Genomic DNA, 57,671 nt, shown 5'->3' on the forward strand with positions numbered 1-57,671 from the left:
GGACCGACCTTTCGGCCGTCCTCTCTTAGTATGTAACGTATAAATTATTTCAGTCTTGTATTTTTTTGTTGCTGTGCCAATTCCTTCATCTCTCTTGCATTTCCAAGAACAGCCGGCGTGATCTGGGCACCGCCCAGAAGTCTGGCAAGCTCACGAACAGATTCCTCTCCTTCCAGAGGATGGATCTGGGTGATGGTTTCTGTTCCTTCTACATGTTTCTCAATCTCAAAATGGGTATCTGCCATTGCTGCGATCTGTGGAAGATGTGTGATACAAAGCACCTGCCTGTGCTGTCCGATCACTGCCATTTTTTCAGAGACCTTCTGTGCAGTACGCCCACTGATCCCTGTATCGATCTCATCAAAGATCAGTGTATCGATCTGATCTTTATCTGCAAGGATCGCTTTGATGGCAAGCATGATCCTGGAAAGCTCACCACCGGATACGATCTGTCCCAGCGGTTTTCTGCTCTCACCTGGATTTGTGGAAATCTCATATTCCACCGCATCATAACCATTATCTGTATAATTTTTCCTCCGGTCAAAACGGATAGAAAAATCCACATCCTCAAAATTCAGTTCCTTCAATCCTTCGATAATCTTTTCATCCAGCTGCTTACTGTATTCTTTCCGGATCTCTGAAAGTTCATGCGAAGCTTCCTCAAGAATCTTTTCTGCCTGCATAAGTTTTTCTTTCAGTAACCGGAAATTTTCTTCGAATCTTTGAAGTTTTTCTAATTTTTCCTGCTGTTCCTTCTGATAAGACAAAATTTCATGGATCGTCTGTCCATACTTTGCCTTCAGACTATTGATCAGATCCAGTCTTTTTTCTGTTTCAAAAAAAGTTTCTTCGTCAAAAGTCAGACTATCCATATAAGAGGACAGATCACGGCAGAAGTCACTGAGAAGTGAATCGATTTCCACAAGAGCTTCCTGTAAAGGTGCAAGTTCCTTATCGTAAACTGCAATTCTTGAAAACTCTTTCAGGGCATTTCCGGTCATATCTGCGGCGCCCTGTTCATATCCGGTCATCCCACGAACCATTTGTGCTGTTTCCATGATTCTTCTGGCATTGCTCAGCTTCCGGTAGCGATCCTCCAGTGTTTCGTCCTCTCCCGGAATAAGAGCTGCCTCCTCGATCTCATTGATCTCAAATTCCAGAAAGGCTTTTTCACGGTTGCGCTGTTCCTCATCCATATCCAGTGCTTTCAGCTGATCCACACAGTCCCGATACTCCTGATAAGCTTTCCGGACCTTCTCCCTGGCAGGAAGGATCTGTTCCTTTCCATATACATCCAAAATAGCCAGCTGGCGGTCTCCATAAAGAAGTGACTGATGCTCATGCTGTCCGTGAATGTCCAGAAGACAGGCTGCTGCTGCTTTCATCTGGCTGACAGTACTTGTCTCTCCGTTGATCTTATTGATACTTCTGCCGTCCATGATCTTGCGGGACATCAGCACCTGTCCGTCTTCCGGATAGATGTCAAGCGCCGCAAGGGACTCTCTGGCTTTCGTGTTTTCAACCTGAAACAGCAACTCTACCAGGGCATAGGAAGCATTTTCGCGAATCATGCTTCTGGAAGTTTTTCCGCCCAGGATAAGCTGTATAGATCCTAACAGAATGGATTTTCCGGCTCCGGTCTCACCAGTTAAGATATTTAAGCCTGGTCCGAATTCCACCTCTGATTCCTCTATCAGTGCAAGATTTTTTACATGCAGATGTACTAACATTGATTTCCTTTCTGGTATAAAGCATTTACATATTCTGTCATTTTATTTTCCTCTGGATAAGATCCCGCCAAGCTTCTGAACTACACCCGGTGCCTGTTCAGAGGTTTTCACCACACACATAATGGTATCATCTCCGGCAATACATCCCAGGATTTCCGGCCATTTCATGGCATCAAGAGCTGCTGCTGCCGCCATGGCCATTCCCGGAATTGTTTTTACCACTACGATATTCTGTCCGATGTTCATAGCGATCACTGCATCTTTCAGAACTCTGGAATATTTATCACTTAACACATCCGGTGTATGTTCTTCCAGGATCGCATATCTGGACTTTCCGTTGCTGCCTGCAACCTTTGTCATTTTCAGAGCACGGATATCTCTGGATACGGTAGCCTGCGTAACCTTAAAACCGGCCTCATTCAGTCTTGCCGCAAGTTCTTCCTGTGTATCGATCTCGTACTGACGGATCAGTTCGATAATTTTTTCATGTCTTGCTACTTTCAAAATTGAACCTCCTGCATCAGCTGTTACTCATTTTCTGTCTCAGAACCTCCACAAAGCTCAGATGGTTCAGCTTGAGGATTTTTGTCCTGACTGTGGCTTTCCGGATCACGATCCGATCACCGGTGACCATGGATATCTGGGTATCCCCGTCGAAAGAGGCCACCGCTTTCTCAATGGTATTATGTCTTCCCTCACCGATCTCTACTGTAACTGCCTCTTCCCCGGAAAGAATGATACTTCGGGTGTTCATGGTATGGGGAGCGATGGGGGTCATGATCATCATACTGGCACTGGGAGAAACCACGGGACCTCCCGCTGACAGACTATATCCGGTAGAACCGGTCGGAGTGGAAATGATGATACCATCTGCATTGTATGAATTCATATATGCATCATTAACATAATTCTTGAAACGGATCACACGGAGATGTCCTTCTCTTCCGATCACAATGTCATTTAATGCGATATCTTTTCCAATAAGTTCTTCTCCACGATAGATCTTTCCTTCCAGCATCATACGATCTTCCAGCTCATAGTCATCTGACAGAAGCCGATCCAGAGCCGGATACACGGAATTTTTATCCACCTCGGCAAGAAATCCCAGAGTTCCCAGATTGATTCCAAGAAGAGGGATATCCAGATGCACCACATCCCTTGCAGCCTGCAGAAGTGTTCCATCTCCACCCAGTACAATAATGCACTGTGTATCCTGCGGAATCCCATCCGGGTCCGTATAATGATACGGTCCTTCCATTTTTTCGGTGATCTTCTGCACATGACACCTGGCACCATGCTTCTCCAGATAGGCAATGATCCTATTAGAAAATGTCAGTTCCGGATCCTTGGCACTGTTTGGAATTATATAAAATCTGTCCATATTGCTTCAGTCCTTTCCAAACATCAGTCCAGCTGTCCGTGGGCTTCCTTTACCACATCCTCTACGGATACGTCAAGACTCACAGATACTTCTGTTCCTTCCGGATGTTTTTTCAGATGAAGGAGATATTCAATATTTCCTTCAGGTCCCTTGATGGGAGAAAAGGAAAGATGACAGGGCTCCATAAAAATGCTCATGGCATAATCTCTGACTTTCTCAATGACTTCTTCATGGACCTTCGGATCACGGACAACGCCTTTTTTTCCGACTTTTTCTCTGCCGGCCTCAAACTGAGGTTTGATGAGACATACGATCTCTCCGTCCTCTGTGAGAAGGTTTCTTACAGGAAGAAGCACTTTTGTAAGGGAGATAAAAGAAACATCGATCGAAGAAAATGCTGCCGGACCTTCCAGATCTTCCGGTACCACATAGCGGATATTTGTTTTTTCCATGCATACAACTCTTGGATCATTCCTGAGTTTCCAGTCCAACTGTCCATATCCCACATCAATGGAATAGACTTTGACCGCTCCGTTCTGAAGCATACAATCTGTGAAACCGCCGGTGGATGCGCCTACATCCATGCACACCTTATCCTTCAGCGTCACGCCAAAATTTTTCATGGCTTTTTCCAGCTTCAGTCCGCCTCTGCTGACATAAGGAAGAGTCTTTCCTCTTACCTCCAGCTTGACAGTCTCGGCAAACATGGAGCCAGCCTTGTCTTCCTTCTGACCGTTGACATATACTTCCCCGGCCATGATATACGCTTTTGCTTTTTCGCGTGACGGTGCAAGTCCCTGTTCCACCATCATGATATCCAGTCTTTTTTTCATATTATCCTCCAACAGCCCGGCTCTTTATGTGCCGGGCTGTAAAATGCCTCACAGCTTCGTATTCTTCTGCAAAGGCTATGTCCTTTATTTTCTGTTATTCACAAGATTTTCCCAGCTCTGTTCTACCGCATCCAGGATTCCCTGTACATTTAAACCTATTTTCATTCGCTGACGGTCCACCGTTCCATGCTCAATAAAATGATCCGGTATTGCCAGTGGAAGAACTCTTACTTCCGGATGACAGGCTTCCATATAAGCAGATACATGTTCTCCGAACCCACCGCTTTTTACATTCTCCTCCACAGTGACCAAAAGACTGTGGTTCTGCGAAAGCCGATCAAGAAGCTCTGTATCCAGAGGCTTTACAAAACGGACATTGACAAACGTAGCTCCTGCTATTTTGTGATCTCTTATCTCTTCACAGACCTTCTGACAGACAGAAACCATGCTGCCAACTCCGAGAACTGCAATCTCACTGCCTGGAGTGATCACTTCACTTCTGCTCTTCTTAAGTGGCTCATGACATTCTTCCATATCGGTACATGCCGATCCTTTCGGATATCGGATCGCACAGGGACCATCCAGCTCTTCTACTGCAAATTTCAGCATCTCCTCAAGCTCTTTTCCATTCTTGGGAGCCATAACTGTCATATTGGGGATCATGGATAAATAAGAAAGGTCAAAGCATCCATGATGTGTTTCACCATCTGCTCCGACAAATCCTGCCCTGTCAATGGCAAAGATCACATGAAGATCCTGCATACATACATCGTGAAGGATCTGATCGATTCCTCTCTGCAGGAACGAAGAATATACCGCAAAAACCGGGATCATTCCCCCAAGTGCCAGGCCTGCCGCAAAGGTTACTGCATGTTCTTCCGCAATACCCACATCAAAAAAACGCTCCGGGAATTTCTTCCGGAATCGGTTCAGTCCGGTTCCATCTGGCATAGCAGCTGTAATAGCAACTACTTTTTTGTTCTTCTCTGCCAAAGAACATATTGCACCGGAAAAATGATCCGTATATGTCGGCGCTGTTTTTGCTGCAAGGGGTCTGCCACTCTGGATGTCAAAAGGACCTGTTCCGTGAAAACGCTCCGGATGGGAAGATGCCGGTCCATAACCTCTGCCTTTTTCTGTAAGGACATGGACAACAACCGGTCCCTCCACTCTCTTTGCCTCATTAAAAAGCTTCATCATCTGGCGCATATTATGGCCATCTACCGGTCCCAGATAAGTCAGCCCCATATTTTCAAAAAGCATTCCGGGAATGATCAGCTGCTTGATGCTGCTCTTGGTCTTTCGGACCGTATCTACCACGGCGGTTCCAACATGGGGAATCTTTTTGAGTGTTTTTGTCACGCCGATCTTCATTCCTGTATAAGTCTCAGCTGTACGCAGAGCGCTTAAATAGGTGGACATTCCTCCTACGTTCTTGGAAATAGACATGTTATTATCATTGATGATAATAATAAAATTAGTCTTCAACTCAGCCGCATTGTTCAATGCTTCATAAGCCATCCCACCGGTAAGCGCACCATCTCCGATCACGGAAACCACATGGTATTTCTCTCCCATCAGGTCTCTGGCACGGACATAGCCAAGTCCTGCGGAAATGGAATTGGAACTGTGTCCGGTATCAAACGAATCACAGTCACTTTCATTCCTTTTTGGAAAACCGCTTAAACCTCCTTCTTTACGAAGATCCTTAAAGCCGTCTTTTCTTCCTGTAAGGATTTTATGTGTATAAGCCTGATGTCCCACATCCCAGATCAGCTTATCCTGTGGAAGATCAAGCACATTATGCAGAGCAAGAGTCAGCTCCACCACACCCAGATTGGATGCCAGATGGCCACCTGTCTCACTTACACTCTGGATCAAAAAGCTCCTGATTTCCTCGGCAAGGCGCGGAAAATCCTCCAATGAAACTTTATGAATATCATTTGGCTTTTTAATTTTTTCCAGAATCATTTGTACCCTTCCTTTGTTCTTTCTATTTCCTGCGGCTGACAAGACTTTCCACAAGAAGATCCAGAAAGCCGTTCTTCCTGTCAAGGTCGTCTAAAAGTTCTACCGCATGGTCAGAAAGTTCTTTAACCCTGCTGGCTGCTGCCGGGGCTCCAACAAGGCTTACATAGGTAACCTTGTTGTTTTTTTCATCACTGTGGATCGGTTTTCCCAGTTCCTCCTGGGTACTGGTCACATCAAGGATATCATCCTGGATCTGAAAAGCCAGCCCGATGTTTTCTGCAGCCTGCTCCACAATCTCAAGTTCTTTCTCAGATGCCCCTGCCAGCACAGCACCAGTCATCATGGAAGCCTCGATCAATGCGGAGGTCTTGTTTTTGTAAATATAATCCAGCATCTTGTGTTCCAGAGGTTTCCCATCATTCTCCACATCAACACTCTGTCCACCAAGCATACCGTTGATGCCGGTCTTATCTGCAATGATCCGCATGGCGGCTATCACACGGTCTTTATCCTCGGTCAGATCAAAGGCGGAAAGCATCACTTCATAAGCTCTGTTAAGGAGTGCCACACCGCTTAAAACGCCCATGGCCTCTCCGTATACTTTATGTGTGGTCAGCCTTCCCCTTCGGTAATCATCGTTATCCAGTGCAGGGAGATCATCATGGATCAACGAATGTGTATGGATCATCTCCATAGCCGCCATAAAAGGCTCACAAAGCTTATCCTTTCCTCCAAACAGCTCGTAGGTTTCCCTGATCAGGATCGGGCGGAGTCTCTTTCCACCTGCCGTCATACTGTAATTCATAGCCTCTGCCATGGTTTTTGCAAAACCGGATTCTTCCGGAAGATATTCCCGGATCACATGTTCTGCTTCTTCTGTTCTTCTTTTCAGTTCTTCTTTAAAATTCACGAAATGTCCCATCCTCATTCATCTGAAGCATCTTTTTTTCTACAGTATCCAGTCTTCCGTTCAGATCCTTTAGGAGCTCCATTCCCTGTCTGTAGAGGCGGAAAGACTCCTCAAGAGGTGTTTCTTTATCCTCCAGCTTCCGGGCAAGCAGATCAAGCTCCCCAAAAGTATCTTCTATGGATTTCTCTTCTTTCTTTGCTTCTGCCATTATCGCTCTTCCTTCCTGATGCAATCCGCAACTGCTTCTATGACTCCATCGGTTACTGCAATGGAGATCCTGTCACCTTTTTTTATCTGACTGATCTCTGTCACCGCATGTCCGTCTGAGTCGGACACAAATGCATATCCTCCATTTAGCTTTCTTAATGGAGAAAGTCCCTCAAACCGCTGGATCCATATTGCCAGTTCATGTCTTTTCTCTGTAAGCTTTTGTTCCATGGAAGAACGCAGGCATTCCTCCAGCTCCGATGCATACTGACGTTTTTCACGTAACATGGACTCCGGGCTCAGATACTGGAATCTGTTCTCATAGGCCTTAAGTTTTGCGGCAAAAAGTTCTGTCTTACTGTTCATGGCACGCTGCAGACGGTCTCCGTACATATGAAAGCTCTCCAGAACACTGCGAAAATCATCCACTGCCAGCTCTGCTGCAGCAGATGGTGTAGGTGCCCGCAGATCTGCTACAAAATCCGCAATGGTAAAATCCGTCTCATGTCCCACTGCCGAGATCACCGGTGTCCTGCACTCAAAAATAGCACGGGCAACGCTCTCCTCGTTAAAGGCCCAGAGATCTTCAATAGAGCCACCTCCACGGCCGACGATGATCACGTCCACCCCTGCTTCATCCAGCATCCGGATTCCCTTTACGATACTCTGCGCCGCTCCCTCTCCCTGCACAAGTGCCGGATAAAGGATCACCTGCAGATATGGATTCCTTCTGCCTGCAATATTGCGGATATCTTGTACTGCTGCACCAGTAGGTGCTGTCACCACGCCAAGGGTATGAATAAAATGAGGAATGGGCTGCTTATATTCCTGGGCAAACATCCCCATATCCTCAAGTTCCTGTTTCAGTGCCAGATACCGCTCATAGAGGGCACCAGCACCCTCCAGTGTGATCTCTTTTGCATAAAGCTGATAACGCCCGTCTCTCTCATATACGTCTACAATTCCGCCTGCAACTACCTTATCCCCGTCCTTCATGCGAAAAGCAAGACCTCTGCGGTGTCCCGCAAACATCACACAGCTTAATGTGCCTGTTTCATCCTTCAGGGAAAAATAAATATGTCCGCTGGTATGGTATTTACAGTTGGATACTTCTCCCTTTACATAGACTTTTCGGAGGAAGTAATCCTGGGTAAACATATTTTTGACATAATGGTTTACCTGACCGACAGAATAGACGTTTCTCATGCGTTCTCTTCCGGGGCTTCTGCTGCCTTCTCTTCTGTGTCAGCAGTCTCCTCCTCGTTTTTCTTCTCATCCTTCTCAGATGCGATCTTACCCAGTACTCCATTTACAAAGGAGCCGGAAGCATCTCCGCCAAATCTTTTGGAAAGTTCTACCGCTTCGTTGATAGCTACTCCTGTCGGTACGTCTGCATCATATTCCATCTCATATACTGCCAGACGAAGTGCCGCAAGATCCACACGGCTCATACGCTTTGTCTTCCATCCACGGCTTGCACTGTTCAGCTGTGCATCGATCTCTTCCAGATGTTCTTTCACATGTGCGTACTTCTTCTTCATATATTCCTGGTCCTGTTCTGAAAGTTCTCCAAGACCTTCAAAATAAAGAGAGAGCTGTTCTGTCATCTCTTCTTCTGAATTAAACTCTGTCATAAACATAAGTTTAAATACATGTTCTCTCTGTTCTCTTCTTCTCATAATTTCCTCCTAAGACGTAAAAAAGGAAAGGTTTACTTTCCTTTTTCGTTCTCCATATCCACGCTGGCAATATGAATATTTACATCTGCAACCTCAAGTCCTGTCATATTCTCAATAGCGGATTTAACCTTCTCCTGAACCTTCTTGCTTGTCTCAAGAATGTTTCTGCCATACTCGATATTCAGTGACAGATCCACGGTAACGACTCCTTCCAGAATGGTTACTCTCACGCCCTTGGACAGATTCTTCTTTCCAAGTTTACCTACCAGCTCATTGGTGATATTTCCTGCCATGGAAGCAACTCCATCCACATCTGTTGCTGCAAGTCCTGCAACGATCGCAACAACTTCATCTGCAATGTGAACTTCACCGATTCCGCCCAAATCCTGTATCTTATATGTTGTTCTTTTTTCTGCCATGGGAAACCCTCCTACGGATATAATATTTTTGTTCGTAATTTTATACTATTATATCAAAAAAAGTTATGAAATAAAAGGGCTTATTTACTGAATTCTGTCAGTACCAGATCAGGGTTTCTGTCCTCAACCATGCCAACACTCCATGCATTGACAAAGAGCAGCAACGGATTTCCCTTAAGGTCTGTGACTTTCTTCATATCAGAAGTTCCCACGATCTTGTCTACTTTTACAGTCTCCTTGTTGGCAATCCAGCGGATATGCTCATATGGAAGTGTTTCCAGGCGGATATCTACATTGTACTCATTCTCCAGACGGTATTTCAGGACATCAAACTGCAGGATACCGACAACACCCACAATGATCTCCTCCATACCGGTGTTAAACTCCTGGAATATCTGGATCGCACCCTCCTGAGCGATCTGGTTGATACCTTTTACAAACTGTTTTCTCTTCATGGTATCGATCTGACGCACACGTGCGAAATGCTCCGGTGCGAAGGTCGGGATCCCCTCAAAGGCAAATTTCTTTCCAGGTGCGCAGATGGTATCTCCAATAGAAAAAATACCCGGGTCAAAGACACCGATGATATCACCTGCATAAGCCTCCTCCACAACATGACGGGATTCCGCCATCATCTGCTGCGGCTGAAGAAGTCGCATCTTCTTGTCTCCCTGCACATGATAAACCTCTTTGGTCGCATCAAACTTGCCTGAACAGATCCTCATAAATGCGATACGGTCTCTGTGAGCCTTGTTCATATTAGCCTGAATCTTAAATACAAAGGCTGAAAAATCATCACTCATAGGATCTACCGGTCCGCAGTCTGCAGTTCTCGGAAGCGGAGAAGTGGTCATCTTCAGGAAATGCTCCAGAAATGTTTCCACACCAAAGTTGGTAAGAGCAGAACCGAAAAATACCGGTGTCAGCTGTCCTTTGCTGACCTCTTCCTGAGAAAACTCCGCGCTTGCGCCATCCAGAAGCTCGATTTCTTCCATCAGCTGCTCTTTCTGCTCAGGATCCATGACCTCATCTGCACGGGGATCATTAATATCAATCTCTTCTATCACACCTTCCTTGGTGCCCTTCTGTGTATCGGAAAAGGTAAGGATCTTCTTTGTATTACGATCAAACACACCCCGGAATTTCTTACCGGAACCGATTGGCCAGTTGATCGGACAGGTTGCAATACCAAGCTCTTTTTCGATCTCATCCAAAAGATCAAAAGTATCGTTGGCATCTCTGTCCATCTTATTGATAAAAGTAAAGATCGGAATGTGTCTCATAACACAGACCTTGAAAAGCTTACGGGTCTGTGCCTCAACACCCTTGGATCCATCGATGACCATAACTGCTGAATCCGCAGCCATCAATGTACGGTAGGTATCCTCGGAGAAATCCTGATGTCCAGGTGTATCCAGAATGTTTATACAATATCCGTCATAATGGAACTGAAGAACGGATGAAGTAACGGAAATACCTCTTTCCTTCTCGATCTCCATCCAGTCTGATACTGCATGGCGGGCCGTAGCCTTACCCTTTACACTTCCGGCCAGATTGATGGCCCCTCCATACAGCAGAAATTTTTCTGTTAATGTTGTTTTACCAGCATCCGGATGAGAGATGATTGCAAATGTTCTTCTTTTTTCTATTTCTTTCGTATACTTCGACACGTGAGCCTCCTGTATATTCTCTGATATCTCTATTTTACTATAACCTTTCCTATTCTAGTATAGACAAGGCTTTGCTGTCAAGGCAATTCAGTCGTAAATTCCCTCTGTATCAATAGTCTGATCGTTCTGGATATCTGCAGCCGTCTCTGCGTCCTCAGATGTTTGATCCGCCGGATCGCTTTCCACAGATGCAGCGGTATCCTGCACCTCATCCCCTGTACTTTCCGCATTATCCTCTGCACCTCCCGTATTTTTTTCAGCTTCATCTGCAGTATTTATGACATCCGATGCATTTTTACTTTGACTCAGAGGCGTGATCACAATGCTCTCTGCTGCCACACCGGTTTTCCTCTTTACAATATCCTCGATCTGTGCACGTTTTGCATCCTCCAGATCTGCATCCGGCACCACAACATCCGCAGTTTCACCCGTCAGATTTACGATCACATTTTCAAAGCCCTTCGCCTCCAGAAGAAGCTCTGCAGCCACCTCTTTTTCTGTAAGATCTGTCATGGAAACCATTGTGTTAATAGCATTCTGTTTTTCTTCATCGCTGATGTCTTTATTACTGATGATCGCCTGCAGGTCCGCTTTGTTCTGGGAACGCACCTGCTCCCTGCTGACTTTTGCCTGTGCTGCAAAATCCGAAGCACCGGTAAGTACGGCCTCGCCCGGGGATGCGGTATCCATCACCTCCGACTGGGTTGTGCCATCTGCCCCGTTCTCATCCAGAAGGGCTGTTTCATCGGTCAGATCATAATCCACATCGTCCAGGATACTGCTGCTGTCTGTACTCGTCTCCTTATCCTTAAATCCCAGATCCACATCTGCGAAATTCAGATATCCGGCCACAGCAATGAGAATGGCCAGCGAGGTGATGATTACCTGATTTTTCTTCATGATCTTTTTCACTTCTACTCTCCTCATTTCATTTTCATTATTCTAATTTTATTAGCGTCGATCTGAAATAATGCCATAATTGCCTGCTGAATATTCTGGACTGTCACTGCGCTGCCTGCTCCCTGGGCCGCCACCAGTACACCGGTAACTTCATTTTTGCTGCTTATGGAAAAGTTTTCCGTATTTCCCTCATCCCCGGTCATTATGATCACTTCCACTTCTCCGACTCCTTCCACATTGGAAAGCAGTTCCTCAAGGCGGCTCTCCAGGCGGGTTTTCTCCGCATTCTGATCCTCTGCTGTTTTACTGTTCTTTCGGGTTACCGGAAGTCCTGCCACCAGAAGAAGGATTCCCAGAAGAAGGAAAACTCCCCACTCCTTCCATCCCATCCTCAGAAGCCAGGATCTGATACTGTCCTTTCCTGAGTCCGCAGATTCTTTCGAGCTCATTTTTCACCGCCTCCCTCTGTTTTTCTGTGACTGTTCCATAAAGTGTTATGGTCAGCTGAAGCTCTTTCTCCATATCTACTTCTGTTTTTGCCGAAAAAAAACCTTCTTTCCTGAGGATACCCTGAACCTGATCCTTCAACTCCTGTTCATATGCTCCTTTAAGAAATGTTTCCCTTATTCCTTCTGCTTCTGTCTTCATACGTACCTGTTCTTCTCTCCCATAATTATTGCTGAATCCGGACAGAAGTTCTTCACTTTTTCCCACTACGGCAAATATAGGCGTACAGATCAAAAGCACCAACAGAAGCCCCATAAACAGCCGTATATACTGCTCATAACGCTTATCAGGCAGAATATGCAGAAGTGCTGTAGTAAGTACATGAAAAAAAGCCAGGCTTTTCATCCACTGATAAAGTTCTGTTCTCATCCCAAGCCTCCTCCTGCCATCAGGATCAGAAATGTAAGCATACATAAAATTTCCGCAGTAAACAGGATTCTCATCAGAAGTGCACAGCCCTCTGCCATGGTGCCAAAGGCTTCTACCAGCCGTTTGTCTGATACAGGCTGCGCCGCAGCCGCCAGAAAGCGATAGGTCAGTGACAAAAGTCCATATCGGACCAATGGCCCCGCCCCCACCGCCAGGATCACCAGTAAAAGCGCAATGCCCAGACTGTTTCTTACAAGAACAGCTGTGGTAAGGACCAGTTCCGTAACTGCATTTACCGCGCTCCCGATTCCAGGAAGAGCACCTGCAGTTTTTCCCACAGCACTCCGCTTCAGAGAATCCATTACCGGAGCTACAAGCCCACGCACCACCTGCAGTCCTGCTGCCACTCCAAGTAATGTCCGAAGCCCCCAGGAGATCACCGTCTCGATCAGCTCAGCCATTTTTCCCAGCATTTCTTCCCTGGAAAGATGATTCACAAATTTCAGAAGAATATATAAACTCACTCCGGGAAGCAGTACTCGTTCCAGGATCCATTGAAAAAGCCACACCAGAAGCAGTACTCCCTGATAAAAAGCAGCTGCACTGGATGCACCTGACGCTGCTGCCACTGCCATAAAATACACCGGTGAGAGTTCCTTCATAAACTCCGTGATCCACGCAAGCATTGAAAGCAGTGATGCACTCAAACCGGAAAAACTGTTCATCAGAAGAGTAAAAACAAGAAGATACACCACATAAAAACTGATCTCTCCCACCTGCCCGTTATCAAAGGCACCGGCAAACCCGGAAAAAACGGCAGCAAACAATAACAGAAGCAACAACTTCACGATCAGCTCTTTTTCTCTTTCAATACCATAAAAAAGGAGACTGTGCAAAAATTCCCGCACACTCTCCTCCGAAAGCACCTCTTCCCCTGACAACAGTCTGTGAAACGCTTCTGTAACAGAAAATGTTTTTTCTCCAAGCATCTCATCTACCATGGACTGCAGGTCGGTAAGCTCCATCTGATCTGTGATCTGTTGTTCCGCCGAAGAAGCATAAACGATCACACCGCCAAAACAGCTTATAACTACAGCCAGAAACAGGGCTGCACAAATCTCTGACCAATATCTTTTCATGCAAGAAATCCCTGTATGGTATCCAGCAGTGCCAGAAGAACCGGCATACTTAAAACCATTACAGATAACCGGCAGAACAGTTCGATCTGTGCACCAGTGGATGAATATCCTGCATCTCTGCATATACCGGATGAAAATTGTCCGATATAGGTGATCCCGATCATCTTCAGCAAAGTAGTGATATAGCTTCCATCAATCGGGAGACTCTGTTTCAGTCTCTCCAGGGACTGGAACAGATAGCTGATCTTCCCTACCGCTAATCCCAGTATCACAAGACCTATTCCCATCGTAACAAGGCTTACATACTCCGGTGCGCGGTCTTTCAGAAGAATCCCCAGAAGAACCCCTGCCGCTCCCAGAACAGAAATCTTCAGAATATCCACGGTTCTTTCCCTCCCCTACAGTACAAAAAGCTGCTGGATATTTTTAAAAAGCTCATAAATATACGGCACGATCCAGAACAGTACTAAAAGAAGTCCTGAAAAACTCACCAGAAAAGCCTGTTCCTCCCTTCCGCTATGTTTCAGGATCTGAGAAAGAACAGAGACCAGGATCCCTACTGCACCAATCTTAAATATGATACTGACCTCCAAATGATCCCTCCTTTTCTTCTGAAAGCCTGTCCTTCTTACTACTGTCTGATAAACAATACTATACCAGGAGAACCGCAAGCAGCAGGCCTCCAAGAATCCCAATTCCCTGGTACAGTTTTTTCTTTCCGGAAACCTCCGCTTTCCGCTTCAATATCTCTGCTTCCAAATTATTTTCATACAGGGAAAGCTGTCGCATCTGCATTTCCAGATCCATATAGCCCAGATATTCTCCGAAAGAAAAAAAAGCGTCCTTTTCCCCATGGGTAAGGCAGCTTTTTTTCAGGGCGCTTTCCGCACATTCCCTGCATATCTGTGAAAGTTTTTCTCCTGTTCCCGCTTTCATCCTGTCCGCGGCACTGATGAGAAACTCTCTGTATTTTCCATTCATTCTTCCTGCTGCTCCATAAAAAGCATCCGGCAGTGATGCATTCCCGCAGCGGATCTCGCCTTTCAGGCAGATCACCATCTGAAGCAGTTTTTCCAGTATACGAATCTGCTCCGAAAGTCTCATACTTCCGGAAAATCCCATTCCGGCTCCTGCCGCCACTACCAGAATACATCCTACAATCCGGTACATAGGCATTTCCCATTTTCATCATAGATTCCTTCCACGATTCCTGCACGTTCATGCTTTCCCAGAAAAATATATCTCTGGAAAACCCGCGCTTCCCACAATTTCCGGAAAAACGGCTGGGATAATGTTTCTTCCATGGAAGCTCCATGTGCAGTTGCGATCAGACGACATCCACAGTGGATAACTGATTCCACAGCCTTGAAATCTTCTTCTTTTCCAAGTTCATCCACAGCAACCACAACCGGCGACATTGACCGGATCAGCATCTGCATCCCTTCTGCTTTCGGACAGCCGTCCAGGATATCCGTACGCATTCCAAGGTCATTCTGAGGGATCCCCTGATAGCATCCGGCCAGCTCACTGCGCTCATCGACTACTCCTACCGTAACACCGGAAATATTTCCCCATCCATTACTCATCTGCCGGATGATATCCCGAAGAAGCGTGGTCTTCCCACATCTGGGCGGAGAAACGATCAAGGTATGCATGATCTGCTCTCTTGTCTGGATATATGGCAGCACTTCTTCTGCACATCCCTGAATCTCATGTGCCAGACGGACATTGATGCAGGAAATATATTTCATCCCACGGATACGGTTTCCGTCCAGGATCACCTTTCCGGTAACTCCTACACGGTGCCCACCCTGTACACTCAAAAACCCCTGGCGAATCTCATCTTCATAAGCATACAGGGAATAGCCGCTGACATACTCCAGTGTTTCCTTAAGATCTTCCCGCGTAACCAGATAAGGTTCTGTATCTTTTTGCCGGAGGAAACATTCTCCCCCATCATAAGTGAGGAACAGAGGTCTTCCCACGCGGAGACGTATCTCATATAATTTATCATAATCAAGGTCTGCATCCACCAGAAGCTGGCGGACATTACTGGCAAACAGGTTCTGGATCTGGTTTGCGTCCATGTTTTCACCTCTTACACTTAAATATATTGCGGACATGCCGGATTTAGTACCTGTTGTCTTTTTTGATGCTCTCTCGTTTTTTCTTTATTCCGACAGAAAAAAAAGACTTTCTTCTTCGTCATAGGTCTCCATCTTCGAAAGATTCAGCTTCAGGACCCGATCCACAATATTTACGGAGGACGCACGGTATGCATAGGCACAGGATTCAAACATCACATAAAGGCTGTCGCCCTCCACCACGATCTGTTCCAGTCGTTCCGGAAAACGATAAGTTCTGGCAGAATTCTCGTTTACATACAAACGCTTATCGGATTGTTCATAAAACACCAGCCTGGATGGCAGGATTCCAAAAGAATGAGAGATCAAAAGCTTATCATTATAAAAAGCAATTCCCTGAACCTGCTCCGATATGGTGGAATAATCCAACGGAACTGCCATTTCAAAATCCATGCCCAGTTTCTCGTCCATGGTATTGATCAGTTTTCCCTCTTCGTCAACTCCGTATCGTGCAATTACACTTTCGTTATATTTTTCAAAGCAGCCTACATACAGACACCCCTCATAAAAGGTCATAAAAGAATCTCTCACGATCCCATAAAGACTGACTATCTGGAAAGTATCCACCGGCAAATGGCTGTCATCATAATCGTAGGCTTCTATTGTATCCATCTTTATACTCACTGCCTGTGCGATCCCGTTGATATTGGAGGAATACCATAATAACTTATGCTCCGGGTCATAGGCAAGTCCTCCCACATGAGGCTGTCCAGGCAGTATCACTTCTTTAATAAAATTATGATTTTCCTTATCGATCACATAAATGACCGAATTATGTTTCTGTGTGCTGCAGTAAGCGCTGATCAGCACATAATCCTCTGTAACCGCCAGTCCCTGAGGCGTCATGGATGTACACATGGCAGGAGTGGCACCTTTTTTTGTGAGCAGCGTCCTGGTATTCTTCAGCCCGGGAATGACATATGTTCCATATTCCTTCTCTTTTTCTCTCCCATCAAAGGCAAAATAAGAAAAATCCTCTTTCTGGGAAAGCATCTGTTTCTGTCCCCGCAGTGTATACACTGCAGCACCTCGGTTTGTCACCACAGCTTTTGTGGGCAGCTCAGTTTTTGCACGGTAAACAAATGCATATAAAAAATAACATATGCACAGCACAAAAGCAACTGCCAGGATCTTCAAAATGAAAATCCTGAAGCTGTGTTTCATCTCTTTGTTCATTTTATCGTCTCTATTTGCTATTTCAAAATGATGTCTTCGTATTCAAATCGTAATTCCAGGCTGTCTCTGGACCAGATCGCACCACTGTATCCCGGTTCCAGCTCCAGCATTATGTAATTTCCCTTATCCATGGAAATCGTACGCAGATCCCTGGACAATCCCTCTCCGGTCCATTTGATATATGCCTCTCTCAAAACCCACTGGGCAAAAAAGGCTTTCTCCATATCATCTGCATCCAGGATTTCCCGTATCATATCTGCCGGTACCATTCTTTCAAGGATCCGTTCGTAATTTACCTTCTTGTGGATCTGCACATCAATGCCCACCTCTTCTCCGGCAAACAGACACATCACATATTTTCCGGAATGTGTGATATTATAATGAATTCTTGGAAGCAGGGTAAAAAACGGTTTCCCATGTTCCCCCTTTGACCGAGGCTCAAAAGCAAGCTTTCGTCCAAATTCCCGCTCAAGTCCGATTTCCAGAAGTTTTTCCCCGATCATATGCTCCATATTCTTGCTGTTATATTCATCTCTGATCTTCGTATAATAAATAATCCCATTCATAATCCGGCCTCCTCAAGAAAACGGGACGGTTCCCGTTCCTTCTCATACTGCTGTCTTACATAATACAGGCAGAGTTTCTTCTTTGCCCGTGTCATACCAACGTAGAAAAGCCTCCGTTCTTCCTCCAGATGTGCCTCCAGGACTGCCTTCCGATAAGGCATGCTGCCTTCATTTACATTCATGATATATACATTGTCATATTCCAGACCTTTGACCGCATGAAGAGTGGATATCACCACTCCTTCCCGTTTCACATCCTGTTTCTTCGCCTGTTCTTCAAGCTTTCTGGTATACTCGTCCATATAGGCCATCCATTCTTCCAATGTTTTCATTCCTCTGGCACTTTCATGGATCCGGTTCAGGGTTTCCATAAGCTCTTCCGGTTTTATTTTACGATACCTTGCATATTCCTGCAAGTATTCTTCGTATCCCATGCCATTCCGGATAAAATTAATGGCTGCATAAGGGGCCATAGTCTTTAAGATCCGAAGATGTGTCTCCATCGTTGTGATCCTGTCACACATCCAGTCTTTGTCTTTGTAAAACTCTCCCAATGCTTTAAAATCAACGTTTTTTTCTGTCAGAGCGTCCCTGGCTATGTATCGGTTTGGCCGGTTCATGATCTCCAGAAATGTACTGCGGCTCCGGTCTCCTTCTGCCATTTTCAAATAAGCGATCATATTCCGGCAGATCCAGTGTCGGAACAGGTTGGGCAGTTTTTCCTTCATAGTGAAAGGAACCCCATACTCCATCAACGCAGCGACCAGTCCTTCGGTTTCCTGATTAGTCCTGAAAAGCAGCGCTGTATCTTCAATATTATCCCCTTCTTCCATCCGATTCCGCAGCAGGCCTGCAACTGCCATATATTCGTCTCTGGGATTTCGAAATTCTTTTATCTGCACCGGCTCTCCCGGTTCATTTGGTGTGGAAAGTTTTTTTGCATAACGGTTTTCATTGTAATTGATCACCTTCATAGCTGTATCCAGGATATTTCCACTGCACCGGTAATTGATATTCAGGATCACCGTCTCCGCATTTTTAAAATCTTCCGGGAAATTCAGCATGATCTCCGGGCGAGCGCCACGGAAATGATAGATAGACTGATCATCATCTCCCACCACAAACAGATTGTTCTCCGGTGCTGCCAGCATCTTCACGATATCATACTGAAGATGATTGATATCCTGAAACTCATCCACCAGAATATAGTGAAACTTTTTCTGCCATGCAGACAGGATATCTTTTCGTTTTTTCAGAAGTTCATAACAGCTCAACAGCATATCATCAAAGTCAAGTTTTCTTCTTTCATTCAGGACTTTTCGATATCCCTGAAAGATCTGTCGGAACACTTCATCCGGGCAGCAGGAAGAATAATAATGCTCCAGAGCGATCCTTCCACCCTTTACAACACTGATCTCCTTGGCAATATCTTCCACAAAATCCCCTTCCTGGGACTGTTCTGCAGCACAGTTTACCACCAGTTCTCTTAAGATCGCATATTTTTCTTCTTCTGACAGGATATTTCCTCCATTCAGACCATAAGCCTGTTTGAGGATCCCGTAAAACACTCCGTGAAAAGTCCCGAAAGTAACGCCGGTTCGCTGAACACTGGTAAATTTCAGAAACCGTTCTTTCATTTCCACTGCTGCTGCCCTGGAAAAAGTCACAACAAGAACAGAGGAAGCCGGTATCTTCCCTTCCTGGATCATATGTGCTGTTCTTTCTACTATGACGGAAGTTTTCCCCGAACCGGGGCCTGCCAGAACCATCATAGGTCCTGACAGGTGGGCGATCGCCCTTTTTTGAGATGGATTTCGTTTCATAACTGGATTATCGATCACACTCTTATTTATTTTCAAGCTTTTCGATTGCTGCATGTACACGTTTCAGTGTCTCTTCCTTGCCAATGATCTCCATGATCTCTGTTGCACCGGCCGGTGTCATCTGCTTGCCGGATACTGCTGTACGAAGCGGCCACATAACATAACCATTCTTATATCCGTGCTCCTTTACAAAAGCGCTTAAAGATGCATACAGTGGATCATTGGTATAATCCTCCTGTGCTTCCAGTACCGGAAGCACTTCTTTGAGAACTGCAAGAGAAGTTTCCTCTGTTGTTTTCATCTTTTTGTGGCAGTACATCGCACTGTCATATTCCGGAACTGCCTCAAAGAAATCTACAAGCTCAGTAATATCCGGGAATACTTCAATTCTGGTCTGAACCATTCCTGCGATCTTCTTAAGATCAAAGTCTTTTTTCAGAACTTCTTTCAGATACGGAAGTGCTCTCTCATAGAATGCCTCCGGATCCATCTTCTTGATATACTCACCATTCATCCATTTCAGCTTGGCAATGTCAAAAACTGCCGGTGATTTGTTGATATGATGATAATCAAATGCCTCCACAAGCTCCGGAAGAGAAAAGATCTCACGGTTGTCTGCCGGGCTCCATCCAAGAAGTGCAACATAGTTGATCACTGCCTCTGTCACAAATCCCTGATCGATCAGATCTTCATAAGAAGAATGTCCACATCTCTTGGAAAGCTTCTGATGTGTCTCGTCTGTGATCAGCGGACAGTGAACATAGGTCGGGATTTCCCATCCGAATGCCTCATAAATACGATTATACTTCGGTGAAGAGGAAAGGTATTCGTTACCTCTTACAACATGTGTGATTCCCATAAGGTGATCATCAATTACATTTGCGAAGTTGTAGGTCGGATAACCGTCAGATTTGATCAGGATCAGATCCTCCATTTCCTCATTGTTAACGGTGATATCTCCGTAAATAACATCATGGAATGTAGTGGTTCCCTCTGTTGGCATATTAAAGCGGATAACATGCGGCTCACCTGCATCCAGACGGCGCTGAACCTCTTCCTTGGAAAGATGGAGACATCTCTTGTCATAAATAGAGATCTCCTTACCTGCAACAGTACGTTTCATGCTTTCCAGTTCTTCCTTGCCGCAGAAGCAGTAATATGCATCTCCCTGTTCAATAAGCTGTTTGGCATATTTCAAATACATGCCTGTTGCCTGACGCTCACTCTGTACATACGGACCAAATCCGCCATCCTTGTCCGGTCCCTCATCATGGAGAAGTCCTGTTTTCTCAAGAGTACGGTAGATGATATCTACAGCTCCCTCCACATAACGTTCCTGGTCTGTATCTTCAATACGGAGGATAAAATCTCCGCCTTCATGTTTTGTGATCAAATAAGCATAAAGAGCTGTTCTTAAATTACCCACATGCATTCTTCCTGTAGGGCTCGGTGCAAATCTTGTTCTGATCTTTGTCATTTCTTTTCTCCTCGTTTTTGTTGTTTCTCTTTATAGGTGCTATTATATACCCAAATCCTTCAAAATGTCCATAGGTTTTCCGGCGGAATACCCTGCCATCCCTCTCACGTATCTTCGCATATACAAAAAAATCCTCTGAGACACTGTCGTCCCAGAGGATCCTTGATTTCTGCTTATGCTTCTACGCCTTTGTTCTTAAGATAATCGATCACATCTCCAACTGTGTTCAGATCTGTAAGCTCCTCTGCCGGGATCTCAACATTGTACTCATCCTCAAGAGCCATGACCAGTTCAAACAGGTCAAGAGAATCTGCACCAAGATCATCCTTGAAAGATGTCTCCGGTGTGATTGTAGATGCCTCACAATTTAACTGCTCTGCAAGCATTTCTTTCATTTTTTCTAACATGTCTTATTCTCTCCTTTAATCGTTACAGATCGAATCTGTTTCCTCTTTTTGAGCAAAGTATATAGTCTGCAAAAACAGTTGTCAAGAGGATTTTCCCAAAAAATAGCTCCAGAGCAAAAATATTTTGATTTTAAAACTATTTTACTCTTGAAATTTTATCTGACGGGCCACGCTGAGAGCTATTGCCATCTCCAGCATCAGGAACACAATGGACGTTCCTCCGTAACTGATAAAGGGCAAGGTGACACCTGTATTGGGCATCAGATTCAGTACAACGGCAATGTTAAGGACCACCTGCAGCGCAATATGTATAAAAATCCCGGTAACGATCAGTGAGCCAAACAGATCCGGTGCATTCTGCGCAATAAAAAACAACCTGTACAAAAGATATCCGAACAGGATCAGTACAAAAATCCCTCCGAAAATTCCAAGCTCCTCACAGATAATGGAAAAGATCATATCATTTTGTGCTTCCGGAACACTTCCAAGCTTCTGGATACTATTTCCAAGCCCGCGGCCAAAAAGCCCTCCGGAGCCAATGGCATACAATGCCTGCAGCGTCTGATAACCGCCTTCATCGGAATATTTCTCAGGCTGAAGCCATACAAGTACTCGCATAACACGGAAGCTGTCACTGTCCTTGGTCGTCGCAACCAGAAAAAGTACTCCGATCACAATAAGGATCACTCCTGCCGCTGCCACAGCAATAAACGGACGCATATCCGGATGTGCCACAAACACCATTCCAACTGTTATTCCCAGAATGATCATGGCTGTACTCAGATTATCTGTAAGTATATAAGCCGCAAGCGCAAGTCCTGCCCCCGGAAGTCCCAGGATCATACAGCTCTTTAAAGTCTTTACCTTTCGTCCCATTTTTCCGATCATGTAAGCCATCATGATAATAACCGCGATCTTTGCCAGCTCGGCAGGCTGGAAGTTGATCGGTCCGATATACAGCCATCTGGTAGCACCATGAGAGGAATGTCCCAGCGGAGTCCGCACAAGTCCCATAAGGATCAGCGAAGCCACATACAACGCAGTTGTAAAAGGAAGAAGGATATGATAATCCAGTATTTTTGAAATAAATAACGCTCCGATCAGACATGCTGTACTGATCAGTGCCTGTTTCTTAAAATAAAACATATCGTTGCCATAATTCACTTCTGCCATATATGAACTGGTGCTGTAAAGCATGACCAGTCCAAAGCACACCAGCAGTACAATAACAGCTACCAGATTATAATCATAATAATCAGCTTTCTTATTCTGCTTTTTTCTGTTAAGCAGAGTTTTTTTCATTCTATCACCATCGCTTTCTGTATCTGCGAAGAATTTCCTGATATCCACGAGTAATAAAGAAAGTAAAAAAAATTCCCGGAAAGCCGCATAAATGCTGTCTTTCCGGGACGTTCCATAAATGGACCTGAGGGGAATCGAACCCCTGTCCGAAAGCCTATCCCTTAAGGCATCTCCCATCACAGTCGCTGATTTAACATTCCCTTGGCAGTACGCCCACCGACAGGCTTACTGCTTCAGTAGCTTCATGATACATCTACCGGGGCAAAGCTTACCCGGCAAGGTTTCTCACATGGTCGACGCCAGATTCCCGATGTGTGAGTGCAACGGGGCTGACGAGCAGCTTAGGCTGCTAACGCTAACTTTTCGTCTGCGTTTATATTTAGTTCCCGGTTGGTACGCAGTCCAGGAGTCTGCGGATGGCTTCCCTAACTTCAAAGCCCCCGTCGAAACCAGTACAAGCCCTTAAAAGACTTCTGTGACCGGATCATTTCCGGTCATCTCTGGTGGACAGACGAACTTCTTAGTCAGTTTTTTGACTGGGTTTAATTATACCAGAATGATTTTTCGTGTCAAGGATATTTCAAAAAAAGTCCAGACTGTACAGTTTTTTCTTACCTGTACAGTCTGGAATATGCATTCAAACTTTGGTATTTTAAATACTGTCAAAATGATCTTTTAATTTTATGGCACAAAAAAACCCGCTTACGCGGGTTTCTTGCTGCATTATACACGTGAAAGATACTCACCTGTTCTTGTATCGATTTTCAGTTTGTCGCCCTGATTTACGAACAGAGGAACCTGAACCTGTGCACCTGTCTCAACAGTTGCCGGTTTGGTAGCACCCTGTGCTGTATTTCCTGCGAATCCTGGCTCTGTCTCAATAACCTCAAGCTCTACAAAAAGAGGTGGCTCGATTGCGAATACCTCGCCGTTATGAGAGCAAACCTTAACCATCTCATTATCCTTAACGAATTTCAGAGAATCGCCAACCTGGTCCTCTGTAAGACCAACCTGATCATATGTCTCTGTATTCATGAAGTAGTATAAACCACCATCCTGATACAGATACTGCATATCTACACGCTCAATACGTGCTGCCGGGAATTTCTCTGTAGGACGGAAGGATTTCTCTAATACAGAGCCTGTGATAATGTTCTTGTATTTTGTTCTTACAAAGGCTGCGCCTTTTCCTGGTTTTACATGCTGGAATTCAACGATCTGACATACGTTTCCATCAATTTCAAGTGTGATACCATTTTTGAAATCACCTGCTGAAATCATAAATATTTCCTCCTTAATATATGCGGTTCTTTTTCGCTATGGATTATTCTATAATACCTTTTGCCATTTTTCAACTGTTTTTTTGTTTAAGCCTTCAATTTTTCTTCAATTTCTGCGATCAGTTCATCAAAAGGCTTCACTCCTGTGACAACTTTAATGTCCGCAAACTTCTCATAAACCGGATCTCTCTGTTTCAGAAGTTTCTTGATCTTCTCTTCTTTATTCTCAGTTCCTTCCAATGTGGGATTGTTACTTCCTTCCAGACGTTTGATCAACGTTGCAGCAGATCCCTTCAGATAGATGATCGTTCCCATACTCTGGAGATATTTCTGGTTCTGCTCCTGAAGAGGCAGTCCCGCACTTACAGAGATTACCTTCCGTTCGCTGTCTGTGGACAGTTCCTTGACTGCCATAGTCTCCAGCGCACGGTAAAATGCTTCTCCAAAGCGTTCAAATACCTCCTTTACTGACATGTTCATTTTTTTCACGATCAGTCTGTCCACGTCAATAAACGGAAGCCCCAGGTCCTTCGCCAGTCTCTTTCCAACTCGTGTCTTTCCTGAACCCATAAAGCCGATGATTACAATATGGTTCATGAATTCTTTCCCTCCTCTTTTTGGTAAAAATGTAATACTATTTTTTCCAGATAACGCTTCAGCACGATCTGGATCTCCTCTTTTGGATGAATCGGTTTCACAAGGATCGTCCGGATCCCCACCCTCTTTGCTCCATAAATATCCGTAAACAGCTGATCTCCTATAAAGATCGTCCTGTCAAGATCGGTTCCGATCACCTGGCAGGCTTTTTTATAATTTTTCCCAACCGGTTTATGGGCATTTTCTATAAAATCCCCCTCTACTGCTTTGGCAAAGGGCTCTACACGAGGTTTCTGGTTATTGGATACAAAACAGTATCGAAACCCGAGAGCCCTTAGCTTTTCAAACAGTTTCTTTGCCCGGTCATCTGCCGGTGCACCGTGGGGAACAATAGTATTATCGATATCAAAGAGCAGCCCTCTGTATCCTTCTTTGTACAGCTTCTCATAATCGATCCCATACGCAGAATCCAGATATTCATCCGGAAAAAAGCATCTGAACATCTATTCCACCTCAGTCCTTTCCTATCGCTCGCAAAGAGGAATATACTCTGCTTCCGGAAGGACATTCTTATATGCGGGACGGATGATCTTATCCACATTGATAAGCTCTTCCATACGATGTGCGCTCCAGCCTACGATACGTGCAATAGCAAACATCGGTGTGTAGAGTTCCAGCGGCAGATCCAGCATGCTGTAAACAAATCCGCTGTAAAAATCCACATTGGCACTGACACCCTTATAAATCTTACGCTCCTCTGTGATAACCTTTGGTGCAAGACGCTCTACTGCAGCATACAGCTGATAATCCTTCATTCTGCCCTTTTCTCTTGCAAGCTGTTCCACATAGTCTTTAAAGACTTCTGCACGTGGATCTGAAACAGAATAGATCGCATGTCCCATACCATAGATCAGTCCACGTTTATCAAAGGCCTCTTTATGAAGAAGCTTCTTAAGGTATGCACTGATCTCCTCTTCATCACTGTAGTCATGTACATGTTTACGCATATCGTTAAACATTTTTACGACTTTGATGTTGGCACCGCCGTGTTTCGGGCCTTTCAGAGAACCCAATGCTGCCGCAATTGCAGAATATGTGTCTGTTCCGGAAGAAGAAACCACATGAGTGGTAAATGTAGAGTTGTTACCACCGCCATGCTCCATATGAAGGATCAGGGCAATATCCAGGATCTCTGCTTCCAGAGCGGTATATTTCTTATCCGGTCTTAACAGACGAAGGATATTCTCCGCTGTGGAAAGCTCCTTCTTGGGCTGATGGATATAGAGGCTCTTACCCTTCTCATAGTGGTTATAAGCCTGGTACGCATAAACAGATAACAGTGGGAAAACGCTGATCAGGTTGATACACTGACGGAGCACATTCTCCAGTTCAATATTATCCGGGTCTTTGTCGTAGGAATAAAGTGTCAGCACGCTTCTTGACAGAGCGTTCATAATATCTCTGGATGGTGCCTTCATAATGACATCCCTTACAAAATTCCGCGGAAGCATACGCTGGTTCGCAAGAATCCCGGAAAATCCATTCAGTTCTTCCTGATCCGGAAGCTTTCCAAAAAGAAGCAGATAGGTTACTTCCTCAAAGCCGAAGCGCCGGTCATTGATAAAACCATTTGTCAGATCCTTAATGTCATACCCGCGATAAGAAAGCTTACCTGCGCAGGGAACCTCTTTTCCGTCCACGATCTTCGTTGCCTGGACATTGGAGATCTGGGTCAGTCCTGCAAGGACACCCTTTCCATTCAGGTCACGCAAGCCTCGCTTGACATCGTATTTGCCATATAAAGACAGATCCAGTTTGTCATTCTCACGACAGATCTGGGTAAGTTTCTCAATCTCAGGTGTCACTTTCATGTTGAATTTGCTCATCAGTTATTTCCCCTTTCGATTTCTGTTTTATTGCTGTTCGATAACGGTCCCTCCTCATTCCCCTCTCAAGCAATTCTGGTCTTATTTGTATATCCCGGCGTAGCTGGCCGGGATATTTCAGATATATTATAACATTTTTTTCGGTTCCGGTCTATGCCGAAAATATAACCGAATACCTGCTTTACAGTTTATCGGTTATGAGCAGGCAGCGAATGCGGATCGCAAATCTCTTCTTGTCTATCTGCGATCAGACCTGCTTATATGTAGCAAAAAACTCTTTCATCTTCTTCATTGCCTTGTCAAGCTGGCGGATATCCGGCAGATAAACAATACGGAAGTGATCCGGCTGATTCCAGTTGAATCCCTTGCCCGGAACAACAAGCACCTGTTTCTCATGAAGAAAATCCAAAGCAAACTGTTCATCATTGAAAATATTGAATTTCTCAGTATCGATCTTCGGGAATATATAAAATGCCGCATGTGGTTTTACAACGGAAATTCCCGGAATATCATTCAGTGCCTTGTAAATAAAGTCTCTCTGCTCATAAACACGTCCGCCCGGCTGCGTATATTCATTGACACTCTGATATCCGCCAAGTGCAGTCTGTACAATGGACTGTGCCGGAACATTTGAACAGAGACGCATGGAAGAGAGCATATTGATTCCCTCTATATAACCCTTCGCCTTACTTTTTGCACCACTTAAGATCATCCATCCGATGCGGAAACCTGCGATCATATGAGACTTGGACAATCCTGAAAATGTTACACAGAACACATCGGGTGCAAGGGATGCAATCGAAGTATGTTTATATCCATCCATAACAAGACGGTCATAGATCTCATCAGAAAAGATGATCAGCTCATTTTCTCTTGCAATGTCTGCGATCTGTTCCAGGATCTCCTTCGGATATACTGCACCTGTAGGGTTATTGGGATTGATGATAACGATCGCCTTGGTCCTTGGTGTGATCTTGCTCTTGATATCCTCAATATCCGGATACCAGTCAGACTGTTCGTCACAGATATAATGAACTACATTTCCGCCTGCCAGTGTTGCAGTAGCTGTCCACAACGGATAATCCGGAGCCGGGATCAGGATCTCATCCCCGTTATCAAGCAGCGCCTGCATACAGAGGTTGATCAGTTCACTGACACCATTTCCCGTATAAATATCATTAATGGTAACTCCCGGGATCCCGCGAAGCTGTGCATACTGCATGATCGCTTTTCTTGCAGAAAAAATGCCCTTGGAATCGGAATATCCCTGGGAAGTACGAACATTACTCAGCATATCCAGGATCACTTCCTGAGGTGCTGAAAACCCAAACGGATACGGATTACCAATATTCAGCTTCAGAATCTCCATTCCATCTTCTTCCATTCTGGTAGCCTCATCCACAACCGGTCCGCGCACATCGTACAGCACGTTGTCAAGCTTTGATGATTTCCCGAATGTTCTCATAAAAACCACTCCTCTTCTAATTTTCACTATTATTTAACCATTTTAATTTCATAGTCAAAAAATATTTATTCTATATCATCTCACATTTAGGCTTTCAACGCAAGAAATAAAAATTTAAAAAAAATAAATTTAGCACTTCCCTTTTTTAGCATGTTAATGTATAATAGCACTCGAATTTAGTTTTCAACGCAATTTAATATGTGATGAGGAGGAAACAACAATGTCTTACACAGAAGAAGTTTATGAAAGAGTTGTAGCACAGAATCCTGGCGAGCCAGAATTCCATCAGGCAGTTAAGGAAGTTCTCGATTCCCTTAAAGTCGTAATTGACAAAAATGAGGAAGAGTATCGTAAACTTTCCATCCTTGAGCGTCTTGTAGAGCCAGAGAGGATCATCTCCTTCAAAGTACCGTGGATCGATGACAACGGGACTGTACAGGTTAACAAGGGATATCGTGTTCAGTTCAACAGCGCCATCGGACCATACAAAGGCGGCTTAAGATTCCATCCTTCTGTAAATCAGGGTATCCTGAAATTCCTTGGTTTTGAGCAGATCTTTAAAAACTCTCTTACAGGCCTTCCGATCGGCGGTGGAAAAGGTGGCTCCAACTTCGATCCTAAGGGTAAATCTGACAGAGAGGTTATGGCATTCTGCCAGAGCTTTATGACAGAGCTTTGCAAATATATCGGCGCAGATACAGATGTTCCGGCTGGTGACATCGGTGTCGGCGGACGTGAGATCGGTTATCTCTTCGGACAGTATAAGAGAATCCGTGGCCTTTATGAGGGTGTCCTTACAGGAAAGGGTCTTTCCTTCGGAGGTTCCCTGATCCGTACAGAGGCTACCGGTTACGGTGTTGTATACATGCTCAACGAGATCGCCAAAGCTCACAATGATTCCGTAGAAGGAAAAACAATCGTTGTAACAGGTTCCGGTAATGTAGCTATTTACGCTGTTGAGAAAGCTACTCAGCTTGGTGCCAAGGTTGTTGCAATGAACGACTCCAACGGATACATCTACGATCCGAACGGAATCAACCTTGACGTCGTAAAGGATATCAAAGAAGTAAAACGTGGACGTATCAAAGAATATGCAGACCGTGTTGAGGGTGCTACCTACACTGAGGGACTTGGCATCTGGAATATCAAATGTGATATCTACCTTCCATGCGCTACTCAGAACGAGCTTGGTCTTGACGGAGCTAAAACACTGGTTGCAAATGGCTGCAAATACGTCGTTGAAGGTGCAAACATGCCTACTACTCTTGATGCAACAACATACCTTCAGGAGAACGGTGTTCTCTTCATGCCTGGTAAAGCCGCAAACGCTGGCGGTGTTGCCACATCTGCACTTGAGATGAGCCAGAACTCCATGAGACTTTCCTGGACAAGAGAAGAGGTTGATGAGAAACTCCACAACATCATGATCGATATCTTCCACAAAGCTGATGACGCTGCTAAACGTTACGGTATGGAAGACAACTATGTTGTAGGTGCAAACATCGCCGGCTTCGAAAAAGTTGTTGACGCTATGAAAGCTCAGGGTATTGTTTAATTAAGTTTCCTGAATCATTAATGTATATTTATAGCAGGGACCGCAGAGGATTTTTCCCAGGCGGTTCCTGTTTTTTTGTATCCACTTTTACGATCTCTGAAAAATCAAACATTCATGTTTCAAAAAAAGGCCGGTTGTCTTTTGACAATCGGCCTGAAATCTCCTGCATTTGCGGTCTATTCATTTAATCTCTTAATTGATCAGCTTCTTCAGCTCATCCATAAAGGTACTGACATCTTTAAACTCTCTGTATACAGACGCAAATCGTACATACGCCACCGCATCCAGATCCTTCAGATGCTCCATAACGATCTCTCCGATCTTGGTACTGCTGATCTCACGGTCTTCTGACCGGAAAATATCTCCTTCTATGGAATCGATCATCTCTTCCACTCTCTCAATGGGAATGGGGCGCTTATAGCAGGCACGAAGAACACCATCCTGGATCTTGGAACGTTTATAGCTTTCCCGGTTCTGATCCTTCTTGATCACAGTCAGCGGAATCGTTTCCACCTTCTCATAAGTTGTAAAACGCTTTCCGCAAGCATCACAGAGACGGCGGCGGCGGATGGAATTGGTATCCTCTACAGGTCTGGAATCTACAACTCTTGTATTATCCTGGTTACAGAACGGACATCTCACAGAACTCTCCCCCTTTCCGGATCAGTAAATCATTACTAAATTCGTTTTTATTATAAAATAAATGCACATAATGTGTCAATAATCGGACTTGCATAAATTTTACAGATTTTCCATAAAATCATACCAGGTGATGAATTTATGCGCATCTGTGAGCTGAAACAAAAAGAAGTGATCAATATCCATACCTGCCGCAGTCTTGGCTGCCCTCTTGATGTGGAATTCTGCTGTGAAACCGCACGTCTGAAAGCCCTGATCATGCCGGAACCGGGAAAATTTTGCTGGTGTTTTTCCAAAGAAAATGAATATTCCATTCCATGGGACTGCATCCGCCAGATCGGCGAAGATATCATCCTTGTTGATTTCCGTAATGAAAAACTGCTGTCCGGAGAATAAATACCTCCTTATTGTCAAGGCCCTTTATTTTTTATATTTTCCCTGAAAAAGTATATTTCAACCGCCCTCTGAGAATCATCTTAATGTACTGACAAGACAAGGAGGATTCTAAGATGGCACTGAATAAAGTTGAAATCTGCGGAGTAAATACCTCAACCCTTCCCGTTCTCGATCAGGAAGAAAAGGCGGAGCTCTTTAAAAGAATCAAAGCTGGCGATGAAGAAGCCAGGGAATTGTACATCAAAGGCAATCTGCGGCTTGTTTTAAGCGTGATCCGGCGTTTTCAGAACAGCAGTGAAAATCCGGATGACCTTTTTCAGATCGGCTGCATCGGCCTGATCAAAGCGATCGATAATTTCGACACCACTCTTCAGGTAAAATTTTCCACCTATGCAGTTCCCATGATCATCGGAGAGATCCGAAGATATCTCCGTGATAACAACAGCATACGGGTCAGCCGTTCTCTGCGGGATATCGCTTACAAAACCATCTATACCCGGGAAAACTATATGCGGCAGCATCTCAAAGAGCCTACCATTGCAGAAATCGCTGATGAGATCGGTATTGACAAGGAAATGATCGTCTATGCCATGGATGCGATTCAGAGCCCGGTAAGCCTTTTTGAGCCCGTGTATTCCGAAGGCGGAGATACCCTATATGTTATGGATCAGATCAGTGATAAAAAGAACCTGGAAGAAAACTGGGTGGAGGATATTTCTCTTCGGGATGCCATGAACCGGCTTGGAGAGCGTGAACGTCACATTATCGATCTCCGCTTCTACGAGGGAAAAACCCAAATGGAGGTAGCTGATGAGATTGGTATCTCCCAGGCTCAGGTCAGCCGACTGGAAAAACATGCTCTTCGCAGTATGCGAAACTATCTCCGGAATTGATCCATCTCTCTTCAGACAAAAAGCTGCAGCAGAATATCTGTTATCCTGCCGCAGCTTTTATCTCTTATTTCAGCGCTTTCTCAATTTCTTCGATCACGATCCGAAGCGCCTTCAGCCTTGCATATTTCTTATCTACGGATTCCAGAATGTGCCATGGTGCATAAGCAGTGCTGGTTTTCTGAAGCATCTCATCTACTGCTGTTTCATACTGATCCCATTTTTCACGGTTTCTCCAGTCCTCATCCGTGATCTTCCACTGTTTTTCCGGATTGCTCTGGCGGTCGTTGAACCTGGCAAGCTGGGTGTCCTTATCAATGTGGACCCAGAATTTCACGATCACAGCGCCCCAGTCAGAAAGCTCCTTCTCAAATTCATTGATCTCATTGTAGGCACGTCTCCAGTCATTCTCGCTGCAGAAGCCCTCCAGACGTTCTACCATCACTCTTCCGTACCACGTCCGGTCAAAGATGGCAATGTGACCATCCTTGGGAAGCCTTGTCCAGAAACGCCACAGATAATGACGGGCTTTTTCATGAGGCTCCGGACTTGCGATAGGATGTACCTCAAATCCACGGGGATCAAGAGCCTCCGTGATCCTCTTGATATTTCCTCCCTTTCCGGCAGCATCCCAGCCTTCATAGGTGATGATCACAGGCACTCTTTTTCGGTAAAGACGGTTATGCAGGCTTCCAAGCTTTGCCTGCAGTTCCTTAAGCTCAGCCTTGTACTCTTCATCCCCCACTTCTTTTCCATCCAGAGGAATCTCGCTTAATCTGGGCATCTCCACCAGAGGAAAAACATTCTGCAGGATCGGCACTGCATGTTTGCTGTTTTCCATGGCAACCTCTATATTGCTGATCATGGTTTCCAGTACCTGCAGTTCTGCCCACTTCCGGTCACCGGCATCGACAATATACCATGGAGCCGCAGATGTATTGGTATCCTGCATATACTGGTCGAAAATCTTTCTGCACTTCTTATAATGATCATTCTGCCAGAGATCATATTCATTGACTCTCCATCTGGTATCCTTGCTTTCCAGAAGGATGCCCATACGTTTTTCCTGTTCTTTCCGGTCGATCTGCATAAAAAATTTCAGGAGTACATATCCATTATCCGTCAGCTGACGTTCAAATCTCCGGATACTGTCAATCCGTTTTGAATAATTGTCACCCTTCAGCTTTTTATCCATACGTTCACGACAGGTCTGATCCATCCATCCTGAATCCAGGAATGTAAACTTGCCCGCTTCCGGGATTTCCCTGAAATATCGGCAAAGAAATGGTTTCCGAAGGTCTTCCTCTGTAGGTGCTGACATAGTCGCAACTTTGAAGAAACGAGGATCGATATTCTTGATCACCTTACTTATGGTACTTCCTTTTCCGGAAGCTCCCCAGCCTTCAAACAGCACGATCACCGGAATCTTATGCTCTTTCAGAGCCATCTGCAATTCATATAATCTGGTTCTTGCAGCGCTTAAACGCACTTTGATATCCTCTTTTTCCGGAATCTGTTCCGGGTTCCAGTTTTTCAACATCTTCATCGTCCTTCCTTGAATTTTTTGAATATTCATATTATACCACAGAAGATCTTATTTTACGATAATTTTTACATAATTTTAACCTTTAGCCTCACAAAAGCAAACAAATTGCACAACAAAAATCATTCATAAGCATCGAAAATCTTTTTAACCTCTTGACATTTTTGTCGCCGCTTCATAAAATAGACGCTGATTGTTATTTTTTTAACTTCATAAAAAAGCAGTGCCTGAAAACTGTTGAAATAATAAAGATCAAGGAGCCGATCATGAAACTCACAGAAAAACTTCTGCAGAAAATGGAACAGAAAAAAGAACTCTATGGCGATGGCATCATCATGCCGGACGGGGATTACCGTCTGATCCAGGATGGACACTTAAAAACTCTCATGTCCCTTCTTCCATATACAGAAAACGAAATCTGGAAAATGATCCCCGATGATGATTCCGCACTTTTCTGGCTGGTAGAAAAAACAAGCTGCGTACTGACCGATGTCAATTCCACGATCGGAATGAAGATGACCCCCGCACAGCAGAAAACCTACGAAGCACTTTCCAGTCGCGGGATCATCTCTGATGAATATTATGATCTTACCAAACAGCGGGAAAAAGTAAAAGCTGCCCGGGCTAACGCCTGAGCAGCTTTTATTTATATCTGTCAGTCCTCATACCCTTCCAGAAAAGAATGTTTCACTCCATCTTTTTTGTATGCGATAACTGTATGAAGATTAACATTTTCCACACTTCGGAAAATATTACTTTCTACATGTGGATTTACCTTCTTAAGTTCTGCGATCAGATTCTTGATCTCCATTCTCTTGGAAACACTGGTACCATCTGTACGGCAGGTAGTACAGGTATCGGTAAATTTACATGCACACTGGATAAAATGAAGGTCATTATAATCTCTCCAGTGTTTGATATCTGCCTCCCGGATCAGATACATAGGACGGATCAGCTGCATTCCCTCAAAATTTGTACTATGGAGCTTCGGCATCATAGTCTGTACCTGCGCTCCGTAAAGCATTCCCATCAGGATCGTCTCGATCACATCATCATAGTGATGTCCAAGAGCGATCTTGTTGCAGCCAAGCTCCTTTGCCTTGCTGTAAAGATAGCCCCTTCTCATACGGGCACAGAGATAGCATGGGGATTTTTCTATATTATAAACCGCATCGAAGATCTCAGTCTCAAACACTGTGATCGGAATCCCGAGAAGCCTGGCATTGTGCTCGATCACCGCACGGTTTGCCTCATTATATCCCGGATCCATCACAAGAAACACCAGTTCAAAGGGAAACTTGTTATGACGCTTCAGTTCCTGGAACAGTTTGGCCATCAGCATAGAATCCTTACCACCGGAAATACAGACTGCTATCTTATCTCCCGGCTTCACCAGCTCATAATCGTTGATTCCCCTGGCAAATCTGGAAAAAAGCTGCTTATGGAACTTTTTGCGGATACTCAGCTCGATATCCTTCCGCCGCTGTTCCATTGCATCATTTTCCTCTTCTTCACTGTCCTCTTTACCGGATTCTTTCTGCATCTGCTGAAAAAGCCATCCTGTATATCCACCTTTCAGGCTCAGTGCGGGAATTCCTTTTTCCCGGAGCAGCTCTGCACCCTCCTGGCTGAAAAGCCCTCTTGTACAGTAAAGGACCGGTATCTTATCCCCCCTCAGTTCTTCTGCCCGCTCTTCCAGTTCCTGTTCCGGAACTGAGATTGCTCCCGGGATCATTCCATATTCTACAGTTACTTTATCACGGGTATCTATCAGAAGATATTTCCCCCGTTCTTTCTCTATCTGGTCAAAAGAAATCTCCAGTGTTTCTTCATTCATACTGCTATTATTCCTTTCCTTACATTTTCAAAGTTTCTGGTTCATATTGTAAGCCTTCCCGTCAAAAACCTCAAGAAGATTTTCCCGAAGGTTCCCGCGTTATTAGAATGCTGCTGTTCACTTTGTTCTCAACAACCCAGCCTGTACTTTTTTCTGAAAATCAGTTATAATATTTTTGTTTGTAAAAAAATTTTCACCAAGGAGGATACCGGAAATGAAAACACAGAATCAGACTATGCTCTCTGAGAATACACTGACATCCCGGCCCACAGATATTATTGCGGGATTTCCTGTACGTCCCGGGTTTTTTGAATTAAATGGCGCTACTCCTCTTTCCAACGGAGTCAACTTTACCGCACATACCCGCCACGGTACATCCTGCGAGCTTCTTCTTTTCCACTCCGGAGAAGAGGAACCCTTCGCAGTCCTTCCTTTTCCCAATGCCTGTCGTATCGGTGATGTCTACTCCATGATCGTCATGGGACTGGACATCGAAGATCTGGAGTACGGCTACCGCATTGACGGTCCTTACGAACCGGAAAAGGGTCACATCTTCGATAAGACAAAAGTTCTTCTTGATCCTTATGCCAAAGCCGTTGCCGGTCAGCGTGAATGGGGCCAGCAAAAGATCGGAAGCTATCATGCCCGTGTGGTACGTGATTCCTTTGACTGGGAAGACATGCCGCAGTCCACCCGTAAGATCAGTGACCTGATCATCTATGAGCTTCACGTCCGCGGCTTTACACAGGATTCTTCTTCCGGTGTTATGCACCCGGGAACCTTTGCCGGTCTTCGTGAAAAGATCCCTTATCTCAAGGAACTGGGGATCAACGCCGTAGAGCTGATGCCGATCTTCGAGTTCGACGAGAATATGAATGCCCGTACTGTAAATGGCAAACGGCTTCTGGAATACTGGGGATACAATTCTGTCAACTTCTTTTCTCCAAACACCAGCTATGCTTCCAAGCCGGAGCATAACTGTGAGGGAACTGAGCTGAAAGAGCTGATCCGTGAGCTCCACGAAAATGGCATCGAAGTAATTCTTGATGTTGTATTCAATCATACCGCCGAAGGAAACGAGCTGGGAAAAACCTTCTGCTTTAAGGGCTTTGACAATAAGGTTTATTATATGCTGACTCCAGAGGGAAATTACTACAATTTCAGCGGATGTGGAAATACTCTGAACTGTAACCATCCCATTGTACGTCAGATGATCCTTGAATGCTTACGTTACTGGACCATCAACTACCGTGTGGACGGCTTCCGCTTCGATCTTGCCAGCATTCTCGGACGCCATGAGGACGGTTCTCCACTTAACAATCCGCCCCTTCTGGAGCTTCTCGCTTATGATCCGGTCCTTAGAAATGTCAAACTGATCGCAGAAGCCTGGGATGCCGGCGGGCTGTATCAGGTTGGTTCTTTCCCTGCCAGCCGCAGATGGGCTGAATGGAATGGCCGTTACCGTGACTGCCTCCGTTCCTTCCTGAAGGGAGATTTCTGGAATGCCTGGGACGCTGCATGGAGTATTTCCGGTTCCGGTGATCTGTACGGAGGCTTTTATTCTGATCATAATGACAATTATGCAGGATACAATTCCTGTGTCAATTTCCTTACCTGCCACGATGGCTTCACCATGTATGATCTTTATTCCTACAATGAAAAACACAACGAAGCAAACGGCTGGAATAACACCGACGGTTCCAACGATAACCGCAGCTGGAACTGTGGAGAAGAGGGCGATTCCACCAACCCCGAAGTGCTTTCCCTCCGCTTCCGCATGATACGAAATGCCTGTGCTGTACTGATGTCCAGCCGCGGAACCCCGATGTTCCTTGCAGGTGATGAATTCGGAAACACAAAACACGGAAATAACAATACCTACTGTCAGGATAACGAAACCTCATGGATCAACTGGAAGCTTCTGGAGAAAAATCACGATCTTTTTGAATTTTTCAAATTTATGATCCGGTTCCGTAAAGACCACCCTGTTATCTCCCGGAAGCTTCCAAACGCAGTATGCGGTATGGAAAATATCCACACCCATAACATTGACGCAAGGGATGTGACCATTCCAAGAGATGCCCACACCTTCGCTGTAAGCTTTGCAGGCTATGATAAGAGCAAAGGCACTGATGACCTGATCTACATTGTGATCAACGCATACTGGGAGGACGTAACGGTCACACTTCCGGAGCTTGCCCGTCCCGGTGCATGGTATCTCTGTGTCAACACGTTCGGTGACGGAAATGGCCGTTATTTCTACGAAAAAGGCCAAGAGCCACGCATTGAACACGATTTCTGTATGCGGCCCAGATCCGTTGCCATCTTTACCGGCCGCAATTATTAGAATTTATATCAGGGGCAAAATTCTTTTTGTCCCTGTCTGAAAGAAATGGAGTATTTTGAATGGAATTAAAAAACAGAACTTTGTCCAATTTTGCAGAACTTGTAGAAACAGGTGAATGTAAAAAATTCCGCGGTCGTCTGAAGACAGGCATCGACCTTGGTACTGCCAATACCGTTCTTGCCGTTGTCGACCGGAATAACCGTCCCATAACCGGAATTTCCGCACCATCCCATGCGATCCAGGATGGAGTGATCGTCAATTACTATGAATCTGTCCAGCTTGTGACAAAGCTAAAAAATGAGCTGGAGGAAAGGCTTGGCACAGAACTTACTTACGGTGCTGCTGCCATCCCTCCGGGAGTTTCTGAAGGCAGTGTCAAAAGCATCGGCTATGTTCTGGAGGGTGCCGGTTTCGAGGTTACAAATATCGTGGACGAGCCTACTGCCGCAGCTGCTGTCCTTAAGATCACAGACGGTGCTGTTGTGGATGTGGGTGGCGGCACAACCGGTATCAGCATCCTGAAAGACGGAAAAGTTATCTACACCGATGATGAGGCTACTGGCGGCAGCCATATGACCATGACAGTCGCCGGTCACTATAAGATCCCTTATGAGGAAGCCGAAGTATTGAAAACTACTCCGGAAAAAGAAGACGAAATTTTCCCTGTGATCAAGGCCACTGTAGAAAAAATGGCTGTGATCACCGAGAAATTTCTAAAGGGCTATCAGGTTCCGGCTGTTTATGTAGTTGGCGGTTCTTCCATGTTTAAGGAATTTACTACCGTTTTTGAAAAGAGGCTGAAGCTTCCGGTATACCGTCCGGTCCATCCGCTTCTTGTTACGCCCCTTGGCATCGCATATCACTGTGAGCTGCCAAAAATCTGAGCTCTTCCCGGTCTGGTCCTACGATTCTCCAGAAGGCAAACAACCTCCACTGAATCGGTGAGCGGGAACATATCAACCGGCTGCATCTTCTTTACCAGGTAATCTCTCTTAGTAAGGCAGGCAAGATCTCTTGCCAGGGTTTCCGGGTTGCAGGATACATAAACAATTTTTTCCGGTGAAAGAGTCAAAAGGGAGTGAAGGAATTTACGGTCACTTCCGGAACGTGGCGGATCCATGAGAACAACCTCCACCTTCTCTCCCTCTGCTGCCATTCCTTCCATAAACCATCCTGCATCTCCCGGAACAAAACGAACATTACGGATCTTGTTCTCCCTTGCATTCATTCTGGCATCACGGATAGCATCACGGTTCAGTTCTACACCAATGACATCCCTGGCATTTCCGGAAGCGATGATCCCGATAGTACCTGTGCCGCAGTAAGCATCGATCACCTTCTCTTTTCCTGTCATTGCCGCAAACTCCATAGCCTTTCCGTAAAGTACTTCTGTCTGCACAGGATTTACCTGATAAAAAGAAGATGGAGAAATACGGAAGGTCAGTCCCATAAGTCGATCTTTGATGAATCCCGGTCCGTAAAGTACGATATTGCGGTCTCCAAGTACCATGCTTGTCTGTCTGTCATTGACATTGAGAACCACCGTAGTGATCTCCGGATGCTCTTTACGGAGAGCTTTTACAAAGTTATTCTTAGATGGAAATATTGGAGAAACCGTAACTAATACCACCATGATCTCTCCTGTGGAAAAGCCTCTCCGCACAAGCACATGGCGGAGAAGTCCATATCCTGTATCCTCATCATAGGTCTTGATCTTAAAGGATTTCAACATACCACGTATGGTACGGATGATCTCCTGACTTTTTTTATCTTCGATCATACAGTCATCTACGGAAACGATCCTATGACTCTTCTCCTCATAAATCCCGGAAATTACGTTTCCCTTCCGGTCACGGCCAAAAGCTGCATGAACTTTGTTTCTGTAATAATAGGGATCTTCCATTCCAATGATCGGCTCTACTTTTCCGAATTTTTTCAGAAGGCCTTCTGTAATTCTCTGTTTCCTGCGAAGCTGCTCCTGGTAGGATACACCCTGATAACGGCAACCGCCGCACTTCTTCGCAACTGAACAGACAGTCTCTTTCTGTTCCATTTTTATCTCTCCTCTTTTATGGGCACAAAAAAGATGTTCCCAGTTATTTTCACTGAGAACATCTTATCAGACCTTTTCTTTTTTTACAAGAAAATCCTTGGCCTACTCCTGATATGGCTCATTAAATACAAGAATATGTCTCTTCACATTCTCGTAAGTACCCTGGACCATAGCCTCATTGAGGTCAAAGAAATTATGCTTGTCTGTTGATTCCATATATTTCTCCACATGAGCTGTCAGGCTGTTAAAGCTTGCTGTGGCAATATTCACCTTACGGATGCCAAGAGAGATCGCCCTCTGGAAATCTTTATCAGTGATACCACTGCCGCCATGAAGAACCAGCGGAATATCCACTTTCTCATGGATCTTCTCCAATACATCAAAAGCAAGCGTCGGCGCTACCGGATAATTACCATGGGCATTCCCGATGGCAACTGCAAGCGCATCAATACCTGTCTCTCTTGCGTAAACGACCGCATCATCCGGATCTGTGCAGCGGATACCGTGGTCACAGCTTCCATCCTCACTTCCGCCCACAAGTCCAAGCTCAGCCTCAACTGTAGCGCCGTATTTACGTGCTTTCTCCACAACGGCCTTTACTCTGGCGATGTTTTCCTCAAAAGGAAGCGTAGAAGCATCCAGCATAACCGATGTAAAGCCAAGCTCCAGAGCCTTGTCAACCGTCTCAAAAGTAAGACCATGATCCAGATGGACAGCCACATCCACCTTAGCCTCCTTTGCAGCCTGTACCATCATCGGTCCCATCAGGTGAAGCGGAGAATTTTTCAAACGCACCTCCGCGATCTGAAGGATGATCGGAGTATCCAGTTCTTCTGCTGCGCGGATCGCACCTCTTACCATTTCCATATTACCAACACTGAAAGCACCGCAGCCAATATTTTTCTCTTCGGCACGTCTCAGCAGATCTTTCATTTTCACAAGTGCCATGATTCGGCCCTCCTGTCCTGTTTATCGTACACTGTTTGCATCTTCTTACAGAAAAAAGCGGTGTCAAAGCACTACTGGCTGATACCGCTTTTTCTATGCAAAGCGTACATCTTTATTCCGCTTAACTGTACATCAGCATGCACCTATTTCCCTGTCGTAATTATAAGCCTGTCTTCTCAGCAATGAATTTTCTTGCACGGATCGCATACTCAAGCGGATTAGCCTTAGCCGGATCCTGCTCAGCCTCAACAACCATATATCCTTCGTAGCCTGCATCCTCGAGAACCTTGAAGATCGGATCATAGTTGATGCATCCATCTCCCGGAATCGTGAAGGCACCGGCTCTTACGCCTGCAAGGAAGCTCATGTTTTCTTTCTTAACCTGCTCAACAACTTCCGGACGGATATCCTTCAGATGAACATGTTTGATCCTGTGAACATATTTCTTTACAACCTCAAGAGGATCCTCTCCACAGTATGTAAAGTGACCGGTATCAAAAAGAAGACTTACATATTCAGGATCTGTATTCTCCATCATACGGTCAACCTCAGCAAGGCTCTGTACAACAGTACCCATATGATGATGGAAAGTAAGAGCAATACCATACTCCTCTTTTGCGATCTTACCAAGCTTGTTCATTCCTGTGCAGAAGATATCCCACTCTTCGTCATTCATCTCATATTTATGTCCGAAAACCGGGGTATCCATCTGGCCCTGAACACTGTGGCTCTGCTCAGATGCGCCGATCACTTTCGCACCCATAGCTTTCAGGAAAGTAAGCTGTGCACGGAACTCCTTCTCAACCTCCTCAAACGGTTTGGTGATCAGGAAACTTGAGAACCACTGGTTACAGATCTCAACACCACGAAGCTCAAGAGCCTTCTTAAGAACCTCAGGATCCTTCGGATACTTGTTACCCACCTCGGAGCCTGTGAAACCGGCAAGAGCCATCTCACTGACGCACTGCTCAAAAGTATTCTCTTTGCCAAGATCCGGCATATCATCATTTGTCCATGCAATTGGTGCAATACCAAGCTTTACTTTATTCTTATCAAACATTGGTCAATTCTCCTTTTTTATTTGAATTATTCCATAATCTCAGAAATCTTAACCGGTCTGTGCTCCTCGCTGGATTTCTTAGCTGCAAGACCCATTAATACCGGCTTCAGACCATCATAAACATTAAGAGGTGTCTCTTTGTCATTAACGATCGCATCAATAAATGCTGCAACCTCTTTACCATAAGCGTCCATGTATCTCTCAAGGAAGAAGAACATCGGCTTCTCACCTGTAACACCCTCAGCATTGCTGATCACTGTGGAAGACTGGCTGTCATTGGAAATAGCAGCCATACCATCAGAACCGAAAACCTCAGCTCTCTGATCATAGCCATAAGAAGCTCTTCTGCAGTTATCGATAACAGCAATAGCACCATTCTCCATCTGAAGAGTGATAACAGCTGTATCAACATCCCCAGCCTCACCAATAGCCGGATCAACCAGATTTGCGCTCTGAACATAAACCTCTGTAGCATCGCAGCCTGCAAGATAACGAACCATATCGAAATCATGAATTGTCATATCCAGGAACATGCCACCGGAAACCTTAACATAATCAATGCTAGGCGGCTCAGGATCGCGGGAAGTGATCTTGATGATCTCCGGTTTACCAACCTTACCAGCTGCAACAGCCTGCTGAAGAGACTCAAAGTTATGGTCGAATCTTCTGTTAAAACCAACCTGATATTTCAGATTTGTGCCCTCAAGAGCATCGATAACCTCTTTGATCTTGGCAATGTCATGATCGATCGGTTTCTCACAGAAAACATGCTTGCCAGCCTTGATAGCCTCTACAGAAATCGGAGAATGAGTATCTGTAGAAGAACAGATCAGAACTGCTGAAATCTCAGGATCATTGATGATTTCCTTATAATCCTTAGTCGTGTGCTCAACACCCATGCTCTTAGCCCATGCAGCAGTCTCATCATTTAAGAAAGGATCTGCAACCGTCTTGATCACCGCATCCGGCACCCTTGTTGTGATACTGGTAATATGAACTCTACCAATTCTACCTGCTCCGATAATACCAACTTTAATCATAGTTTTGATCTCCTTTTGATTTATTTTCCCAATGTAATCTCTTTGCGTGTCCGAACACGCTCTTTATGCTTAATATAATATCATCGCAACACACAAATCGCAACCCCTAATATTGTACAATATTACCATCTTTTTTCTATTAAAAATGACGAGAACTATTTTTAGCCACAATATGTAATATTTTTAGGTCAACTTCACCGAAAATATCTCCAACACATTCCCATACAATCACCCTAATCATCCCACACCCCACCCCCTCCCAACATTCAGCACAGCATCACAGCTCACATCCCTTCAAACATCCAGAGCAGCATCACAGCTCACATCCCTTCAAACATCCAGCACAGCGCCGATGCCACACCCCTTCCAGCATCCAGCGCAGCGCCGATGCCCAAACTCTCCCTGCAAACAGGCGCAAACTCAGCCCTTGCAGTCGTCCAGCGCAGCGCTGACGACCCACAACCTATCGTCAAACGACATTTTTTCTCGCTGGAAGCACCAGCCGCGGAAGGGGATGCTGTCTGGCTCTGCTTCTGCAGGAGGGGAGCTGATTCTTGGACGGCGGGAATCTGCGTTGTTTTTCAAAAGTCCGCTGTCTGAGCGGCAGCAGGCCGAGAGTTCGGACTTTTGAAAAACGCTTTTAGCAGATTTCCGGCGTCCTAGAAGTCAGCCCCCGACGAAGCCGCAGACCAGACAGCATCCCCTTCCGCGGCGTCCCTCCGCACAAAAAAAGGAGACACCCCACTTCAGTGTCTCCCCTCCGGAATCGTATACTCATTCCTTATATATATTTCCGTAAAAATCTTCGCCCTCTCCGGCGCTTCCCCATTAAACAGCAGCCGGAACAAAATCATCACCGGCTCATACCCCTGTATCCTGGCATCCTGCCCGATCAGGAAATGAATAAACCCTTCCCTCATCAGCTCATAATTCCGCCCCATAAAATCATTGGCAACCATCTTCACCCGACCAGCTTTCCCCGCTCCGGCGATTGCCTCACACACCCCCTCCTCACCATGAGAAGTAAGATATATCCCGTCAAGATCCGGAACATCCTTAAATATCCCTTCCGTAATCTCCCTGGCCCTGCCATTCTCCTCAAAGCAATACTCCGGCCCAATGATCTCAATCCCAGGATACTTCCGCGCAATTTCCTCACGGAATCCAACCACCCTGCTGCTCAGAGAAGTATTGGTACTATAGCCGGAAATCACAGCAACCTTTCCTTTTCCACCGGTCAGCTCCCCCATAAGCCCCGCAGCCGCACGGCCACACTGCACACCGTTCTGCCCTACAAAGCAAAGCCGTTTCGTATCCTCCACATCCGAAGTAAACGTCACCACCGGGATCCGAAATTCCTCCACAAACCGGTCAATTTCCCTTTTCACACGTTCCTCATCCAAAGGAACCATGGCAATACCACTAACCTCTTCCATCCGCATCTTCTCCATGGCGAGAATAACATCCTCCGCATTCTGATGCTCGATCTTATGGACCAGGACTGTACCACCAAGATTATCCACCTCAGCGCACGCCTCCTGGATTCCCTTCAGAACTTCTTTCATAAAAGGTGTTTCCGCACCCTGCAGGATCACGCCGATCTTAATATTATTTCTGCTCATGGATAGAGCACGGCCCAGTTGATTCGGCTTATACCCCATCTCATCAGCGATGGCACGGATCCTCTCAGCAACCTCCGGACGGATCCTGCCCCTGTTATTTAACGCTCTGTCAACAGTACCTCTGGAAACACCGGCAGCTTCCGCGATCTGCCTTATAGTAACTCCCATACTAAGCACCTCTTTCTATGATAATCCGGATTCTTTTCTGTATTCCGCAGGACTTAAGCCCGTAAACTTCTTAAATGTCTTGGAAAAATAATGATAATCTCCAAATCCGGAACGCAACGCCACATCCTTAACTTTACAGTTCGTCTCTGAAAGAAGCTTCTTTGCACAGTCGATCCGAAGCTCCTGCACATAATTGGAAAAACCGATCTTCATCTCCTGTTTGAAAAGATAACTGAGATAAGCAGGATTTACCTCCGCCGCATCTGCTGCATCCTGAAGGCTGATCGGCGATTCATAATGTTCCCGGATAAACTCCAGTGCTTTTTTCACAGCAGCAGAGATCCCCTCCGGAACAGCATCCTCTTCCCCCACAAAAAGCTGCGAAATACAGGCACTGCCCTTTTCCCTGAATTTCTCAAAGCTTTCGATATCTCCATACCAGATGGGCTCTTTCTCAATTCCGGCTGTCTGATTCAATTTCTTAAGCCACTGTACCAAAAGTCTTCCATCGGTATAGCGATCCTGACAGTCAGCGAGAACCTGTGTCCAAAGCTCCTCCGCTTTCTTTCGGTCTTTCCCTGCCTTCAGCTTGGAAATCTGCCCTTCCAGCTTCTCAGCACTTTCCGGCAGAACACTGTCCGCCTTCTTCCGCCCTTCAAAATAAAGGATCTCTTTTTTCTCATAAAAATGCAGCTTCATCATTTCTCTGGCCTGCTGATAAGCCTGGCGGATCCCATCCTCTCCCATGCAGACACTGCTGACACTGATACCAAAATCACAAAGATCCTCCTGACAGTGCCGGTAGCAGATTGCTGCTGCCTCAGTCAGTCTCTGCTGCATAGCCGATGTCCTGCAGTCTCCGGAAAGATCAAGAAAACAGCAAAAAATCCCTGCGCCAAGATAGACCACTTCCGCAAATTCACTTTCTGTCCCAAGAAGCTCCTCCGTACGTTCCAGCAGTCTGTGACGGAAATGATGGGAATACTGTTCCACTTCCAGCGGCGTCCATTGTCTTTCCCTCTCCGCCCAGTTCTCCATAAACATACAGATCACAGCACTGTTAAAATATTTCCCGGCGATTCCGGCTTCCACACGCTTTTCCTCACGTGCCTGATTTTTCAGCATCCCCGAGATCAGTCCGTTAAAAAAATAATACTTCAGAGCGTGACTTCCCAGATGGATCAGCTTTCTCGTCCGTGCCTGTTCCTGACTTTTTTCTCTGCGCTTCTCGATCAGCCGGGCTGATTTTTCCAGAGTATCATAAAGACTATCCTCGTCCAAACTGTTCTTTAATACATATTCATCCGCCCCAAGGCGCATGGCCTCTTTTACATATTCAAAATCATCATGACAGCTGAGCACGATAATATAGATATCCCTGTTTTCCTCACGGATCTTTCTGATCAGCTCAATTCCATCCATCACAGGCATGGTAAGATCCGTCACAAGAACATCGATTTTTTCTTTCTGAAGGAATCCATAAGCTTCCTCCCCGTCTTCTGCATCATCCACGATCTCATATCCTGCTTTTTCCCAGGAATCCAGGGTTTTGAGATAGCTCCTTACAAGAAAATCATCATCTGCCACCAGTGTTCTGTACATTAATTTTTTCTCCCTTCTTCAGGCATATCATAGATCGCAGGCAGAAATACCGTGACCTCCGTACCGTTTCCACTGCTTACGTATTCCATTCCTCCCTGTGTCCCGTAATAAAGCTCCAGGCGTTCTTTTACATTTGGAATCCCCACTGCGGAAAGTCCGTTTGTTTTTTTTGCATGACTGTTAAAAAGATCTCTGATCTGCTCTTTTGTCATTCCTCTGCCGTTATCCTTTACTATGAGGATCAGCTTTCCTTCACTTACGTTTCCGCTGATCCAGATTTTTCCTGTTTGCCGTTTGATGTCGATCCCGTGAAGAAGAGCATTCTCCACAAGCGGCTGAAGAATCAGTCTCGGAATATAGCACCGGTATGCTTCCTCAGAGATCTCATATTTCACCTGAAAGCTTCCCTGATAGCGAAAATCCTGCAGATGGATATAATTTTTCAGTATATGGATCTCATCGGCAACAGAAAGGAAGCTTCCCTTTTTGTTGATACTGGCCTGCAGAAGCTCCACGAAATCTCCAATAAGCCCCGCCAGCTCTTTTTCCCCTTTCAGAAATGCCGCAAATTTGATGGAGTTCAATGTATTATACATAAAATGCGGTGTGATCTGATACTGCAGTGCTTCCAGCTCTGCATCTTTTTTCTGCTGTTCCTCTTCGATCACCTGGGCGATCAGAGCTTCGATATAATCCAGCATGTGGTTGAATTCTTTTCCGAGGGTTCCGATCTCATCAGCAGTAGTCACTTCTGTACGGAGGCTCAGATCTCCCTCACCAACCTTCTCAACCGTGCCAGTCATGGATCTGAGCGGTCCGCAGACTACTCTGGAGAGCCACAGTGCCAGCAGCACAGCTGCCACAAAAACTGCACCAAATATTCCGATCAGAAAGAGCCGCATCCGGGAAAGTCCGCTTAAAACTTCTTTTTTCGGTACCTCCAGATATAATCCGCAGTCTGAAAAGCTACCTCTGCTGAAAAAAGAGATCACACCGTTTTTTTCTGCATAGCCTTCCATTTTTGGAATATTCTGGTCTGTAATCTCCGGAAATGTTTTTCCAATGTCACTGTAATCTCCGGATGTCACGATTTCATCATTTCTGTCTACCAGAACTATTCTGGTGATCTTTTCATCATTGACAGCTTCCAGATATTCGTAATAAATTGCCCGTTCCCTGATATCTGCGACAACATACCCCAGAATCTCTCCGTTATCATCCTCTACCTTCTGGATCACAGAAAGAAAGCTGCCGCCTTCATGGATCGGAGATTCCACAAGAACCGGAAAGGAATCCAGTTCCTGTATTTTTTCCAATTCCTCGATATGTTCTCCTGAAATCCCCTGCTTGTTTACCGGAAATTCCTCAGAAGTCACAGCCATTTTTTTGTCTGGAAAGACAAAGTAAAGGGAGTTGATATCTTTATATTCCCGACTGTGTTCCCGGAGAAGCCCGGCCATATTTTCCAGGCTGTTTTCATTTCCTGTACAGCTGTAGTCCTTCGCATTATTCCGTATATCTGTATCCCAGGCAGTTCTCGTATTCACATAATAAATCTCTTTCAGGGATTCGTCCAGATCTTTTATAGTCTGCTGCATCCGTCCATACAGGATACCTGAATAATTTTCTTCGATCATCCCTGCTGCCCGAAAATAAAATACCCCCGTAAGAGAACAGGCAGTAAACATGGTTACTGTCAGGATCGCCAGTAATATCTTTGCCCGGATACTTTTTAACATAGAACTCCTCCCTTCCGTAAAGCGGATATATGCCTCTCTATGCTATATGCCCATAAACGCAGGAAACAGCAGGAGTATCCTACCCCTGCCTGATTTCCTGTTTGCGGTTGAATATATGTTTTACAATAAAATATTTATAACTGTCCGTGTGCCTCGCGCTCGGTAAGCTCCTGCATGATCGCCGGATACATTTTGTCAAGCTTATATCCGAAAAGCGTTACAATGATCACTGCTGCAATGAGGATCGGTCCAAATTTATAAAGAGAAACGATCATCTCCAGTGCTGTTTCCGGCTGTGCAGTTATTCCTGCAGATGAGCTTACATATCCGGAACTGCTTAAAAGACCTGTGATCACTGCGGAGGCAAGACCTGCGCCAACTTTTGTTCCGATGGAACCGCCTGCAAAGATCAGACTTTCCTGACGGATATGGTTTTTCCACTGTCCGAACTCTACTACATCACCAACCATACTGAATACAACTGCGTTCAGTGGAGCAAGTCCGATGGCACGTGTGACACAGCTCATAACCATGAAGCCGAAGCTGTATGGATTCAGGAAAAACAGAATCTGTCCGCCAAGTGCAACAAATCCGCCGACAAATGCGATATTTCTTTTTCCGAATTTCTTGATCAACGGTGAGCAGATGAAGATTCCCACTACCAGAACCAGGGTTTCTGTAAGGAACAGTGCGCTGTACATCCATGTATCATTGTTGAAAATATATTTGCAGTAGTACGGAAGAATGGTTCCTGTGATCGTAAAGGATACACTCTGTACTGTCCACAGAAGCATTACTGCCCAGAAATACTGATTTGCAAAAAGTGCCTTCAGCATTGTCGGAATCGGAAGCTTCTCATCTTTCTTTCTTGCTTCGATCTGAACCTTTTCCTCACATTTGAAGAAGCAGAGAAGCAGAAGTGCAAGTGCAAGCACTGCCCATACACTCATAACCTTGATCCATGCAGCCTGATCATTTCCAAGAAGCTTTACAAGCGGCAGTGTACAGGTTGCTGCAACGATCTTTCCGATAGGTGACAGTCCCATTCTCAATACACTGAGTTTATCTCTCTCTGATGATTCGCGGATCATCATTGAAGAAAGGCTTCCATATGGAAGATTGATCGCTGTATAGCATATGGTCGTACAGAAGTTATAGGTTACAAAGAGATACAGAAACTGAAGCATCCCTGTTGTACGCGGCACTGTGAAAAGCAGTACTGCTGACAGCGCAAACGGAATGCTCATCCACAGAAGCCAGGGTCTTGATTTTCCCCATTTGGAATTGGTCCTCTCTACAATGACACCCATGACCAGATCGGAAAATCCATCAAAGCATCTGGAAAGTAACATTACCAGTCCTACTGTTGCTGCGCTTATCCCTACATAATCTGTGTAAAACAGCGTCAGCAGTGTTCCGATCATTCCGAACACGATATTACATCCTACATCTCCTCCAGCATAACACAGCCCTGTTGATACCGAAAGTTTTTTCTTCTCCATCTTATTATCCCGCCCTTTCATTTCTTTTCGTTTTTTTATTTTCGCTTTCCTTTTGATGATTCTATTTTATCGAAAATACGGGATTATCATAGTATGAGAAATTTTAGTTTTTTCGGTATTATTTTTACCTGACTGTTAAATCTGTACCAAAGTTTTTCTGGTTCTGATATCTCTACATCCTTCTTTTGTCCTATTTTTATGTTTTGTGTTTTATTTTTGGATACCAGCCTGACTTTTTACCGAATCAGTCAATGCCTCTGCCGGATTGTAAAAAATAATAAGCAGCGGATGGAAACCTGCTTGTATCAGGGATGAGAATGTCCGTCATCCTTCATATATGTATCAATATTTTCTTCGGTAAGCACCTGGGAATCCAGAATCTCATCTTCTCCTGTTCCCTCTCCCTCCAGATCCTTCACAATATACCGGATGGTTTCATAACCGATCTGATAACCGGACTGCGCGCCAAGCGCCACGATACGCCCATCCTGAACCGCTTTCAAGGCATCTTCCTGAGCATCTACGGAAACAATAGAAATCTCCCGTCCTTCAGTTGCCTCTGAAAGCCCCAGGGCCGTCACTGCACTTGTGGTCATGATTCCGTTAAGATCCGGATACTTCACCAGGATCTCATCCACATCCTTCTGGGAAACCCGCATATTGCTGTATCCGTTCCGAACCATTTCAATGGTGATCCCTGGCTCTTTTTCCATATATTTTTCAAATCCGGCAACACGCATCCGGTGTCCGGCCTGCTTAAAATCACCGGCGATCACGCCAATCTTTCCTTTATGATCCAGAGTCTTTGCAAGCTGCTCGCCCAGCTCATAGCCTAGTTTTTCATTGTCAATTCCAATATAAGGGATTTCTGAATCCTCTATGGGAGTATCACAGGCATATACAGAAATCCCCTTTTCTCTTGCGAAATTTAAATAATCTTCGCATTCATAGGAATCTATAGGAGAAACTGCCATCGCCTGGATATCGGTTTTCAGAAGATCCCGGATCATATTTTTCTGAACCTCTTCTTCTGTTTCGGAATCCGGAGACAGAATCACCACATCTGCATGATATTTTTCTGCCGCATCTTTCATTCCGTCGCAGACAGACAACCAATATTCACTGCTTTTAGATTTTGTAACAACACCGATCGTTACCTGCTCTTCTTCTGTTTTCCTTGCAGAAGACCCGCATCCGGAAAGGCTGCAAACTCCTATGACTGCCACCAGAATACAGATATACTTTTTTCTCATGAAGGATATGCCTCCTTTTCTTTTGCAGCTATATTTGCCACGGGAAAAAAGACTCCGGAGCCTTTTTCTCCGGTCCGGAGTCTTTTCCTATCTGGCAATGCAGGGTTTACATTTACATTTTACCAGAGTTTTCTGTAGATTTCTTTTACTTCCTCTTCTGTTACATCACGCATGGTATTCTGAGGACTTCCACTGTCCATGGCATCATGTGCCATTTTGTCGATAACGTTGAAGAACTCTTCTTTATTGATACCGAACTGCTCCAGAGTCGGAGTATCCAGTTCATTTACAAGTGACTCTACTGCTTTCAGGAATTTCTCAGCTGCTTCCTGATCAGAATCAGTTGCATCCGCCACACCAATATCACGTCCCAACGCTCCGAATCTGTCGTATGCTCCGGGAAGCGCAAAGGTAAGGCACTCTTTCAGAAGCATGGCATTGGAAAGTCCGTGTGCTACATGGAACAGTGCTCCGATCGGACGGCTCATTCCATGGATAATGGTAACAGATGCATTGTTAAATGCGATTCCTGCCTCAAGAGCAGCGACAGACATCTGTACACGGGCTTCTTCATTCTTTCCGTCTTTATATGCAACCGGAAGGTATTTAAAGATCCTCTTTACTGCAGATACTGCAAAAGTATCGGAAAGTGTCTGTGTTTTTCTGGATGTATAAGCTTCCACACAGTGGCAAAGTGCATCAAGACCTGTTGCTGCTGTGATCTTTGGAGGTGCAGTCATAGTAAACTGCGGGTCGATAATGGCAAGATCCGGCATGAGAACTTTGCCTTTAAGAAGCATCTTGATGTCTTTTTTGGTATCAGTGATAATCGTGAACTGTGTTGCCTCAGATCCCGTTCCTGCTGTGGTAGGGATCGCCGCCATTGGCGGCATCTTTACATCGATCACTTTTCCCATGTAGTCGGAAATGCTTCCACCGTTTACTACCAGTGAGCCGATGGCTTTCATGGAGTCAATGGGGCTTCCGCCTCCCAGAGCTACCAGGAAGTCACAGTTCTCATCTTTATAGATCTGTAAGCCTTTTTCGATCATGGTATCTGTTGGCTCACCACAGATGTCAGAATAAATGCTGTATTCAATGCCCTGATTTGTCAGCGCCTTCTCAACTTTTGCACAGTTTCCCAGGTCGATCATTACTTTATCGGTTACGATCAGAGCTTTTTTACCAAGGAGTTTCAGTGCTCCTTCTGCCATGTCCAGTGCTCCGGAACCGGAAATAATTTCTCCAGGTACAATAAATTCTCTTGCCATTGTCAAAATCTCCCTTCAGTCAGTACAATTTTTTTCATAATAGCAGCAGGTCTACTGCTGTCCGCTCCTCACGGACAACAGCATTCTCCTCTTCCTGCTGCCTGTTATTTACGATCCAGTATCAGTATCTCCGAATCCTTAAAACTCGGCGTCATGAAGCCAGGTATATCTCTCATCCTCGCAGCGGTCTGTCTGCAGCCACGGATTTCCGTCAATGTGGCGAATCATCCAGCATGTATACATCTGATATCCAGGTGCAACTGCCTGCGGATGAAGCTCTCCTCCTGGAATTGCGGAAAAGCTCTCGTCTGTACTCTTAAATACCTGATCACCGACAAAGCTTGCTCCAAATCCTTCCGGATGATCAAATTTGAAAAAGTATGTCTCAGGCTGCGGATGTCTGTGCGGCAGGTATCCGGACCAGTTTCCTCTGTCATTGAGAACCTCACCAAGTACCATATTGGACTCCGGTGAAATGTCGTGATCAAAAATCGTGTTTACTCTTCTCTTTGCCACGTTTCCGAATTTTCCTACGCTGGAATATCCCCATGGAGCGTCTTCCGGTTTGTAAAGCCTTGCGCCGAAATCTTTCTCATTCTTTGTGCACTGGACAAGGATCTGTGACTCCGCATTTGCCACAACTGCGATCTCAGTTCCTGTACATCCATGAACGCACCAAGGCCCCTCTGTGAACACATCTTTTCTGGTTGCTGCTGCTTCGTTTCCGTTCCATTTATAGGTGATATTTCCGGAGAGGAGGAGAACTGCTGTCTCCTCACCCTCTCTTAAAAATGTTCTTGTCTCCCCTGCCTTCATACGGTAAACACGGATGTCCATCATCATGGCCTTGTACTCATTATCGTATGTTGTAAGAATCTTTTCGCCTTTTTCGTCATATTCCGGATAACCAAATACTTTACTCATTTTCTTACCTCCCAGATTAGTACAGTCTTGCCTCTTCACGGCCTTTCATAACTCCTTCGCAGGCCTTTCTTACGCTTTCTTTCTCAGATGTTGTTGCGATTCCTACATCCCACCATGACTCATATCCGTCTGTCATAGTCTTCGGGATAACCTTCAGATCAAAGAGGCATGCGATCTCCTGCTTTTTGGCATCTTCCAGAGCATCTACCAGCTCCTGAATTGTGCGGCAGGTATAGGTCTTCAGGCCATAGCCTTCGCCGATCTTTGCATAATCTACAGGGATCAGATCTCCGGTCGGTTTCTTGCCGTCTGTATAACGGAACTCTGTTGCAAGGCTTCCGATTCCGTGGTTCATCTCAAGGTTGTTGATGCAGCCAAATCCGCAGTTATCGAATACCATGATATTGACTTTCTGTCTCTCCTGCATGATAGTCATGATCTCACTGTGGAGCATCTGGAAGCTGGAATCTCCAACTACGCAGTATACTTCATTATCCGGCTCAGCAAATTTCACACCGAGGGTAGCGGCAACCTCATATCCCATACAGGAATATCCGTACTCTGCATGATATCCGCCACGTTTGTCTGTTCTCCACATACGCTGCATACAGCTTGGAAGGGAACCGCCTGCTGTGATGATGGTTGCATCTTTGTCGATAGTTCTGTTGATCGCTGCAAGTGCTGCTGTCTGTGTGATCTTTCCGTTTGTAAGCTTTACATATTCCGAGATCGTACGAGGATCTCTTGCCTTGATCAGCGGCTCAAAATCATCTCCTGTGTACTCAATGCTTCCAAGGCGCTCCATCTCTTTATCCCATGCAGCTTTTGCTTTCTCGATCTCATCTGTGTATGCAGATTTATATCCTCTTGCACGAAGCTTTTCTGCTAGTGCTTCTACGGTAGCTTTTGCATCACCCACTGCTTTTACTGCATCCATCTTGTATGCGTGGAATCTGCAGTTGTTGATACTTACAAACTGAACATCCTCATTCTGGAACAGATGCTTGGAGCTTGTTGTAAAGTCAGACATTCTGGAACCGATAGAAATTACCACGTCTGCGTCTTTACCGATGATGTTGGAAGCGTAGGTTCCTGTTACACCGATACCGCCAAGACAGTACGGATTGCCGGACTGGCAGGCACTCTTTCCGGCCTGTGTCTCGCCGAATGGGATCTTGAATTCCTCGCAGAATTTCTCAACAGCTTCTCCGGCTTCTGAGTAACGGACACCACCACCAACAACGATAAGCGGTTTCTTCGCTCCTGCGATGACCTCTGCCACATCCTCAAGCTCTTCCTCTACTGCAACCGGTCTTGTGATCCTGTGCACTCTCTTCTTGAAGAAGTACTCCGGGAAGTCAAAGGACTCACCCTCAACATCCTGGCAAAGTGCGATGCAGCATGCACCTGTTTCAGCCGGATCTGTAAGAACTCTCATTGCATTGATCAGAGCGGTCATGACCATCTCCGGTCTTGTGATCCTATCCCAGTATTTGCATACTGGCTTGAATGCATCGTTCGTACTGACGGCAAGGCTGCTGCTCTGCTCCAGCTGCTGGAGAACCGGGTCAGGCTGGCGAGATGCAAAAGTATCTGCCGGGAATACAAGAAGCGGAATATTATTTACAGTTGCTGTTGCACATGCTGTTACCATGTTTGCAGCTCCAGGTCCGATGGAGGAAGCGCATGCAATGATTTTTTTGCGGTTGCTCTGTTTTGCAAAAGCGGTAGCAACGTGACACATACCCTGCTCATTTCTTCCCTGAAGAACCTTCAGCTGTCCCGGATTTGTATCCAGTGCCTCACCAAGTCCTACAGCAATACCGTGTCCGAAGATCGTGAAAAATCCTTCTACGAATTTTGTCTCCACTCCGTCCATGGAAACATACTGATTATCCAGAAATTTTACAATTGCCTGTGCAGTTGTCATTCTTACTGTGTTTGCCATTTTTTCCACTCCTTTTCTTTATACTCTTGCGATCATTTCGCCGAATTTTTCTTTTTCATCTTTAATGAATGCGTGAACTTCATCCGGTCCCGGAAGGGAATCGGAGCAGTTGTTGCTTTTAACCATCATGGATGCCTCAGCAGAACCGAACTCCAGGCAGTCAATGATCTCCCAGCCCTGATACAGTCCATACAGGAATCCGGAGCCGTATCCGTCGCCGCCGCCGAAGCCTTTTCTTGCCTCAACCGGGAATGGCTTGATGCTGAACTTCTGTCCGTCAACTGTGTAGGCTGTGGAACCCTTCATACCGTGTTTGATGACAACGATCTTTGCATTTTTTGCCTGCCAGTAAGCTGCACTCTCCTCATCAGTCATGCCTTCTTTGATCAGTTTCTCTGTAAGGTCAAACTCTTCTCTGGAGCCCATGATGATGTCAGCTTCCTTAGCTACGATGGAATAGTAGATGGAAATCTCATCTGCATTCTTCCAGTTGTACTCTCTGTAATCAATATCAAAAATGATCTTTGTGTTTACTTTCTTAGCAAGCATAACCGCTTTGATCGCTGCTTCTCTGGAAGGGCTCTCTGCGAGAGCAGTTCCGGAAATGAGGATCGCTTTTGCATTTTTGATATAATCCTCGTGGATGTCGTCTACATGAAGCTGTAGATCTGCGATACGGTTACGATACATGAGGATGCTGCTTTCCTTTGGAGAAAGCATCTCGGTAAAGGTAAGTCCCAGCTTCTCTCCGTTTGTACATTTTGTGATCTGTGAGGTATCGATTCCTCTCTCATCAAAATAATCTACAACATACTCACCGAACTGATCATCAGAAACCTTTCCGATAAATCCTGCTTTCAGGCCATGCTTGGTAACACCTACAGCGATGTTTGCAGGAGATCCTCCTACAAATTTCTCAAACATATGTACCTTCTTCAGGGGTTTGAACTCCTCCTTCACCTGATCGTTGTAAGCAGGATTAAAATCAATGGCAACTCTTCCAAGGAGCACCAGGTCCATTGGTCTGGATTCATCAAATTCGATATACTTCATGATCTTACCTCCGTTTGTTTGATGGTTTATTTTTTACTTCTTTTTTGTGTGCTTTTTTGATTTGCGTGCTTTTTCTTTTATTTAGCGTGCTTTCTCGCGTGTTTCTTATGATGTTAATATAGCACTGTTTTACAATTTGGGCAAGTACTTCTTTTTATTTTTCTTTTTTTCAGTTATTCTATACAATTTTTGTAGTTTTGTTTTGTTCAAAGTAGCTATTATCTACATGTGCATTTGCGTGTTGATATTTTTAGCACGCTATTAGCACGCAATCAAATGTATCCAGACAGTTGTTTTCTTGGAATCTATATTTCATATCGTAGTATCTTACAGATTTCCTGTAATATAAAAAAGCCTGCAGTTTTCATCCTGCAGACTATTTTATATGATACTTTGCACAATACCTGTTCAAAGGTTATATTTTGTTTTGATCTTGATATCTGTAAAGAGATATTCTCTCTCCGGCTCCTGTCCTTTTGTCAGGATATCCGCCAGGATCCTTGGCGGTTCATACCCCTGGACATATCCATTCTGGTCGATCAGAAAATCCACATGATCATTCTTCAGTGCCCGTTCATTCTTCGGAGTCTGATCGTAGATCACAACGTAGGGCCTGCGGTCAAGTCTCAGCTTTTCAAATGCCTTACCCACTCCTGCCTGGCCTCCGGATACCACCAGGATCCCGCTGATCCCTGAAGTACTCATCATGGCATTTTCTATAATGTGCTCCACCTCAGCTGCTTCATCAAAGCTTCCGTGAACACCTGCGATCTCCAGATGAGGAAAAGCCCGCTTGGCTTCCTCCACAAAACCATCCACTCGCTGATTATCAACATGATTGCTGAAATATCCGGTGATGATCAGGATCTTTCCGATTCCTCTTGTCAGCATTCCAAGGAGTCCGGCCGCAGTACGTCCGCTCTTGCGGTTATCCATTCCCACAAAACAGGTTCTTCTCGTTCCTACAATATCAGAGTTAAAGGTTACTACTGGGATATTCTTCTCTTCGATCAAAGCGTTCAGTTTCTCCCGGACAGCCTCACTGTCTACCGGCATGACCGCAAGTCCCCGGATTCCCTCCTGTTCCAGTTCCTTAATAGCCTGCAGCTGTTCCTCTTCATCAACGGAAAGCCCCTCTTTCAGAATCAGCTGGATCCCTTTTTCTTTCAGTTCCACGGCTGCCTTCTCAATACCACGGTTTACTTCCTGCATAAAAGAAGATCTGGCAAGCTGTGTCACCACTCCGATCTTCAGTCTTTCATCTTTAGCTATTCTGGAATGTTTCCGTTCTTTCTGTACATATCCCATCTCGTCCGCCAGACGGCAGATTCTCTCTGCCACCTCCGGATTGATCCGTCCTCTGTGGTTCAATGCTCTGTCCACGGTTCCCCTGGAAACCCCTGCCTGTTCTGCAATCTGCTGTATTGTTACCGCCATAAATCCTTCTCCTGCCTCTGCCTTACTGTGTCGTTGCCAACTGTTCCGTCCGGCAATAATCTTTCTATATACATTTATATAGTTTTTTCGAAAAGGTGTCAATATGTAAGTGCATTATACAAGGCAACCAACCCGATCTTATCCCCGCACAGCCATATGATATGCTTCTTTATAAGAAATCCCTGTTTTTTCACAAAGTTTTTTTACGCTTTCGTATTCCGGATAATAATATTCCTGTCCGTCAAAAGTGCAGACCTTCACTTCTACATTTCCCAGCGGGGTTGTAACCGTTCTTTTCTCTCTTTTCAAAATGGTTCTCCCCATCTCCTGGCGACGGATCCCAATGGTTGTCGTTTCTCTGAAAATGATCTGCTCCATCGCTGAAACCTGTTCTTTTTTACATAGAACGGTAAGCAGCCATGCCGGACGGTTTTTCTTCATAAATACAGGCATGTAATTGGCCTCTCTGGCTCCTGCCTCATACAGAAGCTCCATAACATAGCCAAGCGTTTCTCCTGTACAGTCATCAATGTTGGATTCCAGCTTTATAATGGTGTCTGTTCCCGTACAAGCATCATTGCCTGAAGCCTCCTCCCCGGATTCCCGGATCAGCATGGCACGGAGAATTCCCGGGCACTCATACTGGCGCTTGCCTGCTCCGATACCGATCTTCTCCACCGTAAAATCTTCAGGCAGTTTTTCTGATGTAAGGAATGCCGCCACAATGGCTGCTCCTGTAGGCGTTATCAGTTCACCCTGCACCGATGTGATATGCAGCTTCAGCTGATGAGCACTTACAATATTACTTACCGCCGGTACCGGCACCGGAAGGATTCCGTGCTGACAGCGAATCGTTCCGCTACCCTCACAAAGTCTTGGAACGATCACTTCCTCCACATCCAGATCATCCATACAGATTGCAACAGAAAGAATATCCACAATGGAATCCACTGCACCCACTTCATGGAAATGGACCTGATCCACCGGTACATTATGGGCTTTTGCT

Annotated in this window: 54 protein-coding genes and 1 other RNA gene (1 of these 55 only partly in view); 6 read left to right on the forward strand and 49 right to left on the reverse strand. The window is 45.2% G+C overall.

The features are described 5' to 3' along the window. Positions 1 to 44 precede the first annotated feature (44 nt). The 31 genes from recN to ACTNDQ_RS02435 form a co-directional block, all read right to left on the reverse strand. On the reverse strand, positions 45 to 1,730 hold the full coding sequence (gene recN, locus ACTNDQ_RS02285) for a DNA repair protein RecN (RefSeq protein WP_278796295.1): 1,686 nt from the start codon (positions 1,728 to 1,730) through the stop codon (positions 45 to 47). 42 nt (positions 1,731 to 1,772) lie between these two features. Then, positions 1,773 to 2,234 (reverse strand): arginine repressor, encoded by a 462-nt coding sequence (gene argR, locus ACTNDQ_RS02290; protein ID WP_021650687.1) that lies wholly within the window; start codon positions 2,232 to 2,234, stop codon positions 1,773 to 1,775. Positions 2,235 to 2,250: 16 nt separating this feature from the next. Further along, on the reverse strand, positions 2,251 to 3,111 hold the full coding sequence (locus ACTNDQ_RS02295; protein WP_015524460.1) for an NAD(+)/NADH kinase: 861 nt from the start codon (positions 3,109 to 3,111) through the stop codon (positions 2,251 to 2,253). A gap of 23 nt (positions 3,112 to 3,134) precedes the next feature. Next, positions 3,135 to 3,944 carry a TlyA family RNA methyltransferase gene (locus ACTNDQ_RS02300; protein ID WP_320810929.1) on the reverse strand — a complete coding sequence of 270 codons (810 nt, stop codon included), beginning with the start codon at positions 3,942 to 3,944 and terminating at the stop codon, positions 3,135 to 3,137. 84 nt (positions 3,945 to 4,028) lie between these two features. Next, positions 4,029 to 5,915 carry a 1-deoxy-D-xylulose-5-phosphate synthase gene (gene dxs, locus ACTNDQ_RS02305; RefSeq protein WP_320810928.1) on the reverse strand — a complete coding sequence of 629 codons (1,887 nt, stop codon included), beginning with the start codon at positions 5,913 to 5,915 and terminating at the stop codon, positions 4,029 to 4,031. Between the two features lie 22 nt (positions 5,916 to 5,937). Beyond that, positions 5,938 to 6,825: a polyprenyl synthetase family protein gene (locus ACTNDQ_RS02310; RefSeq protein ID WP_161208615.1), complete on the reverse strand. Its 888-nt coding sequence runs from the start codon at positions 6,823 to 6,825 to the stop codon at positions 5,938 to 5,940. After that, positions 6,815 to 7,033, reverse strand: coding sequence for an exodeoxyribonuclease VII small subunit (xseB, locus tag ACTNDQ_RS02315; RefSeq protein WP_021650691.1), 219 nt, complete (start codon positions 7,031 to 7,033; stop codon positions 6,815 to 6,817). Before xseB ends, ACTNDQ_RS02310 begins: the two co-directional genes overlap by 11 nt. Further along, positions 7,033 to 8,238, reverse strand: a complete 1,206-nt coding sequence (gene xseA / locus ACTNDQ_RS02320) for an exodeoxyribonuclease VII large subunit (RefSeq protein WP_278796290.1) — start codon at positions 8,236 to 8,238, stop codon at positions 7,033 to 7,035. The genes xseB and xseA overlap by 1 nt, the downstream gene beginning before the upstream one ends. Next, a complete protein-coding gene (gene nusB, locus ACTNDQ_RS02325) occupies positions 8,235 to 8,711 on the reverse strand; it encodes a transcription antitermination factor NusB (protein WP_441063546.1) in 477 nt (158 codons plus the stop codon). The genes xseA and nusB overlap by 4 nt, the downstream gene beginning before the upstream one ends. A gap of 32 nt (positions 8,712 to 8,743) precedes the next feature. Continuing rightward, positions 8,744 to 9,130 carry an Asp23/Gls24 family envelope stress response protein gene (locus ACTNDQ_RS02330; RefSeq protein ID WP_278796289.1) on the reverse strand — a complete coding sequence of 129 codons (387 nt, stop codon included), beginning with the start codon at positions 9,128 to 9,130 and terminating at the stop codon, positions 8,744 to 8,746. 80 nt (positions 9,131 to 9,210) lie between these two features. Further along, positions 9,211 to 10,800, reverse strand: coding sequence for a peptide chain release factor 3 (locus tag ACTNDQ_RS02335; RefSeq protein ID WP_022426368.1), 1,590 nt, complete (start codon positions 10,798 to 10,800; stop codon positions 9,211 to 9,213). 87 nt (positions 10,801 to 10,887) lie between these two features. After that, complete coding sequence (locus ACTNDQ_RS02340) at positions 10,888 to 11,712, reverse strand: SpoIIIAH-like family protein (protein ID WP_320810927.1); 825 nt, start codon at positions 11,710 to 11,712, stop codon at positions 10,888 to 10,890. An 11-nt stretch (positions 11,713 to 11,723) separates the two neighbouring features. Further along, on the reverse strand, positions 11,724 to 12,089 hold the full coding sequence (locus tag ACTNDQ_RS02345) for a hypothetical protein (protein ID WP_242872566.1): 366 nt from the start codon (positions 12,087 to 12,089) through the stop codon (positions 11,724 to 11,726). Further along, positions 12,004 to 12,576, reverse strand: coding sequence for a stage III sporulation protein AF (locus tag ACTNDQ_RS02350; RefSeq protein WP_278796288.1), 573 nt, complete (start codon positions 12,574 to 12,576; stop codon positions 12,004 to 12,006). Before ACTNDQ_RS02350 ends, ACTNDQ_RS02345 begins: the two co-directional genes overlap by 86 nt. Beyond that, positions 12,573 to 13,715, reverse strand: a complete 1,143-nt coding sequence (locus tag ACTNDQ_RS02355; protein ID WP_129974432.1) for a stage III sporulation protein AE — start codon at positions 13,713 to 13,715, stop codon at positions 12,573 to 12,575. The genes ACTNDQ_RS02350 and ACTNDQ_RS02355 overlap by 4 nt, the downstream gene beginning before the upstream one ends. After that, positions 13,712 to 14,098 (reverse strand): SpoIIIAC/SpoIIIAD family protein, encoded by a 387-nt coding sequence (locus ACTNDQ_RS02360; RefSeq protein WP_021650699.1) that lies wholly within the window; start codon positions 14,096 to 14,098, stop codon positions 13,712 to 13,714. The genes ACTNDQ_RS02355 and ACTNDQ_RS02360 overlap by 4 nt, the downstream gene beginning before the upstream one ends. A 15-nt stretch (positions 14,099 to 14,113) precedes the next feature. Further along, entirely contained in the window at positions 14,114 to 14,308 is a 195-nt protein-coding gene (gene spoIIIAC, locus ACTNDQ_RS02365; RefSeq protein ID WP_021650700.1) for a stage III sporulation protein AC, read from the reverse strand. 58 nt (positions 14,309 to 14,366) lie between these two features. Continuing rightward, positions 14,367 to 14,885, reverse strand: a complete 519-nt coding sequence (locus ACTNDQ_RS02370; protein ID WP_021650701.1) for a stage III sporulation protein AB — start codon at positions 14,883 to 14,885, stop codon at positions 14,367 to 14,369. Beyond that, positions 14,870 to 15,802: a stage III sporulation protein AA gene (gene spoIIIAA / locus ACTNDQ_RS02375; protein ID WP_015524435.1), complete on the reverse strand. Its 933-nt coding sequence runs from the start codon at positions 15,800 to 15,802 to the stop codon at positions 14,870 to 14,872. Before spoIIIAA ends, ACTNDQ_RS02370 begins: the two co-directional genes overlap by 16 nt. A gap of 84 nt (positions 15,803 to 15,886) precedes the next feature. Beyond that, on the reverse strand, positions 15,887 to 17,035 hold the full coding sequence (locus ACTNDQ_RS02380) for a YncE family protein (protein WP_279199282.1): 1,149 nt from the start codon (positions 17,033 to 17,035) through the stop codon (positions 15,887 to 15,889). A 17-nt stretch (positions 17,036 to 17,052) separates the two neighbouring features. Beyond that, the gene (locus ACTNDQ_RS02385) at positions 17,053 to 17,601 is read right to left on the reverse strand and encodes a 4'-phosphopantetheinyl transferase family protein (protein WP_278796285.1); all 549 of its coding nucleotides are present in this window, start codon (positions 17,599 to 17,601) and stop codon (positions 17,053 to 17,055) included. Continuing rightward, on the reverse strand, positions 17,598 to 19,460 hold the full coding sequence (locus ACTNDQ_RS02390) for an ATP-dependent helicase (protein ID WP_320810926.1): 1,863 nt from the start codon (positions 19,458 to 19,460) through the stop codon (positions 17,598 to 17,600). Before ACTNDQ_RS02390 ends, ACTNDQ_RS02385 begins: the two co-directional genes overlap by 4 nt. Then, positions 19,447 to 20,901 carry a glutamate--tRNA ligase gene (gene gltX / locus ACTNDQ_RS02395; RefSeq protein WP_441063553.1) on the reverse strand — a complete coding sequence of 485 codons (1,455 nt, stop codon included), beginning with the start codon at positions 20,899 to 20,901 and terminating at the stop codon, positions 19,447 to 19,449. The genes ACTNDQ_RS02390 and gltX overlap by 14 nt, the downstream gene beginning before the upstream one ends. A 173-nt stretch (positions 20,902 to 21,074) precedes the next feature. Next, the gene (gene acpP / locus ACTNDQ_RS02400) at positions 21,075 to 21,308 is read right to left on the reverse strand and encodes an acyl carrier protein (RefSeq protein ID WP_015524431.1); all 234 of its coding nucleotides are present in this window, start codon (positions 21,306 to 21,308) and stop codon (positions 21,075 to 21,077) included. A 141-nt stretch (positions 21,309 to 21,449) separates the two neighbouring features. Further along, positions 21,450 to 22,610 carry an FtsW/RodA/SpoVE family cell cycle protein gene (locus tag ACTNDQ_RS02405; protein WP_279199287.1) on the reverse strand — a complete coding sequence of 387 codons (1,161 nt, stop codon included), beginning with the start codon at positions 22,608 to 22,610 and terminating at the stop codon, positions 21,450 to 21,452. A gap of 116 nt (positions 22,611 to 22,726) precedes the next feature. Continuing rightward, positions 22,727 to 23,072, reverse strand: a transfer-messenger RNA (tmRNA) gene (gene ssrA, locus ACTNDQ_RS02410). A gap of 261 nt (positions 23,073 to 23,333) precedes the next feature. Continuing rightward, entirely contained in the window at positions 23,334 to 23,891 is a 558-nt protein-coding gene (gene efp, locus ACTNDQ_RS02415) for an elongation factor P (RefSeq protein ID WP_441063556.1), read from the reverse strand. An 86-nt stretch (positions 23,892 to 23,977) separates the two neighbouring features. Next, positions 23,978 to 24,487 (reverse strand): shikimate kinase, encoded by a 510-nt coding sequence (locus tag ACTNDQ_RS02420; RefSeq protein ID WP_015524429.1) that lies wholly within the window; start codon positions 24,485 to 24,487, stop codon positions 23,978 to 23,980. Next, entirely contained in the window at positions 24,484 to 24,990 is a 507-nt protein-coding gene (locus tag ACTNDQ_RS02425; protein WP_441063558.1) for a YqeG family HAD IIIA-type phosphatase, read from the reverse strand. Before ACTNDQ_RS02425 ends, ACTNDQ_RS02420 begins: the two co-directional genes overlap by 4 nt. 21 nt (positions 24,991 to 25,011) lie before the next feature. Further along, positions 25,012 to 26,373 carry a citrate/2-methylcitrate synthase gene (locus ACTNDQ_RS02430; RefSeq protein ID WP_441063560.1) on the reverse strand — a complete coding sequence of 454 codons (1,362 nt, stop codon included), beginning with the start codon at positions 26,371 to 26,373 and terminating at the stop codon, positions 25,012 to 25,014. A 247-nt stretch (positions 26,374 to 26,620) separates the two neighbouring features. Further along, positions 26,621 to 27,838 carry an aminotransferase class I/II-fold pyridoxal phosphate-dependent enzyme gene (locus ACTNDQ_RS02435; RefSeq protein ID WP_441063562.1) on the reverse strand — a complete coding sequence of 406 codons (1,218 nt, stop codon included), beginning with the start codon at positions 27,836 to 27,838 and terminating at the stop codon, positions 26,621 to 26,623. 220 nt (positions 27,839 to 28,058) lie between these two features. Between ACTNDQ_RS02435 and gdhA the strand changes: the two genes are divergently transcribed. Further along, positions 28,059 to 29,393 carry an NADP-specific glutamate dehydrogenase gene (gdhA, locus tag ACTNDQ_RS02440; protein ID WP_118513324.1) on the forward strand — a complete coding sequence of 445 codons (1,335 nt, stop codon included), beginning with the start codon at positions 28,059 to 28,061 and terminating at the stop codon, positions 29,391 to 29,393. Between the two features lie 192 nt (positions 29,394 to 29,585). Here gdhA and nrdR read toward each other — a convergent pair whose 3' ends face one another. Then, positions 29,586 to 30,035 (reverse strand): transcriptional regulator NrdR, encoded by a 450-nt coding sequence (gene nrdR, locus ACTNDQ_RS02445; RefSeq protein WP_021976805.1) that lies wholly within the window; start codon positions 30,033 to 30,035, stop codon positions 29,586 to 29,588. Between the two features lie 138 nt (positions 30,036 to 30,173). Between nrdR and ACTNDQ_RS02450 the strand changes: the two genes are divergently transcribed. Continuing rightward, complete coding sequence (locus tag ACTNDQ_RS02450) at positions 30,174 to 30,428, forward strand: YlmC/YmxH family sporulation protein (RefSeq protein ID WP_015524424.1); 255 nt, start codon at positions 30,174 to 30,176, stop codon at positions 30,426 to 30,428. A gap of 113 nt (positions 30,429 to 30,541) precedes the next feature. Further along, a complete protein-coding gene (sigG, locus tag ACTNDQ_RS02455; protein WP_015524423.1) occupies positions 30,542 to 31,321 on the forward strand; it encodes an RNA polymerase sporulation sigma factor SigG in 780 nt (259 codons plus the stop codon). A gap of 64 nt (positions 31,322 to 31,385) precedes the next feature. Here the strand turns inward: sigG and pap are convergent, their stop codons facing one another. Next, positions 31,386 to 32,858, reverse strand: a complete 1,473-nt coding sequence (gene pap / locus ACTNDQ_RS02460; RefSeq protein WP_288786909.1) for a polyphosphate:AMP phosphotransferase — start codon at positions 32,856 to 32,858, stop codon at positions 31,386 to 31,388. A 269-nt stretch (positions 32,859 to 33,127) separates the two neighbouring features. Between pap and ACTNDQ_RS02465 the strand changes: the two genes are divergently transcribed. Further along, positions 33,128 to 33,496, forward strand: a complete 369-nt coding sequence (locus tag ACTNDQ_RS02465) for a hypothetical protein (protein WP_015524421.1) — start codon at positions 33,128 to 33,130, stop codon at positions 33,494 to 33,496. A 20-nt stretch (positions 33,497 to 33,516) separates the two neighbouring features. On the opposite strand, the gene ACTNDQ_RS02470 is transcribed toward ACTNDQ_RS02465, so the two are convergent. After that, a complete protein-coding gene (locus ACTNDQ_RS02470) occupies positions 33,517 to 34,698 on the reverse strand; it encodes an ATP-binding protein (protein WP_278796277.1) in 1,182 nt (393 codons plus the stop codon). 214 nt (positions 34,699 to 34,912) lie between these two features. On the opposite strand from ACTNDQ_RS02470, the gene ACTNDQ_RS02475 reads away from it, so the two are divergent. Both ACTNDQ_RS02475 and eutJ read left to right on the forward strand, forming a co-directional pair. Next, a complete protein-coding gene (locus ACTNDQ_RS02475; protein WP_215638402.1) occupies positions 34,913 to 37,045 on the forward strand; it encodes a glycogen debranching protein in 2,133 nt (710 codons plus the stop codon). 59 nt (positions 37,046 to 37,104) lie between these two features. Next, positions 37,105 to 37,929, forward strand: coding sequence for an ethanolamine utilization protein EutJ (gene eutJ, locus ACTNDQ_RS02480; RefSeq protein ID WP_441063567.1), 825 nt, complete (start codon positions 37,105 to 37,107; stop codon positions 37,927 to 37,929). Here eutJ and rlmD read toward each other — a convergent pair. The 15 genes from rlmD to larC all read right to left on the reverse strand — a co-directional run. Then, complete coding sequence (gene rlmD, locus ACTNDQ_RS02485) at positions 37,905 to 39,098, reverse strand: 23S rRNA (uracil(1939)-C(5))-methyltransferase RlmD (RefSeq protein ID WP_278796275.1); 1,194 nt, start codon at positions 39,096 to 39,098, stop codon at positions 37,905 to 37,907. The genes eutJ and rlmD overlap by 25 nt on opposite strands. 102 nt (positions 39,099 to 39,200) lie before the next feature. Beyond that, positions 39,201 to 40,046, reverse strand: coding sequence for a class II fructose-bisphosphate aldolase (locus tag ACTNDQ_RS02490; protein WP_015524416.1), 846 nt, complete (start codon positions 40,044 to 40,046; stop codon positions 39,201 to 39,203). Between the two features lie 160 nt (positions 40,047 to 40,206). Beyond that, positions 40,207 to 41,106 carry a myo-inosose-2 dehydratase gene (gene iolE, locus ACTNDQ_RS02495; protein ID WP_021650721.1) on the reverse strand — a complete coding sequence of 300 codons (900 nt, stop codon included), beginning with the start codon at positions 41,104 to 41,106 and terminating at the stop codon, positions 40,207 to 40,209. 26 nt (positions 41,107 to 41,132) lie between these two features. Next, positions 41,133 to 42,146, reverse strand: a complete 1,014-nt coding sequence (gene iolG / locus ACTNDQ_RS02500; protein ID WP_015524414.1) for an inositol 2-dehydrogenase — start codon at positions 42,144 to 42,146, stop codon at positions 41,133 to 41,135. 746 nt (positions 42,147 to 42,892) lie between these two features. Then, positions 42,893 to 43,936 (reverse strand): LacI family DNA-binding transcriptional regulator, encoded by a 1,044-nt coding sequence (locus tag ACTNDQ_RS02505; RefSeq protein WP_173733934.1) that lies wholly within the window; start codon positions 43,934 to 43,936, stop codon positions 42,893 to 42,895. A gap of 15 nt (positions 43,937 to 43,951) precedes the next feature. Then, the gene (locus tag ACTNDQ_RS02510; RefSeq protein WP_278796274.1) at positions 43,952 to 45,538 is read right to left on the reverse strand and encodes a response regulator transcription factor; all 1,587 of its coding nucleotides are present in this window, start codon (positions 45,536 to 45,538) and stop codon (positions 43,952 to 43,954) included. Further along, a complete protein-coding gene (locus ACTNDQ_RS02515; RefSeq protein ID WP_279198729.1) occupies positions 45,538 to 47,277 on the reverse strand; it encodes a cache domain-containing sensor histidine kinase in 1,740 nt (579 codons plus the stop codon). The genes ACTNDQ_RS02510 and ACTNDQ_RS02515 overlap by 1 nt, the downstream gene beginning before the upstream one ends. Before the next feature lie 134 nt (positions 47,278 to 47,411). Next, positions 47,412 to 48,779, reverse strand: coding sequence for an MFS transporter (locus ACTNDQ_RS02520; protein ID WP_227752198.1), 1,368 nt, complete (start codon positions 48,777 to 48,779; stop codon positions 47,412 to 47,414). 305 nt (positions 48,780 to 49,084) lie between these two features. Further along, a complete protein-coding gene (locus tag ACTNDQ_RS02525; protein WP_441063573.1) occupies positions 49,085 to 50,032 on the reverse strand; it encodes a substrate-binding domain-containing protein in 948 nt (315 codons plus the stop codon). A gap of 119 nt (positions 50,033 to 50,151) precedes the next feature. After that, on the reverse strand, positions 50,152 to 51,303 hold the full coding sequence (locus tag ACTNDQ_RS02530; RefSeq protein ID WP_441063575.1) for an iron-containing alcohol dehydrogenase: 1,152 nt from the start codon (positions 51,301 to 51,303) through the stop codon (positions 50,152 to 50,154). A gap of 138 nt (positions 51,304 to 51,441) precedes the next feature. Then, positions 51,442 to 52,227 carry a 5-deoxy-glucuronate isomerase gene (locus ACTNDQ_RS02535; protein WP_118513342.1) on the reverse strand — a complete coding sequence of 262 codons (786 nt, stop codon included), beginning with the start codon at positions 52,225 to 52,227 and terminating at the stop codon, positions 51,442 to 51,444. A gap of 16 nt (positions 52,228 to 52,243) precedes the next feature. After that, positions 52,244 to 54,175: a 3D-(3,5/4)-trihydroxycyclohexane-1,2-dione acylhydrolase (decyclizing) gene (iolD, locus tag ACTNDQ_RS02540; RefSeq protein ID WP_441063577.1), complete on the reverse strand. Its 1,932-nt coding sequence runs from the start codon at positions 54,173 to 54,175 to the stop codon at positions 52,244 to 52,246. A gap of 18 nt (positions 54,176 to 54,193) precedes the next feature. Then, positions 54,194 to 55,228, reverse strand: coding sequence for a 5-dehydro-2-deoxygluconokinase (iolC, locus tag ACTNDQ_RS02545; protein ID WP_015524405.1), 1,035 nt, complete (start codon positions 55,226 to 55,228; stop codon positions 54,194 to 54,196). A gap of 408 nt (positions 55,229 to 55,636) precedes the next feature. Then, entirely contained in the window at positions 55,637 to 56,665 is a 1,029-nt protein-coding gene (locus ACTNDQ_RS02550) for a LacI family DNA-binding transcriptional regulator (RefSeq protein ID WP_288719769.1), read from the reverse strand. A gap of 138 nt (positions 56,666 to 56,803) precedes the next feature. Next, positions 56,804 to 57,671, reverse strand: partial view of a nickel pincer cofactor biosynthesis protein LarC gene (gene larC / locus ACTNDQ_RS02555; RefSeq protein WP_441063580.1) — the 3' portion only. It continues 524 nt past the right edge of the window; 868 of the gene's 1,392 nt are visible here — the last part of the coding sequence; its start codon lies off the right edge, out of view; the stop codon is at positions 56,804 to 56,806.

This window comes from Blautia massiliensis (ex Liu et al. 2021), from assembly GCF_052064225.1.
Classification (GTDB): Bacteria; Bacillota; Clostridia; order Lachnospirales; family Lachnospiraceae; genus Blautia_A; species Blautia_A fusiformis.

Coding starts and splice junctions, on each gene's coding strand:
- recN (WP_278796295.1), bottom strand. CDS start 1,730: ATGTTAGTACATCTGCATGTAAAAAATCTTGCACTGATAGAGGAATCA.
- ACTNDQ_RS02295 (WP_015524460.1), bottom strand. CDS start 3,111: ATGGACAGATTTTATATAATTCCAAACAGTGCCAAGGATCCGGAACTG.
- ACTNDQ_RS02300 (WP_320810929.1), bottom strand. CDS start 3,944: ATGAAAAAAAGACTGGATATCATGATGGTGGAACAGGGACTTGCACCG.
- dxs (WP_320810928.1), bottom strand. CDS start 5,915: ATGATTCTGGAAAAAATTAAAAAGCCAAATGATATTCATAAAGTTTCA.
- xseB (WP_021650691.1), bottom strand. CDS start 7,033: ATGGCAGAAGCAAAGAAAGAAGAGAAATCCATAGAAGATACTTTTGGG.
- xseA (WP_278796290.1), bottom strand. CDS start 8,238: ATGAGAAACGTCTATTCTGTCGGTCAGGTAAACCATTATGTCAAAAAT.
- nusB (WP_441063546.1), bottom strand. CDS start 8,711: ATGAGAAGAAGAGAACAGAGAGAACATGTATTTAAACTTATGTTTATG.
- ACTNDQ_RS02330 (WP_278796289.1), bottom strand. CDS start 9,130: ATGGCAGAAAAAAGAACAACATATAAGATACAGGATTTGGGCGGAATC.
- ACTNDQ_RS02345 (WP_242872566.1), bottom strand. CDS start 12,089: ATGGGATGGAAGGAGTGGGGAGTTTTCCTTCTTCTGGGAATCCTTCTT.
- ACTNDQ_RS02350 (WP_278796288.1), bottom strand. CDS start 12,576: ATGAGAACAGAACTTTATCAGTGGATGAAAAGCCTGGCTTTTTTTCAT.
- ACTNDQ_RS02355 (WP_129974432.1), bottom strand. CDS start 13,715: ATGAAAAGATATTGGTCAGAGATTTGTGCAGCCCTGTTTCTGGCTGTA.
- ACTNDQ_RS02370 (WP_021650701.1), bottom strand. CDS start 14,885: ATGTACCGGATTGTAGGATGTATTCTGGTAGTGGCGGCAGGAGCCGGA.
- spoIIIAA (WP_015524435.1), bottom strand. CDS start 15,802: ATGGACGCAAACCAGATCCAGAACCTGTTTGCCAGTAATGTCCGCCAG.
- ACTNDQ_RS02380 (WP_279199282.1), bottom strand. CDS start 17,035: ATGAACAAAGAGATGAAACACAGCTTCAGGATTTTCATTTTGAAGATC.
- ACTNDQ_RS02385 (WP_278796285.1), bottom strand. CDS start 17,601: ATGAATGGGATTATTTATTATACGAAGATCAGAGATGAATATAACAGC.
- gltX (WP_441063553.1), bottom strand. CDS start 20,901: ATGACAAAGATCAGAACAAGATTTGCACCGAGCCCTACAGGAAGAATG.
- acpP (WP_015524431.1), bottom strand. CDS start 21,308: ATGTTAGAAAAAATGAAAGAAATGCTTGCAGAGCAGTTAAATTGTGAG.
- ACTNDQ_RS02405 (WP_279199287.1), bottom strand. CDS start 22,610: ATGAAAAAAACTCTGCTTAACAGAAAAAAGCAGAATAAGAAAGCTGAT.
- efp (WP_441063556.1), bottom strand. CDS start 23,891: ATGATTTCAGCAGGTGATTTCAAAAATGGTATCACACTTGAAATTGAT.
- ACTNDQ_RS02420 (WP_015524429.1), bottom strand. CDS start 24,487: ATGAACCATATTGTAATCATCGGCTTTATGGGTTCAGGAAAGACACGA.
- ACTNDQ_RS02425 (WP_441063558.1), bottom strand. CDS start 24,990: ATGTTCAGATGCTTTTTTCCGGATGAATATCTGGATTCTGCGTATGGG.
- ACTNDQ_RS02430 (WP_441063560.1), bottom strand. CDS start 26,373: ATGAGCAAATTCAACATGAAAGTGACACCTGAGATTGAGAAACTTACC.
- ACTNDQ_RS02435 (WP_441063562.1), bottom strand. CDS start 27,838: ATGAGAACATTCGGGAAATCATCAAAGCTTGACAACGTGCTGTACGAT.
- gdhA (WP_118513324.1), top strand. CDS start 28,059: ATGTCTTACACAGAAGAAGTTTATGAAAGAGTTGTAGCACAGAATCCT.
- ACTNDQ_RS02450 (WP_015524424.1), top strand. CDS start 30,174: ATGCGCATCTGTGAGCTGAAACAAAAAGAAGTGATCAATATCCATACC.
- sigG (WP_015524423.1), top strand. CDS start 30,542: ATGGCACTGAATAAAGTTGAAATCTGCGGAGTAAATACCTCAACCCTT.
- pap (WP_288786909.1), bottom strand. CDS start 32,858: ATGTTGAAAAACTGGAACCCGGAACAGATTCCGGAAAAAGAGGATATC.
- ACTNDQ_RS02465 (WP_015524421.1), top strand. CDS start 33,128: ATGAAACTCACAGAAAAACTTCTGCAGAAAATGGAACAGAAAAAAGAA.
- ACTNDQ_RS02470 (WP_278796277.1), bottom strand. CDS start 34,698: ATGAATGAAGAAACACTGGAGATTTCTTTTGACCAGATAGAGAAAGAA.
- ACTNDQ_RS02475 (WP_215638402.1), top strand. CDS start 34,913: ATGAAAACACAGAATCAGACTATGCTCTCTGAGAATACACTGACATCC.
- eutJ (WP_441063567.1), top strand. CDS start 37,105: ATGGAATTAAAAAACAGAACTTTGTCCAATTTTGCAGAACTTGTAGAA.
- rlmD (WP_278796275.1), bottom strand. CDS start 39,098: ATGGAACAGAAAGAGACTGTCTGTTCAGTTGCGAAGAAGTGCGGCGGT.
- ACTNDQ_RS02490 (WP_015524416.1), bottom strand. CDS start 40,046: ATGGCACTTGTGAAAATGAAAGATCTGCTGAGACGTGCCGAAGAGAAA.
- iolE (WP_021650721.1), bottom strand. CDS start 41,106: ATGTTTGATAAGAATAAAGTAAAGCTTGGTATTGCACCAATTGCATGG.
- iolG (WP_015524414.1), bottom strand. CDS start 42,146: ATGATTAAAGTTGGTATTATCGGAGCAGGTAGAATTGGTAGAGTTCAT.
- ACTNDQ_RS02505 (WP_173733934.1), bottom strand. CDS start 43,936: ATGGGAGTTACTATAAGGCAGATCGCGGAAGCTGCCGGTGTTTCCAGA.
- ACTNDQ_RS02510 (WP_278796274.1), bottom strand. CDS start 45,538: ATGTACAGAACACTGGTGGCAGATGATGATTTTCTTGTAAGGAGCTAT.
- ACTNDQ_RS02515 (WP_279198729.1), bottom strand. CDS start 47,277: ATGTTAAAAAGTATCCGGGCAAAGATATTACTGGCGATCCTGACAGTA.
- ACTNDQ_RS02520 (WP_227752198.1), bottom strand. CDS start 48,779: ATGGAGAAGAAAAAACTTTCGGTATCAACAGGGCTGTGTTATGCTGGA.
- ACTNDQ_RS02525 (WP_441063573.1), bottom strand. CDS start 50,032: ATGAGAAAAAAGTATATCTGTATTCTGGTGGCAGTCATAGGAGTTTGC.
- ACTNDQ_RS02530 (WP_441063575.1), bottom strand. CDS start 51,303: ATGGCAAGAGAATTTATTGTACCTGGAGAAATTATTTCCGGTTCCGGA.
- ACTNDQ_RS02535 (WP_118513342.1), bottom strand. CDS start 52,227: ATGAGTAAAGTATTTGGTTATCCGGAATATGACGAAAAAGGCGAAAAG.
- iolD (WP_441063577.1), bottom strand. CDS start 54,175: ATGGCAAACACAGTAAGAATGACAACTGCACAGGCAATTGTAAAATTT.
- iolC (WP_015524405.1), bottom strand. CDS start 55,228: ATGAAGTATATCGAATTTGATGAATCCAGACCAATGGACCTGGTGCTC.
- ACTNDQ_RS02550 (WP_288719769.1), bottom strand. CDS start 56,665: ATGGCGGTAACAATACAGCAGATTGCAGAACAGGCAGGGGTTTCCAGG.